General features: G+C 69.9%; 52 protein-coding genes and 1 pseudogene (1 of these 53 running past the window's edge). 30 read left to right on the top strand and 23 right to left on the bottom strand.

Going from position 1 to position 57,227, the window contains the following annotated elements; translation table 11 throughout:
* A protein-coding gene (locus AC5P1C_RS30010) for a sensor histidine kinase (protein ID WP_493869079.1) crosses the window boundary here: on the top strand, positions 1-1,245 show its 3' portion. The gene continues 204 nt to the left of window position 1, outside the view; only the last 1,245 of its 1,449 coding nucleotides appear in the window; the start codon falls outside the window, past its left edge; it ends in the stop codon at positions 1,243-1,245.
* Positions 1,246-1,248: 3 nt separating this feature from the next.
* On the opposite strand, the gene AC5P1C_RS30005 is transcribed toward AC5P1C_RS30010, so the two are convergent.
* From AC5P1C_RS30005 to AC5P1C_RS29990, 4 genes are all read right to left on the bottom strand, one after another.
* Entirely contained in the window at positions 1,249-1,725 is a 477-nt protein-coding gene (locus AC5P1C_RS30005) for a MarR family winged helix-turn-helix transcriptional regulator (protein WP_493869078.1), read from the bottom strand.
* A 118-nt stretch (positions 1,726-1,843) separates the two neighbouring features.
* Positions 1,844-2,632 carry an AIM24 family protein gene (locus AC5P1C_RS30000; RefSeq protein ID WP_493869131.1) on the bottom strand — a complete coding sequence of 263 codons (789 nt, stop codon included), beginning with the start codon at positions 2,630-2,632 and terminating at the stop codon, positions 1,844-1,846.
* Between the two features lie 8 nt (positions 2,633-2,640).
* Positions 2,641-3,291, bottom strand: a complete 651-nt coding sequence (locus AC5P1C_RS29995) for an AIM24 family protein (RefSeq protein ID WP_493869130.1) — start codon at positions 3,289-3,291, stop codon at positions 2,641-2,643.
* 1 nt (position 3,292) lies between these two features.
* The gene (locus tag AC5P1C_RS29990) at positions 3,293-3,931 is read right to left on the bottom strand and encodes an AIM24 family protein (RefSeq protein WP_493869077.1); all 639 of its coding nucleotides are present in this window, start codon (positions 3,929-3,931) and stop codon (positions 3,293-3,295) included.
* A 167-nt stretch (positions 3,932-4,098) separates the two neighbouring features.
* Between AC5P1C_RS29990 and AC5P1C_RS29985 the strand changes: the two genes are divergently transcribed.
* From AC5P1C_RS29985 to glxA, 7 genes are all read left to right on the top strand, one after another.
* Positions 4,099-4,443 (top strand): DUF3817 domain-containing protein, encoded by a 345-nt coding sequence (locus tag AC5P1C_RS29985; protein WP_493869076.1) that lies wholly within the window; start codon positions 4,099-4,101, stop codon positions 4,441-4,443.
* Entirely contained in the window at positions 4,440-4,733 is a 294-nt protein-coding gene (locus tag AC5P1C_RS29980) for an MTH1187 family thiamine-binding protein (RefSeq protein ID WP_493869075.1), read from the top strand. The genes AC5P1C_RS29985 and AC5P1C_RS29980 overlap by 4 nt, the downstream gene beginning before the upstream one ends.
* 154 nt (positions 4,734-4,887) lie before the next feature.
* Complete coding sequence (locus AC5P1C_RS29975; protein ID WP_493869074.1) at positions 4,888-5,580, top strand: hypothetical protein; 693 nt, start codon at positions 4,888-4,890, stop codon at positions 5,578-5,580.
* Positions 5,580-6,263 (top strand): DUF4166 domain-containing protein, encoded by a 684-nt coding sequence (locus tag AC5P1C_RS29970; protein WP_493869073.1) that lies wholly within the window; start codon positions 5,580-5,582, stop codon positions 6,261-6,263. Before AC5P1C_RS29975 ends, AC5P1C_RS29970 begins: the two co-directional genes overlap by 1 nt.
* Positions 6,260-6,892, top strand: a complete 633-nt coding sequence (locus tag AC5P1C_RS29965) for a TetR/AcrR family transcriptional regulator (protein ID WP_493869072.1) — start codon at positions 6,260-6,262, stop codon at positions 6,890-6,892. Before AC5P1C_RS29970 ends, AC5P1C_RS29965 begins: the two co-directional genes overlap by 4 nt.
* Positions 6,893-7,694: 802 nt before the next feature.
* Positions 7,695-9,578 carry a glycosyltransferase family 2 protein gene (locus AC5P1C_RS29960; protein WP_493869071.1) on the top strand — a complete coding sequence of 628 codons (1,884 nt, stop codon included), beginning with the start codon at positions 7,695-7,697 and terminating at the stop codon, positions 9,576-9,578.
* Positions 9,579-9,581: 3 nt separating this feature from the next.
* Positions 9,582-11,546 carry a radical copper oxidase GlxA gene (glxA, locus tag AC5P1C_RS29955; RefSeq protein WP_493869070.1) on the top strand — a complete coding sequence of 655 codons (1,965 nt, stop codon included), beginning with the start codon at positions 9,582-9,584 and terminating at the stop codon, positions 11,544-11,546.
* Positions 11,547-11,553: 7 nt separating this feature from the next.
* Here the strand turns inward: glxA and AC5P1C_RS29950 are convergent, their stop codons facing one another.
* Positions 11,554-12,591, bottom strand: coding sequence for a glycoside hydrolase family 6 protein (locus tag AC5P1C_RS29950; RefSeq protein ID WP_493869069.1), 1,038 nt, complete (start codon positions 12,589-12,591; stop codon positions 11,554-11,556).
* 83 nt (positions 12,592-12,674) lie between these two features.
* Positions 12,675-13,658 carry an ArsR/SmtB family transcription factor gene (locus AC5P1C_RS29945; RefSeq protein ID WP_493869068.1) on the bottom strand — a complete coding sequence of 328 codons (984 nt, stop codon included), beginning with the start codon at positions 13,656-13,658 and terminating at the stop codon, positions 12,675-12,677.
* Positions 13,659-13,739: 81 nt separating this feature from the next.
* On the opposite strand from AC5P1C_RS29945, the gene AC5P1C_RS29940 reads away from it, so the two are divergent.
* From AC5P1C_RS29940 to AC5P1C_RS29920, 5 genes are all read left to right on the top strand, one after another.
* The gene (locus tag AC5P1C_RS29940) at positions 13,740-15,038 is read left to right on the top strand and encodes an MFS transporter (protein ID WP_493869067.1); all 1,299 of its coding nucleotides are present in this window, start codon (positions 13,740-13,742) and stop codon (positions 15,036-15,038) included.
* Between the two features lie 10 nt (positions 15,039-15,048).
* A complete protein-coding gene (locus tag AC5P1C_RS29935; RefSeq protein WP_493869066.1) occupies positions 15,049-15,558 on the top strand; it encodes a MarR family winged helix-turn-helix transcriptional regulator in 510 nt (169 codons plus the stop codon).
* 78 nt (positions 15,559-15,636) lie between these two features.
* The gene (locus AC5P1C_RS29930) at positions 15,637-15,969 is read left to right on the top strand and encodes a DUF3817 domain-containing protein (RefSeq protein ID WP_493869065.1); all 333 of its coding nucleotides are present in this window, start codon (positions 15,637-15,639) and stop codon (positions 15,967-15,969) included.
* A gap of 84 nt (positions 15,970-16,053) precedes the next feature.
* Positions 16,054-17,754, top strand: coding sequence for a coenzyme B12-dependent isobutyryl-CoA mutase large subunit (icmA, locus tag AC5P1C_RS29925; protein WP_493869064.1), 1,701 nt, complete (start codon positions 16,054-16,056; stop codon positions 17,752-17,754).
* Positions 17,755-17,924: 170 nt separating this feature from the next.
* A complete protein-coding gene (locus tag AC5P1C_RS29920; protein WP_493869063.1) occupies positions 17,925-19,025 on the top strand; it encodes an alpha/beta fold hydrolase in 1,101 nt (366 codons plus the stop codon).
* 19 nt (positions 19,026-19,044) lie between these two features.
* Here AC5P1C_RS29920 and AC5P1C_RS29915 read toward each other — a convergent pair whose 3' ends face one another.
* Positions 19,045-20,430, bottom strand: coding sequence for a sensor histidine kinase (locus AC5P1C_RS29915; protein ID WP_493869062.1), 1,386 nt, complete (start codon positions 20,428-20,430; stop codon positions 19,045-19,047).
* Entirely contained in the window at positions 20,427-21,131 is a 705-nt protein-coding gene (locus AC5P1C_RS29910; RefSeq protein ID WP_493869061.1) for a response regulator transcription factor, read from the bottom strand. The genes AC5P1C_RS29915 and AC5P1C_RS29910 overlap by 4 nt, the downstream gene beginning before the upstream one ends.
* Before the next feature lie 132 nt (positions 21,132-21,263).
* Here AC5P1C_RS29910 and AC5P1C_RS29905 point away from each other — a divergent pair, with 132 nt between their 5' ends.
* Entirely contained in the window at positions 21,264-22,445 is a 1,182-nt protein-coding gene (locus AC5P1C_RS29905; protein ID WP_493869060.1) for a UDP-N-acetylglucosamine--N-acetylmuramyl-(pentapeptide) pyrophosphoryl-undecaprenol N-acetylglucosamine transferase, read from the top strand.
* On the top strand, positions 22,442-23,446 hold the full coding sequence (locus AC5P1C_RS29900) for an SDR family NAD(P)-dependent oxidoreductase (RefSeq protein ID WP_493869059.1): 1,005 nt from the start codon (positions 22,442-22,444) through the stop codon (positions 23,444-23,446). Before AC5P1C_RS29905 ends, AC5P1C_RS29900 begins: the two co-directional genes overlap by 4 nt.
* 261 nt (positions 23,447-23,707) lie before the next feature.
* Here AC5P1C_RS29900 and AC5P1C_RS29895 read toward each other — a convergent pair whose 3' ends face one another.
* Positions 23,708-24,337 carry a TetR/AcrR family transcriptional regulator gene (locus tag AC5P1C_RS29895; protein ID WP_493869058.1) on the bottom strand — a complete coding sequence of 210 codons (630 nt, stop codon included), beginning with the start codon at positions 24,335-24,337 and terminating at the stop codon, positions 23,708-23,710.
* Between the two features lie 360 nt (positions 24,338-24,697).
* Between AC5P1C_RS29895 and AC5P1C_RS29890 the strand changes: the two genes are divergently transcribed.
* The 4 genes from AC5P1C_RS29890 (at position 24,698) to AC5P1C_RS29875 (ending at position 28,944) form a co-directional block, all read left to right on the top strand.
* Positions 24,698-25,684: a tetratricopeptide repeat protein gene (locus AC5P1C_RS29890; protein ID WP_493869057.1), complete on the top strand. Its 987-nt coding sequence runs from the start codon at positions 24,698-24,700 to the stop codon at positions 25,682-25,684.
* 638 nt (positions 25,685-26,322) lie between these two features.
* Complete coding sequence (locus tag AC5P1C_RS29885; protein ID WP_493869056.1) at positions 26,323-26,940, top strand: DUF6230 family protein; 618 nt, start codon at positions 26,323-26,325, stop codon at positions 26,938-26,940.
* A gap of 140 nt (positions 26,941-27,080) precedes the next feature.
* The gene (locus tag AC5P1C_RS29880) at positions 27,081-27,635 is read left to right on the top strand and encodes a DUF6114 domain-containing protein (protein ID WP_493869055.1); all 555 of its coding nucleotides are present in this window, start codon (positions 27,081-27,083) and stop codon (positions 27,633-27,635) included.
* Entirely contained in the window at positions 27,625-28,944 is a 1,320-nt protein-coding gene (locus AC5P1C_RS29875) for a hypothetical protein (protein WP_493869054.1), read from the top strand. The genes AC5P1C_RS29880 and AC5P1C_RS29875 overlap by 11 nt, the downstream gene beginning before the upstream one ends.
* A gap of 95 nt (positions 28,945-29,039) precedes the next feature.
* Here the strand turns inward: AC5P1C_RS29875 and pyk are convergent, their stop codons facing one another.
* From pyk to pta, 3 genes are all read right to left on the bottom strand, one after another.
* On the bottom strand, positions 29,040-30,470 hold the full coding sequence (gene pyk / locus AC5P1C_RS29870) for a pyruvate kinase (RefSeq protein ID WP_493869053.1): 1,431 nt from the start codon (positions 30,468-30,470) through the stop codon (positions 29,040-29,042).
* 111 nt (positions 30,471-30,581) lie between these two features.
* A complete protein-coding gene (locus AC5P1C_RS29865; RefSeq protein ID WP_493869052.1) occupies positions 30,582-31,820 on the bottom strand; it encodes an acetate kinase in 1,239 nt (412 codons plus the stop codon).
* A 63-nt stretch (positions 31,821-31,883) separates the two neighbouring features.
* On the bottom strand, positions 31,884-33,968 hold the full coding sequence (pta, locus tag AC5P1C_RS29860; protein WP_493869051.1) for a phosphate acetyltransferase: 2,085 nt from the start codon (positions 33,966-33,968) through the stop codon (positions 31,884-31,886).
* Positions 33,969-34,320: 352 nt separating this feature from the next.
* Between pta and AC5P1C_RS29855 the strand changes: the two genes are divergently transcribed.
* Positions 34,321-35,346 carry a 6-phosphofructokinase gene (locus AC5P1C_RS29855; RefSeq protein WP_493869050.1) on the top strand — a complete coding sequence of 342 codons (1,026 nt, stop codon included), beginning with the start codon at positions 34,321-34,323 and terminating at the stop codon, positions 35,344-35,346.
* A gap of 16 nt (positions 35,347-35,362) precedes the next feature.
* On the opposite strand, the gene AC5P1C_RS29850 is transcribed toward AC5P1C_RS29855, so the two are convergent.
* The 8 genes from AC5P1C_RS29850 to AC5P1C_RS29815 all read right to left on the bottom strand — a co-directional run bounded on the left by AC5P1C_RS29850 (position 35,363) and on the right by AC5P1C_RS29815 (position 43,779).
* The gene (locus AC5P1C_RS29850; RefSeq protein ID WP_493869049.1) at positions 35,363-36,109 is read right to left on the bottom strand and encodes a helix-turn-helix domain-containing protein; all 747 of its coding nucleotides are present in this window, start codon (positions 36,107-36,109) and stop codon (positions 35,363-35,365) included.
* A gap of 91 nt (positions 36,110-36,200) precedes the next feature.
* Positions 36,201-36,353, bottom strand: a complete 153-nt coding sequence (locus tag AC5P1C_RS29845; protein ID WP_493869048.1) for a hypothetical protein — start codon at positions 36,351-36,353, stop codon at positions 36,201-36,203.
* Positions 36,354-36,397: 44 nt separating this feature from the next.
* A complete protein-coding gene (locus AC5P1C_RS29840) occupies positions 36,398-37,261 on the bottom strand; it encodes a carbohydrate ABC transporter permease (RefSeq protein ID WP_493869047.1) in 864 nt (287 codons plus the stop codon).
* Positions 37,262-38,218 carry a carbohydrate ABC transporter permease gene (locus AC5P1C_RS29835; protein ID WP_493869046.1) on the bottom strand — a complete coding sequence of 319 codons (957 nt, stop codon included), beginning with the start codon at positions 38,216-38,218 and terminating at the stop codon, positions 37,262-37,264.
* Positions 38,219-38,270: 52 nt separating this feature from the next.
* Complete coding sequence (locus AC5P1C_RS29830; RefSeq protein WP_493869045.1) at positions 38,271-39,626, bottom strand: extracellular solute-binding protein; 1,356 nt, start codon at positions 39,624-39,626, stop codon at positions 38,271-38,273.
* Between the two features lie 617 nt (positions 39,627-40,243).
* A complete protein-coding gene (locus AC5P1C_RS29825) occupies positions 40,244-41,278 on the bottom strand; it encodes a methyltransferase (RefSeq protein WP_493869044.1) in 1,035 nt (344 codons plus the stop codon).
* A 141-nt stretch (positions 41,279-41,419) separates the two neighbouring features.
* Positions 41,420-42,106, bottom strand: a complete 687-nt coding sequence (locus AC5P1C_RS29820) for a response regulator (protein ID WP_493869043.1) — start codon at positions 42,104-42,106, stop codon at positions 41,420-41,422.
* The gene (locus AC5P1C_RS29815) at positions 42,103-43,779 is read right to left on the bottom strand and encodes a sensor histidine kinase (RefSeq protein WP_493869042.1); all 1,677 of its coding nucleotides are present in this window, start codon (positions 43,777-43,779) and stop codon (positions 42,103-42,105) included. Before AC5P1C_RS29815 ends, AC5P1C_RS29820 begins: the two co-directional genes overlap by 4 nt.
* 182 nt (positions 43,780-43,961) lie before the next feature.
* Between AC5P1C_RS29815 and AC5P1C_RS29810 the strand changes: the two genes are divergently transcribed.
* The gene (locus AC5P1C_RS29810) at positions 43,962-45,350 is read left to right on the top strand and encodes a cation:dicarboxylate symporter family transporter (protein ID WP_493869129.1); all 1,389 of its coding nucleotides are present in this window, start codon (positions 43,962-43,964) and stop codon (positions 45,348-45,350) included.
* Here AC5P1C_RS29810 and AC5P1C_RS29805 read toward each other — a convergent pair.
* Positions 45,347-45,991: a TetR/AcrR family transcriptional regulator gene (locus AC5P1C_RS29805; protein WP_493869041.1), complete on the bottom strand. Its 645-nt coding sequence runs from the start codon at positions 45,989-45,991 to the stop codon at positions 45,347-45,349. The two genes, AC5P1C_RS29810 and AC5P1C_RS29805, sit on opposite strands and share 4 nt — an antisense overlap.
* A gap of 127 nt (positions 45,992-46,118) precedes the next feature.
* Here AC5P1C_RS29805 and AC5P1C_RS29800 point away from each other — a divergent pair, with 127 nt between their 5' ends.
* The 3 genes from AC5P1C_RS29800 (at position 46,119) to AC5P1C_RS29790 (ending at position 49,611) form a co-directional block, all read left to right on the top strand.
* Positions 46,119-47,825, top strand: coding sequence for an MFS transporter (locus AC5P1C_RS29800; RefSeq protein ID WP_493869040.1), 1,707 nt, complete (start codon positions 46,119-46,121; stop codon positions 47,823-47,825).
* 220 nt (positions 47,826-48,045) lie between these two features.
* A complete protein-coding gene (locus AC5P1C_RS29795; RefSeq protein WP_493869039.1) occupies positions 48,046-48,528 on the top strand; it encodes an HIT family protein in 483 nt (160 codons plus the stop codon).
* A 186-nt stretch (positions 48,529-48,714) separates the two neighbouring features.
* Positions 48,715-49,611, top strand: a complete 897-nt coding sequence (locus tag AC5P1C_RS29790; protein ID WP_493869038.1) for an SGNH/GDSL hydrolase family protein — start codon at positions 48,715-48,717, stop codon at positions 49,609-49,611.
* An 89-nt stretch (positions 49,612-49,700) separates the two neighbouring features.
* On the opposite strand, the pseudogene AC5P1C_RS29785 reads toward AC5P1C_RS29790, so the two are convergent.
* Positions 49,701-50,651: pseudogene (locus AC5P1C_RS29785) on the bottom strand (glycoside hydrolase family 16 protein); the annotation flags it as partial.
* A gap of 159 nt (positions 50,652-50,810) precedes the next feature.
* Between AC5P1C_RS29785 and AC5P1C_RS29780 the strand changes: the two are divergent.
* The 6 genes from AC5P1C_RS29780 to AC5P1C_RS29755 all read left to right on the top strand — a co-directional run bounded on the left by AC5P1C_RS29780 (position 50,811) and on the right by AC5P1C_RS29755 (position 56,137).
* Entirely contained in the window at positions 50,811-51,419 is a 609-nt protein-coding gene (locus AC5P1C_RS29780) for a mycothiol-dependent nitroreductase Rv2466c family protein (protein ID WP_493869037.1), read from the top strand.
* Between the two features lie 123 nt (positions 51,420-51,542).
* Complete coding sequence (locus AC5P1C_RS29775) at positions 51,543-52,472, top strand: NAD(P)-dependent oxidoreductase (protein ID WP_493869036.1); 930 nt, start codon at positions 51,543-51,545, stop codon at positions 52,470-52,472.
* 54 nt (positions 52,473-52,526) lie between these two features.
* A complete protein-coding gene (locus AC5P1C_RS29770; RefSeq protein ID WP_493869035.1) occupies positions 52,527-52,889 on the top strand; it encodes a VOC family protein in 363 nt (120 codons plus the stop codon).
* Between the two features lie 48 nt (positions 52,890-52,937).
* Positions 52,938-53,327 carry a MerR family transcriptional regulator gene (locus AC5P1C_RS29765; RefSeq protein ID WP_493869034.1) on the top strand — a complete coding sequence of 130 codons (390 nt, stop codon included), beginning with the start codon at positions 52,938-52,940 and terminating at the stop codon, positions 53,325-53,327.
* Between the two features lie 31 nt (positions 53,328-53,358).
* On the top strand, positions 53,359-53,697 hold the full coding sequence (trxA, locus tag AC5P1C_RS29760) for a thioredoxin (protein WP_493869128.1): 339 nt from the start codon (positions 53,359-53,361) through the stop codon (positions 53,695-53,697).
* Positions 53,698-53,878: 181 nt separating this feature from the next.
* Positions 53,879-56,137, top strand: coding sequence for a HelD family protein (locus AC5P1C_RS29755; protein ID WP_493869033.1), 2,259 nt, complete (start codon positions 53,879-53,881; stop codon positions 56,135-56,137).
* On the opposite strand, the gene glgB is transcribed toward AC5P1C_RS29755, so the two are convergent.
* Positions 56,112-57,227, bottom strand: a 1,116-nt coding sequence (glgB, locus tag AC5P1C_RS29750; protein WP_493869032.1) for a 1,4-alpha-glucan branching enzyme, incomplete at its 5' end; no start/stop codon positions are given. The genes AC5P1C_RS29755 and glgB overlap by 26 nt on opposite strands.

The following is a 57,227-nucleotide window of genomic DNA, read 5'->3' as shown; positions in this document are numbered from 1 at the left end:
CTGGACGACGAGGACCATCCGGTCCAGGTCGTCGACGGCGACAGACGGCTCGTCGCCGCCAGCGAGGACCTGGAGGCCATCAGCGGCACGGCGACCGACGCCGTCAAGCCTCGGCCGGCGTCCACCGCGCCCCCCAGGGGCGACGGCGATGACGACGACAGCGAGAGCGAGGGCGACGCGCTCGATGCCGGGGAGATCTCCGACGACCCGGCGCGCGAGACCTCCGGCTCCGCCACCGTCGACGGTGAGACGGCGGACTACCGCTTCGCCGCCGTCAAGGTGGACGTCGAGGACAAGGGTGAGGTGAACGGTAATCTCACCGTCTACGCGGGCGCTTCGCTCGCCGCCCAACAGGGCGCCGTGTCCACGGCGTTGACGTCCATGCTCATCGGTTTCCCGCTGCTCCTGGCCGTCATCGCCGCGGTCACCTGGCTGGTGACCCGCCGCGCCCTGCGCCCCGTTGACGCTATCCGCTCCGAGATGGCGGCGATCACCGCGTCCGAGGACCTGGCGCGCCGCGTGCCCGAGCCGGACACGCACGACGAGATCGCCCGCCTCGCCACGACCACGAACGAGACGCTCGCCGCCCTGCAGCGCTCGGTGGAACGTCAGCGCCGCTTCGTGGCCGACGCCTCGCACGAACTGCGCAGCCCCATCGCCTCCTTGCGCACACAGCTCGAAGTGGGCGCGGCCCACCCGGAGTTGCTGGATGTGGACGGTGCCGTCGAGGACACCGTACGACTGCAGGAACTGGCCGCCGACCTGCTTCTCCTGGCCCGCCTCGACGCGGGCGAGAAGCCGGGCGAGGGCCAGGTGGACCTGGCGGCCCTCGCCCGCGAGGAGCTCTCGCAGCGCACACGGGACCGCGCCGACGTCCGCATGGATCTGAGGAACGTCGAAGTCACCGGCTCCCGGAGCCAGTTGGCACGTGTGCTCGGCAACCTCGTGAACAACGCACAGCGCCACGCGCGCTCCCACGTCACGGTCACCACCCGCGCCGATGGCGCGTGGGCGATCCTCGAGGTCTCCGACGACGGGGACGGCGTGCCTCAGAGCGAGCGCGACCGGATCTTCGAGCGCTTCGTCCGCCTCGACGACGCCCGTACGCGGGACGACGGCGGTGCGGGTCTGGGCCTTGCCATCGCGCGCGACGTCGCCGCGCGCCACGGCGGGACCCTCACGGTCCGCGAGGCCCCCGGTGGGGGAGCGCTCTTCGAACTCAGGGTTCCCGCCGCTTCCCGGTGAGGGTCAGGGTTTCCCCCGCTGGGAGCGGAGGTGTTCCGCGATCGGGGTCAGGGCCTTGTGGAGTTCGCCGAGCGCCTCGGGTGAGATCAGGTCGACGAAGTGCTGACGGACCGAGGCCACGTGGTGCGGTGCGACCCGCTGCATGGTCTCCATGCCCTCGTCCGTGAGGACGGTGTAGAGCCCGCGCCGGTCGGACTCGCAGTTCTCCCGGCGGACCAGGCCCGCGTTCTCCATACGGGTGATCTGATGGGACAGGCGGCTCTTGGACTGCAGTGTGGCGGCAGCGAGATCGCTCATACGCATCCGCTTCTCTTCCGATTCGGAGAGATGCACGAGGATGTCGTAGTCGTTCATGGTCAGGTTGAACGGCTGGAGGTCCTTCTCGAGCTGATATGTCAGCATCCTGTTGACCTCCACGTGGGTGCGCCAGGCGCACTGTTCCTCGTCGGTCAGCCACTGCGGGGCCGTATCGGTCTCCATGAAATCGATTCTACCTAAGAAGTTGAAAGGTGAACGAATGTCGGTGTGTGACACGCGCCTCTCTCCCCCGGTGTAGAGGGGCACAGGCGTTCGCCCGTCACACTCCGCAGACTACCGCTCACAGGCCGAAGCGACGCTGGAGGTCCCCCAGTTGTCCGGGAAGGCGCGGTTGCCCCGGCTGTTGGCCGTGTTGACCCGGCGCGCCCCGGCCGCCCGGAACGCCCGCCTGCTGCGGCACCGCGCCCGTCGCCTGTTCGGCCATGAGCGCCTCCGAGGACTGCAGGAGCACCGTGCCCGCGCCGACGAACTCGAACTGGTGCTCCTCACCTGAGGTTCCACCGATCCCGGTCAGTGCTCGTACGCCTCCGATGACTCCGGTCAGATATCCGTGGTCGTAGTGATGGCAGGGCGAAGGGCAGTCCGCCCAGCCCACCAGGGCCTGTGGATCCACCCGGATGGGCGGCTCCATGAACACCACCGGTCCGTTCGACGCGGCCACGAACTTTCCGGTTCCGATCAGGGTCAGAAAGCCCGGAACGATCGATTGCTTCAGCGCGAGAGTTGGCTGAAAAGCGAGGAGGTTGCCCGAGCGAATGGTCAGGTTGCCGTCTTCGAGGTCGTACGAATTCACGTCGAAGGCCCGGTCGGCGAGGAGCATCTTGCCCTGGCCGTCCGCCACGACCCAGTCGCTCGCGTGCAGCGGCGAATGAAAACTCGTGCGCACCAGGCGGTCCAGGCGGCCGTGCCCGATGCCGTTGAACTCGATCGAACCGTAGTAGGCGATCATCTTCCCCTTCTGCAGGAACCACTGGCTCCCCTTGAGCTCCACGCAGAAGGTGTACGCGTTCACGCTGTCGTCGCTCGGCAGTGTCATCGGGTCGAGGGCCGCGGGGGATCCCACGGGCATTGAGGGGTTCACAGCTTCTCCTCCGACGCCTGGACGTACACCGCACCGCTTCCGGACAGCTCCAGCTGGAACGCCTCGCCGGAGCCGCGCCCCACCATGTCGCGCCAGCCGAGCGCCGTGGAGAGTTTGTTGCGTACGTCCCCGTGGTGGGCCACATAGGCCTGCGGGTCGACATGGACCGGGCGCTGCGGGGTGATGGGCAGCTCGATGACGCCGCCGTGCGCCATGACGGCGACCGCGCCCTGTCCCTTGAGGGTGGTGGTGAAGAGGCCCTGCCCGGTGACCTGGCCGCGGACCATGCCCATGACGCCGCCCTGGGAGCCCATGAACATCGTGCCCTGCTGGAGTGTCCCGTCGAAGGCGAGCAGGCGGTCCGCCTCCACGTAGAGGGTGTCCCCGGTGAGGCTGATCACCTGGATGTGGTGGCCGCCGTGCCCGAAGAGGACGGTGCCGCTGCCCTCGACGGTCATCAGGGGAGTCGCCTCATTGGCCACGCGGCGCCCGATCATGGAGGCCAGGCCGCCCTGCCCGCCCTGGATGTTGGGGGTGAAGGCGACGTCTCCCTTGTACGCGAGCATGGCGCCGCGCTGGCTGAACAGCCGCTGGCCCGGCAGGACCGTCGCCTCGATCATCTTCGAGTTGATCTCTCGGAAGGGCATGTCAGACATCCCCCGCGATCGTGTTCCGCTCGCTGGGCTGGACGTACACGAGTCCCTCGCCCTCGAAGCGGATCTGGAAGGCCTCGCCGCCGCCCTCGCCGAGCAGCGTACGGAACGTGACCCCCGACTGGAGGTTCTGGCGGAGGTCCCCCTGATGCGCGACATACGCGCCCGGGTCCACCGTCAGGGGATACTGCCGGCTGACCCGCAGCACCACGGCCGGGCCGTCCGACATGATCGCCGCCTGGCCCGAGCCCTCGACGGTCGTGGTGAACAGGCCGTTGCCCTGCGAGGCGCCGCGGACGCCGGTGAATTGGGTGCCGGTGCGCAGGCCCCCGTCCGTGCACAGGAGATTGTCGGACTCGACGAAGAGCTTCTCGCCGCGCAGCTCCACGAGGTTGATCTCCGTGGCGCGGTCGGCGAACCAGCATGTGCCGTGCCCCTTCACCTCCATCACCGTCATCTGTTCGCCGGTGAGGCGGCGGGTCACCATCCCCCGTATGCCCTCGCCGCCGCCGGACGTCTTTTTGAAGACCATCTGGCCGTCGTACGCGACCATCGAGCCGTTCTTCGCTTTGACGGCGTCGCCGGACATGTCCACGGCGAGCACCCTGCTGCCTTGCAGTCGGAACGTTGCCACGCATTGACGGTAGCCGTCGGATATGGGGTCGGAACAGGGCATCGGCCCCTGAGCGAACCCCGAGAACACCCCGATGTCACAATGGGGGTCGCTTGTGCGCGCATTCACAAGATCACGCCGCCGAGCGCCCCTGCCCCCTTTCGCCGCCCACTCACCGAAGGTGACCCGTGGACATCAAGACCGCTTCCGCACTCCGCCGCCTCCGCCTGGTCTCGGCCCCCGAGGCCGTCTCCTTCCTGCTGCTGATCGTCTGCTCGGTGCTCAAGCGGACCACGGACTTCAATGCCGTGCCGGTGATGGGCATGGTGCACGGTCTGCTCTTCGTCCTGTACGTGCTCTTCTGGCTCGACGCCTGGAACCGCACGAAGTGGGACCTGAAGACGGCCGCCCTCTACTTCATCCTCTCCGTCCTTCCGGCCGGCGGCTTCTTCGCCGAGCGGAAGCTGAAGCGTGAGGGCGAAGCCGCCGTGATCGCCTCGCGCGCCCGCCGCGAAGGCGTTGTGGGCGCATGATCGTCGCCTTCTCCGTGACCCCGCTGGGCGTCGGCGAGGACGTGGGCGAGTACGTCGCCGACGCGGTCCGCGTCGTCCGCGAGTCCGGCCTGCCCAACCGCACCGACGCGATGTTCACGTCCGTCGAGGGCGAATGGGATGAAGTGATGGACGTCGTCAAACGTGCCGTCGCCGCGGTCGAGGCGAGGGCGCCGCGTGTCTCTGTCGTCATGAAGGCGGACATCCGTCCCGGTGTGACGGACGGGATGACGTCGAAGGTGGAGACGGTGGAGCGGCACCTTTCCGATTGACCGGTCCCCCCCCGCACTACGAAGAGCCCCCGCCGGAGACCGGTGGGGGCTTTCTTCGCGCCCACGACTTGAGCGAGTGCTCAAAAGCTCCTACGATCCACTTAAGCAGTCGCTCAAAAGTGCTGACAAGGCTGCACTGACATGGGGGTATGCCGTGAGCCTGTACGTCGAAGCACACATGGCCGCCGACCTCGACGAACTCTGGGCTCGCACCCAGGAGCCCTCCCAGCACCAGCGCTGGGACCTCCGTTTCACCGAGATCGACTACCTTCCGCAGGTGCCGGGGGAGCCGCAGCGTTTCCGGTACGGCACGCGCGTACTGCCCTTTCTCACCATCGCGGGCACCGGGATCTCGGCCGGCGAGAAGCGCCGCGAGGACGGCACCAGGACATCGGCACTGCGCTTCTCCTCTCCGCACCCGCTGTCGCTCCTCCAGGAGGGCTCGGGCTACTGGCGTTACGTCCCCACCCCGGACGGCGGCATCCGCTTCCTCACCGGCTACGACTACCGGCCGCGCTGGGGCCGCTTCGGCGCGCTCGCCGACCGGATCGTCTTCCGCCCCCTGATGGGCTGGGCCACGGCCTGGTCCTTCGACCGGCTCCGCCTCTGGCTGGAGCGGGGAATCACGCCGGAGCGTCAGCTGCTGCACGCGCTGGCCGAGGTCGCGGTGCGCCTCGGCTGCGTGGTCACGGCCGTCGTCGGCGCGCCGATGACGGCGCTGGCGGTCCTGGCACTCGCCCTCGTCCTCCCGCCCCTGCCGATGACACCGGCGGCGCGCCGCTGCCTGCGGACCCCGCCGCCACGCACGCGTGCACCGCGCGTCCTTGCGACCCTCCAGGAGCGGTGATGCAGCCGTCGATCTTCCGCACGGCGATGGGTCCCGCCTTCGACTGCCTGCACCCCCAGTTGCAGCGCCGCTTCTCCGTCGGCCTGGCGCGCGGCGAGGCGTGCACCGGCAGGGGCGTCATGGACCGCATCTGGCACGGCGCGAGCTTCGTGAAACCGTTCCTCGCGGTGGGCGGCACCCGCAACATCCTCGTCCCCCGTGCGGGCCGCCACATCCCGTTCACCATCGAGAACGTGCCGTACGCCGACACATTCGGCCGTGAGACGGTGAGCTTCGTGCGCACCTTCGATCTGCCCGGCCGCTCGCGCCGCTTCGACGCCCAGATGGTCCTTGGCCCCAAGGGGGACCGGATCCTCGACTACCTGGGCACTCACCAGCACCTGGCGAGCGACCTCCACCTCCGGGCCGAGCCGGACGGCTCCCTGCTGATCCGTTCCGGGGAACACCGCTTCCGCGAGGGTCCGGTGGACGTCCGCGTCCCGGATCTGATCGGCGGTGACGCCGAGGTGCGGGAGTCCTACGACGACTCGACGGGCCGCTTCCACATCAAGGTGCGGGTGGTGAACCGGCACTTCGGTCCGCTCTTCGGGTACGAGGGTTCCTTCACGGCGGAGTACACGGACGTCCGCGGCCACGGCGTGCGCGCGGGGCTGCGGCCCCTCCGTGAGGAGGCGAGGGCGTGAGCGCCGAGACGAAGCAGAAGCTCCTCGAAGGGGCGCTGCGTACGTTGACGGAGCAGGGCATCGCGAAGACGTCCGCGCGGACGATCGCGGCTGCCGCCGGGGTCAATCAGGCGCTGGTCTTCTACCACTTCGGCTCGGTGGACGAGCTCCTCGCGGCGGCCTGCCGCCACGGCTCGGAGCAGCGGGTGTCCCGCTACCGGGAGAGGCTCGACGCGGTGTCGTCGCTGTCCGAACTCCTCGAATTCGGGCGGGAGATGCACGAGGAGGAGCGGGCCGCGGGCCACGTCGCGGTCCTCGGTCAGCTGCTCGCCGGGGCGCAGACGCAGCCTCGTCTCGCCCCCGCGACGGCGGCGGGCCTCGCCCTGTGGATCGAGGAGATCGAGAAGGTCCTGATCCGGGTCTTCTCGACGACGCCGCTGGGGGAGTTCGCGGATCCCGCGGGGCTTGCGCGGGCGGTGGCGGCGTCCTTCGTGGGCATCGAGCTGTACGAGGGCGTGGACGCGGACGGGGCGGGCAGGGCGCTGGACGCGCTGGAGCAACTGTCCGTCCTGGTGACGGCGGTTGAGGAGCTGGGCCCACTGGCGCAACGGGGGTTGCGGCATCGCCTACGCAGGGTCGCGCGCCCCTGACCCCCTCCGGCCGGAGCGCGCGCCCCCCCGCAGCAACACCCCCGAACAGCCTCTCCCAACCACCCACCCGCACCCCCGCATCCACCCTTACCGAACAGACCTTTCCCGCCCACCCACCCGATTGCCCCGCGGTGCCAGGGGGTGCGATGTGAGCAATCGGGGTGGGTGGGTGATCTGCAGGATGGGGTGGGCGGGGGACGTACAGCCGGGGTGAGTGGGGCACGCGTATGGCGGCGGGCGGGTCTACCCCGCCTCAAGAGACCGGCCCCCATGCACCGACAGCCGGCAGCGCTCCCGAGGGGACGTGCCGGTATGTCCGCCCGGAGCACGGCTCCCGAAGGCTCCGGAGCCGAAGTTGCGACGCGGCCACCGGGCGATAGCGAGGACGGACATACCGGTGCGGCCCCGCCCCCGCAGACGAGCCGGCACCGCGCCCCGTACGCGTCCGCAGTCGGCAGTGCACGCGAGGGGACGTGCCGGTATGTCCGCCCGGAGCACGGCTCCCGAAGGCTCCGGAGCCGAAGTAGCGACGCGGTCACCGGACGATAGCGAGGACGGACATACCGGCGCGGCCCCGCCCCACAGACGAACCAGAACCGCCCCGCTCCAGGCCCCCGGCCAGACGCCAGCAGCCGCGCCCCCACCCCGCAACCCCAGCCAAACCGCTCACCGTAAAACCGCTCGCACGGACGCACCCGGTTCGACACGCCGAGAAAACTCCACTTTTGTGTGGGTATCGGGGTATCGGCTCGTTCGCACCTGAACCTGCCATAGCCAGTTCACCCAGGACCTGGAGGGCGCTGTGCGGCCGGAGGGCTACGACTACGACACCCACAGCACACTCGCCGGACCGCTCACCGAGCCGGACGGCGACGGCCACGGCCACGGCCACGGCGAGGGCCACGGCCACAGCGACGGCCAAGGGCGCGGCCACGGCGAAGGCGGCCGCTATCGGGTGCAGTACAACAAGCTTCTCTCCCGCGAGCCCCACCGAATACGTGCCGTCATCCTCATGACGCTCGCACCGATCCTCACCGGACTCCTCCTCGTCTACCTCGTCTGGCCCACCCACTGGACGGAACGCGAGGGCGCCGACCGCTGGCTCATCGGCCTCGACGTCACGATGCTCCTGGCCATCGGCCTGATCGAGCTCTTCATGCTCATCAACGTCATCTCGATCGCTCACGCGACGATGGTGGCGAGGGACCCGATACCGGTCACCCCCGCACCCGGAACCCGCGTCGCGTTCCTCACGACGTACGTACCGGGCAAGGAACCCCTCAGCATGGTCCGCGCCACCCTCGAAGGGGCCATGCGGATCGAGCACACCGGCCCCCTGGACGTCTGGCTCTTGGACGAGGGCGACAACGGCGAGGCCAAGGCGCTCTGCGTCGAGCTCGGCGTCCACCACTTCACCCGCAACGGCGTCCCCGAGTGGAACCGCAAGAAGGGTGTCCACAAGGCCCGCACCAAGCACGGCAACTACAACGCCTGGCTCGCGATGCACGGCGGCGACTACGACTTCTTCGCCTCCGTGGACACCGACCACGTCCCGCTCCCCAACTTCCTCGAGCGGATGATGGGGTACTTCCGGGACGAGGACGTCGCGTTCGTCGTCGGGCCCCAGGTCTACGGGAACTACGACTCGCCCGTCACCAAGGCCGCCGAGTCCCAGCAGTTCCTCTTCCACGCCCTGATCCAGCGCGCAGGCAACCGCTACCGCGCGCCCATGTTCGTCGGCACCAACAACGTCGTACGCATCCAGGCGCTCCGCCAGATCGGCGGCCTGTACGACTCCATCACCGAGGACATGGCCACCGGATTCGAGCTGCACCGCCACAAGAATCCCGTCAGCGGGCGCCACTGGCGGTCGGTCTACACCCCGGACGTGCTCGCCGTCGGCGAAGGGCCCGCCTCCTGGACGGACTTCTTCACCCAGCAGATGCGCTGGTCGCGCGGGACGTACGAGACGCTGTTCAAGCAGTACTGGAAGGCGCCGTTCACGATGCCGCCCGGCCGCCTCTTCTCGTACACGATGATGCTCGTCTACTACCCCATGACGGCCGTCAACTGGGTGCTCGGCGTGCTCAGCTGCGTCCTGTTCCTCTGGTTCGGCGCGTCCGGCACCCAGGTCGCCGCATCGGTCTGGCTGATGCTCTACAGCGACGCGGCGGCGCTCCAGGTCGGTCTGTACCTGTGGAACCGCAGGCACAACGTCTCCCCGCACGAACCGGAAGGCTCCGGAGGCCTCGCGGGCATGGCGATGTCGGCGCTCTCCGCGCCCATCTACGCCAAGTCGCTCGGCGCCGCCGTCGTGCGCCGCCCCAGCCGCTTCGTCGTCACGCCCAAGGGCGGCGACGCGAGCCCGGACCGGGTGCTCACCTTCCGGATCCATCTCTTCTGGGCGGCGGTCCTCGCCAGCTCACTGGTCGCCTCCTTCGTGCTCGGCCACACCCACGCGGCGATGCGCACCTGGGCCGTCCTTGCGCTGGTCATCGCGCTCGCCCCCGCCACGATCTGGAGTTTCTCGCTGCTCAAGGAGCGCAGGGAGCGCAAGGCGCACGGCGAGGCCCGCGAGCGGGCGCGGCGGCGCGGCAGGCAGGACGCGGAAGGTCTGGGCGCCAAGGGCGCGGACGGCGAGCCGGAGCCGGCGTTCGCCACAGGTACGACGACTGGAGGGAACTGACCCATGGCATACCGGCCCTCTCGGCGGACGAAGAAGACACTCCTCGGAGTCGGGGCGGGCGCGCTGCTCGTCGGACTCAACGCACCGGCGGCACTCTCCTTCGCCGAGGAGAGGTACTACGAGTACAAGATCGCGCAGCCCGGCTACAAGGCGAAGTACGGCTCCTGGAAGCAGATCGGCATCCCCGAGGAGTTCCGCACCAACGCCATCCACGCCGCGCTCCTGCACACCGGCAAGGTCCTGATCGTCGCGGGCTCCGGGAACGAGCAGAAGAAGTTCGACGCGGGTTCGTTCGACACGATCCTCTGGGACCCGAAGAAGGACACCTTCAAGAAGGTCAGGACCCCCGAGGACTTCTTCTGCTCGGGCCACGCCCAACTCCCCGACGGCCGCCTCCTGGTGGCCGGCGGAACGGCGCGCTACGAACTCCTCGACGGCGAGATCAACCGGGCCGGCGGCGGCATGCGCGTCAAGAACGAGAACCCCGACAAGCCCATCGTCCTCAAGAAGGGCACCCGTTTCCGCTCACCGTCGGGCGTCGAGTACGTGAGCATGTTCGACGTGAAGGTCCCCAAGGCCAAGCGGGACTACGAGATCAAGTACTCCAAGACCGGTGCGATGAAGCCCTGGAAGACGACGGTCAAGGCGAGCGAGGCACGCGTCTTCGTCGAGGCCGCCAAGGAGGGCGAGGAGTTCGTCACCGAGAAGTCCGCGCAGTACGAGATCGAGGGCCTCACCGGCAAGGCGGCGGACAACGCCTACGGGATCGCCGAGAAGATCACCATGGACAAGCAGGACTTCCAGGGGATCAAGGCGGCGTACGAGTTCGACCCGACGGCCGAGAAGTACATCCCCGTGGAGCCGATGGACAAGGCCCGCTGGTACCCGACGCTCGTCGGTCTCGACGACGGCAAGGTGCTCGCGGTCTCCGGCCTCGACGACGTGGGCATGATCGACCCGGGCGACAACGAGATCTACGACCCGAAGACGAAGAAGTGGACCGACGGCCCCAAGCGCTACTTCCCGACCTACCCGGCCCTCTTCCTCACCAAGGGCGGCAAGCTCTTCTACCCGGCGTCCAACGCGGGCTACGGCCCCGCCGACAAGGGCCGTGAGCCCGGTCTCTGGGACCTGAGGACGAACAAGTTCGAGAAGATCCCCGGCCTCGTCGACCTCGACCAGACCGAGACGTCCGCGTCCGTCCTGCTGCCCCCCGCGCAGGACCAGAAGGTGATGATCCTGGGCGGCGGAGGCGTCGGCGAGTCCGACAAGGCGACCCGCCGCACGGCCGTGGTGGACCTCAAGGAGAAGAACCCCTCCTTCAAGACCGGGCCCGAACTCCCGCAGGGAACGCGGTACTTGAACAGCGTGATCCTTCCGGACGACTCGGTGTTCACGTCCAACGGCTCCAAGGACTACCGGGGCCGTGGCGCCAGCAACATCCTCAAGGCGCAGTTCTACGACCCCAAGACGAACAGCTTCCAGGAGGCGGCATCCCCCAAGGTGGGCCGCAACTACCACTCCGAGGCGCTGCTCCTGCCCGACGGACGGGTCGTCACCTTCGGCTCCGACCCGCTCTTCGACAACCAGGAGAACACCAAGCTCGGCCACTTCGAGCAGCGCATGGAGGTCTTCACGCCGCCCACGCTGCACAAGGCGGGCGGCAACCGCCCGGTCCTCGGCGAGGGCCCGGAGGAGCTGGCGGCGGACGGCCGCGCGACGTTCCGCACGAAGAGTCCCGAGAAGATCGCGTCGGCCCGTTTGATGCGTCCCAGCGCGGTGACGCACACGACGGACGTCGAGCAGCGGTCGATCGCGCTGGAACTCACCAAGGGCAAGGGTGAAGTGACGGTGGACGTACCCAGGGAGGACACCGCGCTGGTGCCGCCGGGCTGGTACATGCTGTTCGTGACGGACCACTCCGGCGCCTCGTCAGAGGCGAAGTGGATCCACGTCAAGCAGCAGTGACGTCCACTCAGGCGGCCTTGGCGTTGCGTGCGAGACCGAGCGCGTAGTCGGGCCACCACTGGCCCGCCGCCGGGCCGCCCCGGCACGGTCCGTCCGAGTCGCCGGGCCGCTTGATCCACAGGACCGCGTCGAGCAGCGCGTCACCGGTCTTGTCCGTGGGCGGGGTGCCCAGACCGCGCCCCGGCGGATTGCACCAGGCGTCCTCGCGGTCTCCGGCGAGCGGGCCCTTGCCGTTGCGGCTGGTGTCCATCACGAAGTGCTTGCCGCCGACGATCCCCGAGAGGCTGCGGCCGTACGCCTTGATGGTCGCGTCGCTCTGGAAGTTCGACACGTTGAGCGAGAAGCCGTCGGCCTGGGCGATGCCCGCCTGTGTGAGCGGTTCGCCGAGCTTGCTTGCCTCGGTGATCCAGCTCGGGTTGCCCGCGTCCAGGTAGACCTTCACCTTGGGCTGCTGCTTGAAGCGCTGGATGGCCTCGGACAGGAGCTGGTAGCGCTCGGCGTGGTACTCGGCGGGGGTGCAGCCGTCCACGATGTGCGGGATCGCGTCGGGCTCCAGGATGACGACAGCCGGGGTGTCGCCGATGGTGCCGGCGAACTTGTCGATCCACTGCCGGTAGAAGTCCGAGCTGTGCGCGCCGCCGGCGGAGTGGTTGCCGCAGTCGCGGTGCGGGATGTTGTACGCGACCAGTACGGCGGTGCGGTCGGCCTGCCTGGCGCCGTCGACGGCGGCCTTGACGTCCGGCACGGGGTCGTCGCCGGCGGGCCACACGGCCATGGGCTGCTCGGAGATCCGCTTCAGCGCGGCGGCGTCCTGCGTGCGGCCCTCCTGCTCCCACTCCTCGACCTGTCGGGCGGCGGCGCTCTGCGGGTCGACCCAGAAGGTGCTCGCCGGGGCCTTCTTCGCGGCCTCGGTGGAGGGACCGGCCTCGGAAGCCGTCCTCTCCGTGGCCTTGGTGCCGGAGCCGGATTCGGAGGAGCACCCTGCCGTGAGCCCGAAGGCCGTGAGGGCCGTGAGTGCGGTGAACGTGCGGAGCAGCCGGTGCATCCAGCCCCCTTGGGCGACGGTGACCGGGCAATCGTTACATAACGGTCCAATCACCCTTGGTTACGACACCGGGTGAGACCCCGTCAGATACCGCCGCCCGCCAGCGCGATGCCGAGCGGAGTGCGCTCGTACAGCACCTGGTGCCCGTACCGCCGCGAAACCAGCAGCCCCGCGCCGCGCAGGGCCCCGAGGTGCGCGGAGACGGACGACGGGGCGAGCCCCAGGCGGTGCGCCAGGGCCGAGGTGGTCGCGGGGTCGGTGAGCGCGGCGAGGACGCTCGCCCTGCCCCGCCCCAGGAGCCGTACCAGCGCCTCGGACATACGGTCGCTCGGCTCGGCCCAGAGCCCGGCGAGGCCGCGGGCGGGATAGACCAGGGTCGGCTGCCAGGGCGGGTCGTGGCCGCCGACCACATCGGGCCAGGCGAAGACACTGGGCATCAGGACCAGGCCCTGCCCCGCCAGATGCCGCACGTGGTCGGCCGCCCGCGCGACGGTCAGCGTCTCCGCGTCCCAGGCGAACCTCGGGTCGAGCTCGGCGACCAGCGCGCCGAGGCCCACCTCCGCGAGCCGCCGCGAATGGAAGGCGACGTCCGCCTCCAGGAGCGCGCGCAGCCGCGGCCAGTCCGGCTCGACGAGGGTGTGCCAGGCGGCCTCCATGGCATCGGCGAGCTCACGCACCGCGCGAGCCGGATCGGCGAGCAGCGCGCGCCCCTGCGGGGACTCGGCCGCCCCGGCGGTGCAGGCGAGCGCCCGCTCCAGCTCCGCCCGCGCGGCCTCGGGCTCGGCCGCGCGCACGGCCGCGATCTCCTCCTCGAAGGTGGCGGCGGGCCCGATGGGCGGGGGACCGATGAAGTCAGGGCTGTACCCCCGCTGCGGCATCAGGAGCCACAGCGCCCCGAGTTCGAGCCCGGCGCTCGCACCGCGGATCCGCCGCAGCCACTGCGGATGGTAGCCGTGCCGGTCGGGCCGCTTCAGGGTGCGCACGGCCTCCTGCGTCTCCCACAGCGGCGACACGGCGAACCGGCACCGCAAGAGATCGTCCGGCCCGAAGTACAACCGGTTCGGCACCGACTCACCCCCTGATTCGGCCAGGATTCGCCTGGAACCGAAACTCTAGGGCGAGGGCACGCGCGCGTGCAGGGTGCGGGCATGCCCGAAGAGAACCCCACCGCACCCGATCCCACCGGCTACCTCCGCCTCTTCAGGATCCGCGAGTTCCGTGCCGTCTTCCTCGCCCACGCCTTCTCGCTGCTCGGCGTCGTCATCAGCGAGGTCGCGCTCACCGTGCTCGTGTACGGGCTCACCGGCTCACCGCTGCTCAGCGCCCTGACCTTCGCGCTCGGGATGCTGCCCTACCTCGTGGGCGGGACCCTGCTGTCCGGGATCGCCGACCGGTACCCGCCGCGGCGGGTACTCGTGGTGTGCGACGTGGTCTGTGCCGGATGCGCCGCCCTCATGGCGCTGCCCGCGACGCCCGTCTTCGGTCTGCTCGCGCTGCGGTGCGCCATCGCCGCCGTGTCACCGGTGTTCAACGGCACGCGGATGGCGACCCTCACCGACATCCTCGGGGACGGGGACCTGTTCGTCCTCGGGCGCTCCCTGCTCCGGATCGTCTCGCAGAGCTCCGTGCTCGTCGGGTTCGGGCTCGGCGGGGTCCTGCTCACCGTCGTACCCCCGCGCGGCGCGCTCCTCATCACCGTGGGCACGTTCGCCGCGTCCGCGCTGCTCCTGCGGTGCGGGACCAAGCGCAGGCCCGCATGCGGGGGCGGCGGTTCCGCGCTGGTGAAGTACTCGCTCAGCGGTGCGCGGCAGGTGCTCGGCGACCGGCGGATCAGGGCACTGCTGCTCCTCCTCTGGGCGCCGCCGATGTTCATGGTCGCCCCGGAGGCGCTCGCCGCTCCGTACGCGGACCAGATCGGCGTCGGCGTCGCGGGCGTCGGACTCCTGATGTGCGCGCTGCCGGTGGGCACGATCTCGGCCGAGCTGTACGCCGGGTCCGCGCTCTCCGCGCACACCCGGGCCCGCATCGCCCTGCCGCTCGCCTCACTCACGCTCCTACCGCTCACCGTGTACGCCGTCGCGCCGGGCCTCCTGTGGGCGATGCTCGCCCTCGCGCTCGCCGGTGCCGGATCCGCGTACACGCTGGGGGTCGACCGGTGGTTCGTCGACGCCGTGCCGCAGGAGCTGCGCGGGCGGGCCATGACCGTGCACACGGCGGGGCTCATGACGATCCAGGGGGTCGGGATGGCGCTGGCCGGGCTCGCGGCGGAGTTCTCCGCGGTGAGCACCGTCGTCACGGCGGCGGGCGTGCTCGGCACGGTCTGCTGCCTCGCGCTTGCGGCAGAGGTGCGCGCCACGCACCGTACGGCCGACGGCGGACCCGCCAACTCAAGGGAACAGGCGACCGAATTGCGAGACGGGGCTGACCACCATGTGACCGACGGGTAAGGTCTTTGGCGTGCCGAAGCCGCTCAGCCTTCCCTTCGATCCCATCGCCCGCGCCGACGAACTCTGGAAGCAGCGCTGGGGGTCCGTGCCGGCCATGGGCGCGATCACCTCGATCATGCGGGCGCACCAGATCCTGCTGGCCGAGGTCGACGCGGTCGTCAAGCCGTACGGACTGACCTTCGCGCGGTACGAGGCGCTGGTCCTGCTCACGTTCTCGCAGGCGGGCGAGTTGCCGATGTCCAAGATCGGCGAGCGTCTGATGGTCCACCCCACGTCCGTCACCAACACCGTCGACCGCCTGGTCAAGTCCGGCCTCGTCGACAAGCGCCCCAACCCGAACGACGGGCGCGGCACCCTCGCCTCCATCACGGAGAAGGGCCGCGAGGTCGTCGAGTCGGCCACCCGCGAGCTGATGGCCATGGACTTCGGGCTCGGGGTGTACGACACCGAGGAGTGCGCGGAGATCTTCGCGATGCTGCGGCCCTTGCGGGTGGCGGCGGAGGACTTCGAGGAGAAGTAGCGGGGCCGTGGCGGGCGGGCGGAACCGGAGGTGGGGCCGCCGGAAGATCGCGCAAAACGGGCCGATACGCTCGTAGGCATGAAGCGAAGCGTGCTGACCCGTTACCGGGTGATGGCCTATGTCACCGCCGTCATGTTGCTCGTGCTGTGCACCTGCATGGTTTTCAAGTACGGCTTCGACACGGGTGAGGGCCTGACGCTGGTCGTCTCCCAGGTCCACGGCGTCCTCTACATCATCTACCTGATCTTCGCCTTCGACCTTGGCTCCAAGGCGAAGTGGCCGTTCGGCAAGCTCCTGTGGGTGCTCGTCTCCGGCACGATCCCGACGGCCGCGTTCTTCGTCGAGCGCAAGGTCGTCCGCGAGGTCGAGCCGCTGATCGTCGACGGCTCCCCGGCCACCGCGAAGGCGTAACCGCACCGCCGAAGTGCCGCCACGGACATACCCGTGGCGGTCAGCCATCGACATTTACTAGGACGTCCTAGTAAATTCGAGGGTATGGACGCTGACGCCATCGAGGAGGGCCGCCGTCGCTGGCAGGCCCGGTACGACACCGCGAAGAAGCGCGACGCGGATTTCACCACGCTCTCCGGCGACCCGGTCGAGCCCGTCTACGGGCCGCGGCCCGGGGACACCTATGAGGGATTCGAGCGGATCGGATGGCCCGGCGAATACCCCTTCACCCGAGGACTCCACCCCACCGGCTACCGCGGCCGGACCTGGACCATCCGCCAGTTCGCGGGCTTCGGCAACGCCGAGCAGACGAACGAGCGCTACAAGATGATCCTGGCCAACGGCGGCGGCGGTCTGAGCGTCGCCTTCGACATGCCGACCCTGATGGGCCGGGACTCCGACGAGCCCCAGTCCCTCGGCGAGGTCGGCCATTGTGGGGTCGCCATCGACTCGGCCGCCGACATGGAGGTCCTGTTCAAGGACATCCCGCTCGGTGACGTCACGACGTCGATGACGATCTCCGGACCCGCCGTCCCCGTCTTCTGCATGTACCTGGTCGCGGCCGAGCGGCAGGGCATCGACCCGGGCCTGCTGAACGGCACGCTCCAGACGGACATCTTCAAGGAGTACATCGCACAGAAGGAGTGGCTCTTCCAGCCCGAGCCGCACCTGCGCCTGATCGGCGACCTGATGGAGCACTGCGCGCGCGACATCCCCGCGTACAAGCCCCTGTCTGTCTCCGGCTACCACATCCGCGAGGCCGGAGCGACGGCCGCGCAGGAGCTCGCCTACACCCTCGCGGACGGCTTCGGGTACGTCGAGCTGGGCCTGAGCCGCGGCATGGATGTGGACGTCTTCGCGCCCGGACTCAGCTTCTTCTTCGACGCTCACCTGGACTTCTTCGAGGAGATCGCCAAGTTCCGCGCCGCGCGCCGGATCTGGGCCCGCTGGATGCGGGACGTGTACGGCGCGAAGACCGACAAGGCCCAGTGGTTGCGCTTCCACACGCAGACCGCGGGCGTATCGCTCACCGCCCAGCAGCCCTACAACAACGTCGTACGTACCGCTGTCGAGGCCCTCTCCGCGGTCCTCGGCGGCACGAACTCCCTGCACACGAACGCCCTCGACGAGACACTCGCGCTGCCGAGCGAGCAGGCCGCCGAGATCGCGCTGCGCACGCAGCAGGTGCTCATGGAGGAGACGGGCGTCGCCAACGTCGCGGACCCGCTGGGCGGCTCCTGGTACGTCGAGCAGCTCACCGACCGTATCGAGGCCGACGCCGAGAAGATCTTCGAGCAGATCAGGGAGCGGGGGCGCCGCGCCCACCCGGACGGGCAGCACCCGATCGGGCCGATCACCTCGGGCATCCTGCGCGGCATCGAGGACGGCTGGTTCACCGGGGAGATCGCCGAGTCGGCGTTCCAGTACCAGCAGTCCCTGGAGAAGGGCGACAAGCGGGTCGTGGGCGTCAATGTCCACCATGGGTCCGTCACCGGTGACCTGGAGATCCTGCGGGTCTCTCACGAGGTGGAGCGCGAGCAGGTCAAGGTCCTCGGGGCTCGCCGCTCGGCGCGGGACGACGCACGGGTCCGGGCCTCGCTCGACGCCATGCTTGCCGCTGCGCGGGGCGGGGCGAACATGATCCCGCCCATGCTGGAGGCGGTGCGGGCCGAGGCGACCCTCGGGGAGATCTGCGGGGCCCTGCGGGACGAGTGGGGGATTTACACCGAGCCGCCGGGGTTCTAGTTCGGGTTGACACATGTGTGGGGATCTGCGCGCCCGTCGTGGCTGGTCGCGCAGGTCCCCGCGCCCCTTGAGGGCCCTTGCGGGCCCCCGGAAAAACTCGTGGGTGTCAGATGCAAGTAGCTGGGTAGGCGCGCGCTCGCGTCAGTTCCTCCTGCCCCTGGAGTCACCCTGTGTCACCCGTGAGCCTGCCCGGCCCCACTCGTACCGCTGTGATCGCCATCGGAGCCGCCACGCTCACTCTGCTCGGTGCGCTGACGGTGTACGGCTCGGGTGAGGTCAGCGCCAGCCCGTCCGCGGAGCCGAAGGTCCAGGACACCTTCGACTCGCTCGGCCCCGAGGTGCACGCGGCGAAGCTGAAGAACGGCCGGACGGCTCACTACTCCGACACCGGGAACAAGGACGGCAAGCCCGTCCTCTTCATAGGCGGCACCGGCACGAGCGCCCGCGCCGCGCACATGACGGACTTCTTCCGCTCGACGCGCGAGGACCTGGGCCTGCGCCTCATCTCCGTCGAGCGCAATGGATTCGGTGACACGGAGTTCGACGAGAAGCTCGGCAAGGCGGATTTCGCCGCTGACACCCTCGAGGTCCTCGACCAGCTCGGCGTGGACGACGTGAGCGTGATCGCGATCTCCGGCGGCGGTCCGTACGCGGCGGAGCTCGCCGGACGCGCCCCCGAGCGGATCTCGGCCCTGCACCTCGCCGCGGCCCTGCCGCCCTACGGCACGAAGCCCGCGTACTGCTCGATGTCCGACGACGAGCTCGCCGACACGGTGAAGGACTCCATCCGGGACCCCCGCAAGTGGTGGGCGTTCCCGGACGACAGCCCCGTGAAGTCGATACCGGGCTTCGCCGACACGGCGTACGAGGAAGGCGCGCGCACCTACAACCAGCGCGGCCAGCAGGCGGACCCCGCGCCCCAGGTGCACGAGCAGAAGCTGTACTGCGGCCGTCCCGGCCCGGACCTGAAGAAGCTCGACGCCCCCGTGTACCTCTACGGCGGCAAGAAGGACACGACGGTGCCGCCGGAGACCCTCAAGACCTGGCAGGACGCGCTGCCGGGCAAGGCGAAGGTGCGTACGTACGCGGACTCCGGGCACGACGTGCAGTACCGCCACTGGGACCAGATCCTGGTCGACCTGGCGGGCCACGGCGACCGTACGGTCATCTGCCGCGGCAAGAACACCCGCGTGCTGCCCGCCGACGAGGCCGACCGGCTGCTCGCCAAGGGCAAGGCCACGCTGGGCAGTTGCGCCTGGAAGAACAACTGACCCGCAGGGCAGCGGGCGACTAGCCGGGGAGCGTCAGCCTGAACAGCGCGCCCCCGCCCGGCGCCCTCTCCGCCGAGAGTTCCGCCCCGTGCGCGTGGGCGATCTGGCGGGCCATCGCGAGGCCCAGGCCCGAGCCCGGAAGGGCGCGGGCCTTCTCGGCGCGGTAGAAGCGGTCGAAGACGTACGGCAGGTCCTCCTCCGCGATGCCGGGCCCGTGGTCGCGGACCGTCAGGGCGGTGGGCGTGAGCGAGGCCTCCACGGGAGTGCCCGGCGGGCTGAACTTGGCCGCGTTGTCGAGCAGGTTGGTGACGAGGCGGGACAGACGTGCGGGGACTCCCGGAATACTCAAGTCCGCCGCTTCCGGTGCCACTTGGAGCGTGAACGGCACCTGCGGCCAGTGGCCGCGCGCCGCGTCCACGACGTGGGCGACCAGGGGAGCGAGCCGCACTTCCTCCAGGAGGGGCCGCGGTTCCTCGTCGCGTGCCAGCTCGATCAAGTCGTTGACCATGCCGGTCACTTCGCGCAACTGGCGGGCGAGGGCGCCGGACGCCCGCTCGCGCTGCGCGTCGGTCAACCGGTCGGCGCGGGCGAGGAGTTCGGCGTTCGTACGCAGCGCGGTCAGTGGGGTGCGCAGCTCGTGCGAGGCGTCGGCGACCAGGCGGCGGCGCGCGGTGACCGATTCCTCCAGCTCGGCCAGCATCGCGTTGAACGACGCGGCGAGGCGGGTCACCTCGTCCTCGCGGCCCGGCGGTCCCGGCGGCAGCTCGATGCGGTGGCGGGCGTCGCGGGTCGCCGCGATGCGTTCGGCCGTGGCGGTGAGGCGGGCGACCGGGGCGAGGCCGGTGCGCGAGACCCAGTAGCCGCCGAGCGCCGAGAGGAGCACTCCGATGCCGCCCACCGCGGAGAGCAGCCCGGCCGCCTGTCGCACGCCGCGTTCCGCGATGTCCGCGCGCAGGGCGACCTGGACGGCGTCCCCCTTGCCGTATGTGGTGGTGTACATCCGGGTCGGCTTCCCGTGCAGTGTGAGGCTCGTGTAGTACGGCGCCAACTGGCCGCGCGCGACCTCCCGGGTGGATCCGGTGACCGGGAGCAGGTATGGCTTCGACGGATCGTCGGCCGGGTCGGCGGGGACGATCTGCGAGCAGGCGGGGGCGCCGAGGAAGCGGCACTCGCCCGTCAGGACGCCCGGCTCGTTGTCGTAGTTCCGCTGCTGGGCGATGAGGGTCGCCGACTGGGTGAGGTTCTGGTCGAGCTGCTGGTAGAGCTTGTAGCGGATGACGAGGAAAGCGGCCACGCAGACGCCGACCGCGACCAGCGCGACGGCCGCCGCCGCGGCGAGCGCGAGCCGCGTGCGCAGCGGGCGCCTGCGCCGCCACCGGGCGCCGAGCCTGCGCCGGGCGCTCATGGGCTGCCGAGCCGGTAGCCGACGCCGTGCACGGTGTGCACGAGGCGGGGTTCGCCGCCCGACTCCAGCTTGCGGCGCAGGTAACCGACGTACACGGCGAGGGAGTTGGAGTCGGGCCCGAAGTCACGGCCCCAGACCGACTCCTGGATGAGCTCGCGCGGAAGCACCTGCCCGGCGTTCCGCAGGAGCAGTTCGAGCAGGGCGAACTCGGTGCGGCTGAACTCGACCGTGCGGTGGCCTCGGCGGCCGGTGCGGGTGGACGGGTCGAGCACGAGATCGGCGTACGCGAGATCGTCGCCGGCGGCGGGGGAGTGCGGCTCCGGGGCGGCGCGGCGCAGGAGGGCGCGGACGCGGGCGACGAGCTCGTCCAGGGCGAAGGGCTTGACCAGGTAGTCGTCGGCGCCCGCGTCGAGGCCGTCGACGCGTTCGCTGACGGAGCCGAGTGCGGTGAGGACCAGGACGGGGGTCCGGTCGCCGACGGCGCGCATCTGGCGGCAGACGGCGAGGCCGTCCATGACGGGCATCATCACGTCGAGGACCACGAGGTCCGGCTCCCACCGGGCGATGGCGCCGAGCGCGCGCTGCCCGTCCGGGGCGCCGCGGACGAGGTGGCCCTCGATCGTGAGGGCGTCCTCCACCGCCGCGCGGACCTCGGGGTCGTCGTCGACGACGAGGATCTTGGCCGCCGGGGGTGCGCTCACGCCGGGCCTGCCTGCACGCGAGGGAGGCGGCCCGGCCGCGCATCGGGAAAGGTCCTCGGAGATCTCATGGGTCAAAGGTGCCAAACGCGGCTCTTAAAACACTCTTAGACCTGCTCGTGATGCTCCATTGCCATGCGAACACCCGAAATGCGATCTCCCGGAGCAGGGCCCCGTGCCCCTCTCTCCGTCGTCATCGGCGCGGGCGGCACCGGTGGGCACATCTATCCCGGGCTCGCCCTCGCCGACGCCCTGCGGCGTGCCGTGCCGGGCGCGGTCATCTCGTTCGTCGGTACGGAACGGGGGCTCGAGACCCGGCTGATACCGGACGCCGGGTACCGCCTCCACACCGTCGACATGATTCCCTTCGACCCCTCGCTCGGCGCCAGGCGGTATCTGCTGCCCGCAGCCCTGGTGAAGTCCGGCGGCCAGTGCCGGGCGATCCTGCGCGCGCAGGGCGCGCAGGTCGCCGTCGGGATGGGCGGCTACCCCAGCGCTCCCGTCATCGTCGGCGCCAGGATGGCCGGTCTGCCCAGCCTCATCCACGAGTCCAACGCCGTCCCCGGCCGCGCCAACCGCTTCGCGGCCCGTCTCACCCCGAACATCGCGGTCGCCTTCGACCGCAGCCGGGAGCATCTGCCGGGCGGCGGGCGCGCGTTCACCACCGGGATGCCCATCGCGGCGCCGCTCGCCGCGCTCGACCGGGGCGCGCTGCGGGCCGAGGCCCGCCGGGAGTACGGGGTGCCGGACGCGGCCCGGATGCTGCTCTTCAACGGCGGCAGTCTGGGCGCGGCCCGGCTGACCGAGGCGGCGGTGGGGCTCGCGGCGCGCTGGCGGCACCGCCCCGACGTCCAGCTCCTGATCAAGACCGGCCCCGCCGCGCTGGACGAGACGCGGCGGCGGCTCGTGGAGTCGGGCGGGGACGCGGTCGCCAGAGCGGTGCCCTACCTCGACCGCATGGACCTCGCGTACGCCGCCGCCGACCTGGTGGTCTGCCGGGCCGGTTCAGCGACCGTCGCCGAGCTCGCCGCCACCGGGGTCCCCGCTGTCCTCGTGCCCTACCCGCACGCTCCCGGCGACCACCAGACCCACAACGCGCGGGTCCTGTCCGACGTGGGCGCGGGCCTGTTGCTGCCCGACGCCGAGACGACGGCGGCGCGTCTCGCGGAGCTGCTCGGGCCGCTCCTCGCCGATCCGGCGCGGCTTGCCGCGATGAGCGGGGCGGCCGATCCGGGCCCGCACGCGCGGGCGGCGGACCTGTTGGCCGAGCGGGTCATCCAACTCACCGATCACACGAAGCACTTGGAGTACGCATGAGCAGCAACGCCGCATTCAGCTGGGCCGGCCGTACGGTCCTCGTCACCGGAGCCGAGGGCTTCATCGGCTCGACGCTCGTCGATCTGCTCCTGGAGCAGGGCGCGCGGGTGCGTGCCTTCGTGCACTACAAGCCGTACGCGGAGAAGGGCCACCTGGCGCATCTGCTCGGGGACCCGCGGGTCGAGATGCTCGCGGGCGACGTGCGGGACGCGGGGCGCGTGATGGACGCGGTCGCGGGCTGCGACACGGTCTTCCACCTGGCCGCGCTGATCGGGATCCCGTACTCGTACGACTCCCCGGGGGCGTACGTCCAGACGAACGTCGTCGGTACGGAGAACGTGGCGGAGGCGTGCCGGCGGCATGCGGTGCGGAGGCTCGTCCACACCTCCACGAGTGAGGTGTACGGGACGGCGCTGACCGCCCCCATCTCCGAGGAGCACCCGCTCCAGCCCCAATCCCCGTACTCCGCGTCGAAGATGGGCGCCGACATGATGGCGCTCTCGCACTGGCACGCCTTCGAGCTGCCGGTGACGGTGGTGCGTCCGTTCAACACGTACGGTCCCCGGCAGTCGGCCCGTGCGGTGATCCCCACGATCCTCGCCCAACTGCATTCCGGCGCGCGAGAGATCAAGCTGGGCTCGCTCACGCCGACGCGGGACTTCACGTACGTGACGGACACGGCGCGGGGCTTCATGGCGCTGGCGTCGTGCGACGCGGCGGTGGGGCACGCGGTGAACCTCGGGGTGGGCCAGGAGATTTCGATCGGCGACCTGGCTGAGGCGCTGATCGAGGCATCCGGGCGCGAGGCGAAGGTGGTCGTGGACCCGTCCCGCCTGCGCCCTTCGGGCAGCGAGGTCCAGCGCCTGCTGTCGGACAACTCCCGGGCGAGGGAGTGGGCGGGCTGGACTCCGGCGGTGTCCCTGGCGGAGGGGCTGAAGCGGACGTCGACTTGGGTGGCCGAGAATCTCCGCCTCTTCGCGGCGGACCGCTACCAGGTCTAGCTCCGCCCGCGGACCCGCGGGGTGGCCCCTTTCCCGCCGCTGCGCGGCGAAAGCCTCCCACCCGCCCGCCCATTCCAGCCGTGTGCGTTGACAGGCTGCTGCGGGGTGATCGGGTGGGTGGGTGGAGAAATATCCGGCGCGAAGCGGCGGGACAGGACCGCCCCGGCGGCGGGCCACGAGCGCGACGGCCGCAGGCCGCGACCGCGACGGCGGGCCAGGACCGCGACGGCGGGGCAGGCGCGGCTGGAGGCCTGTGGCCCGTTACTGCTGGGCAGCCGCCGCCAACCCGCCCAGCAAGAGCAACGTAAAGCGGCGGGCCCAGTCCTCGTCCACCGGCTCCCCGCTGACCAGCGCCCGGTGCACCACGGCGCCGGCGATCACGTCGAAGATGAGGTCCGCCGTCCGGCCCGCCGCGGCGGGGTCGGGCTCCGGGGGGAGTTCGCCCCGCTCCTGCGCCCGCTTGCGCCCCGCGAGGACAAGACGCTTCTGGCGGTCCACGATCGACGTACGGATCCGCTCCCGCAGCGGCTCGTCCGACGTCGACTCGGCCACCACCGCCATCAGCGCGGTCTTCGTCTCGGGACGGCCGAGCAGCGCGGCGAACTGGAGCACCACACCCTCGATGTCCGCCGCCAGGCTGCCGCGGTCCGGCAGTTCCAGCTCGTCGAAGAGTTCCGCCACCGCGTCCACGACCAGCTCGCTCTTGCCCGCCCAGCGCCGGTACAGCGTCGTCTTGGCGACGCCCGCGCGCGTGGCGACGTCACCGAGGGTCAGCTTGGACCAGCCCAGTTCGACCAGGGCCTGGCGGGTCGACTCCAGGATCGCGGTGTCCGCCGCCGCGTTGCGGGGGCGGCCGCCGGTACGGGCGGGAGGGTGGATGCGGCTCTGCATCCCGTGACCATACCGGTCAGTACGGAGCGGGCCGGAGCGGGCCGGAACGAGCGGGAACCGTGGCCGAGTGAGCCAGATCACCGAAGTTCGCGCGGGCCCGCCGCCCACACGGCAGCGCACGCCAGTTACGCTACGACTCGTAGCGAAAGAGATGTGGGCGGGACGAACGGCAACTCCTCGGCGCCCACGCCATCTCCTTCGCTGAGCGGCAACCACAGCACTGGTACGGGGTGGGGACCCCGTACCGACAACCATCGGTCCTCCTCGGGACCTTGGCGCCACGGCCGTCCGTAGCCCCGCAATCCGGCGGGGGGCTGCGGACGGGCGCGGTTCCCGCACGGCTTGGGGGAGGATGTACTCATGCAGCCACGGAACATGTCCATGAGCGGAGTCGTCGACCTCGCCGCCGTGAAGGCGGCCCAGGAGGCCAAGGCGAAGGCGGAGCAGGCGCGCGCCGAAGCGGCCAGGCAGGGCGGGGGTGCCGTATCCGGTGTCTCCCCGTCCAGTCTCGTCATCGACGTCGACGAGGCGGGCTTCGAGCGCGAGGTCCTGCAGCGCTCCACCGAAGTGCCCGTCGTCATCGACTTCTGGGCCGAGTGGTGCGAGCCGTGCAAGCAGCTGAGCCCGCTGCTCGAAGGCCTCGCGCGGGAGTACAACGGCCGCTTCGTCCTCGCCAAGATCGACGTAGACGCCAATCAGATGCTGATGCAGCAGTTCGGGGTCCAGGGGATCCCGGCCGTCTTCGCGGTGGTGGCCGGGCAGGCCCTGCCGCTCTTCCAGGGCGCGGCCCCGGTGGAGCAGATCCGCCAGACCCTGGATCAGCTGATCCAGGTCGGCGAGGAGCGCTTCGGCCTGACCGGTCTCGCCGTCGACCCGGACGCCCAGGAGGGCGGGGAGCAGGAAGCCCCCGTCGCCGAGGTGCCCGCGGGTCCGTACGACGCCCTGCTCGAAGCCGCCGTGCAGGCGCTGGACGCGGGCGACTTGGGCGGCGCGGTCCAGGCGTACCGCAACGTACTGAACGACGACCCGGCCAACACGGAGGCCAAGCTCGGCCTGGCCCAGGCGGAGCTGCTGCAGCGCGTCCAGGGCCTGGACGCGCAGCAGGTCCGCAAGGACGCCGCCGACCGCCCCGCGGACGTCGCCGCGCAGATCGCCGCCGCCGACCTGGACCTGGTGGGTGGTCATGTGGAGGACGCCTTCGGGCGGCTCATCGAGGCGGTCCGGCGCACGGCGGGCGACGACCGGGACGCCGCGCGGGTGCGGCTGCTCGAACTCCTCGAGGTGGTCGGCTCGGACGACCCGCGGGTGACCGCGGCGCGCACGCAGCTCGCGCGGGTGCTCTTCTGACCCGTCCGATGACCGTCCGATGACCCGCGGCGGGGCCCGGACGTCCGGCCCCTCGTGGGCCGTTCGCTGACCAGTCCCTAAACGCTGGGGCTTGTGATGCCCAAGTGAAAACTTCGCCGCAAAGGCACCACAGTGGCCGCGCTTTACCAAAACTTGGTAATCGCGGCCACTGTTACTTGGAGTAAGCCCAGGCCAGTCTTCTGTCCTGTTGTGCCCTTCAACATCCCGGTCTGCTCCTGCCCATGGGTACACCGTCCGTGGCCGACCGATACCGGGCGGTCGTGGTTCGGTTATCGCGCCGTTACTAGCCAGTAACGAACCCCCTTGTGCGGGGACCGAGAATGCACCACGATCGGCGACGCTCGGTCCAATAACCCGCAGCCCGAAAGCCAATCGGGAGCGGGGTTTCTGGGTCCCCACCGAGCAGGCCGGCGACACCCCGTCACCGGCCTTGGACAGGGGGGTCTCTGCCATCCGGCAGGGCCTGTCCGGCAGGTTGTGCGTGTCGCGTGCGACCAGTGGTTGTCGCTCGGGGGTGATCTCCCGAGGACGTAGCGCTTCTCCCATCCCTGCCCGACTGAGCCGCCCGAACGGGAGCAGTCAGGGCCGGAGATGTACGTCCGAGAAGGAGGAAAGTCATGGAGTCCGTGGCTCGTGGCGGAACCAGATGGAAGCGGTTCGCCGTAGTCATGGTGCCGAGCGTCGCGGCGACTGCCGCGATAGGCGTGGCCCTCTCGCAGGGTGCACTCGCGGCATCGTTCAGTGTGTCCGGTCAGCAGTTCAAGGTGACTGCCGACCAGCTCGACGGTACGGGTTTCGTCCAGTACGGGGCGCTTGACAGCGGCAAGTCGGGTAACCACCCCGTCGCCGTCGTCGGCCTCGAATCGGCCAAGATCACCAACCTGTGTCAGTCCGTCGTCGTTCCGGTCCCCGTCTTCGGCGATGTGTCGATGACCCTCAAGGCCGGTGCCAAGGGCGGCCCCAGGGTCGAGGCGAAGAAGCTCTACATCGACGCCGATGACCTGAAGGCCGACGCGACGTTCACCAACGTCGACATCGGTGTCTCGGTCGACCAGACCACCAAGGGCCCTGGCCCGGCGAAGGGCGACAAGTACGCCCCGGACTCGTTCGCGCAGCAGGCTGACAAGGTGCGGTTCACCGACGTCAAGCAGCGTGCGTGGGCGACCACCGCCGGCACCTTCAAGCTCTCTGGCCTGGGCATGTCGGTTAAGAAGGGCAAGCACGAGTGCTACTGAGGCAATTGATGCCTTAAGAGCGGTACTTGTTGCGCAGAACGGCCGGGCGCGGGGGCGCACGGATCTTGACCTCAACCGTCCCCGTGCCCGAATCCGAACGACACACAGAACCAACGCCATTCCCCGAGGAGCTGTACGACATGAGCGCCGAAGCGCAAGTGGGGCTGGGCGACAAGCTCGGCCGGATGCGCCGATCGTTCCGAGGGTGGCGCGGTCAGCGCCCGTTCTGGGGTGGTCTGCTGACGTTGCTCGGCGGCATCCCGATCATGTACTTCCCGTACGCGAACCTCACGATCGGCACGATGACGATCCGGATGGCGACGACCGCCGGTGCCGGTTCGCTGATCATCGGCGTCCTGCTTGTCGTGCTCGGCCTGACCATGTGGTTCCAGCCGCATTCCCGGATCTTCGCGGGTGTCGCGGCGATTCTGCTCGCCCTGGTCTCTCTGGTGGTCTCGAACTTCGGCGGCTTCGTCGTCGGCTTCCTGCTCGCTCTGCTGGGTGGTGCCCTCGGCATCGCCTGGGCGGCGGACAAGCCTGCGAAGGAACCCGCGAAGGGGCGGGCCGAAGGCTCCGACGACGGGGCGCCGGAGCCCGCGGCCGCGGGGGCCGCGAACGGGGTGAGCGGCACTACGGACGATCTGTCAGGAACGAGCCCGGACAACGGGACGAACGGGAGGCACCGTGCCGGCTGACGAGGTGCACCAACTGGACTCCGCGGGTGAGTCCCGCGCGAGATCCGGGCCGCGCCACGCGGCACCCAGAAAGCCGCTCCTCACCCGCCTGCATGTGCCGGCGGGCAAGGCGATAGCCATCGCGGCCATGCCGACCGCCGTCCTCATGGGCATGGGACTGACCCCCCAGCTCGCGCAGGCGAAGCCGCAGCCGAAGAACCCCTTCCAGGACGGCCCGTGCGTCACGGCGCCGGACGACGCCTCCAAGGACACCGAGAAGGAAGCCGACAAGGCCGCGGAGGAGAAGGCGGCGAAGGAGAAGGCCGAGAAGGACGAGGCCGCGGAGCCGACGCCTTCGCCCTCCGCCGGTGACAAGGCGGGCTCGGACTCCGACGGCTCCGACAAGGACGAGCCGACTCCGTCGCCCTCCGCCTCCGAGGACAAGGCTGACGCCGACAAGGGCGATGACAAGGCCGAGGAGCCCGCTCCGGAGCCCTCCGAGACCAAGAACCCGCTGGACCCGCTGGGTGTCGGCCCCGCGCTCAAGGACCTCTTCACGCCCGACGAGAAGGAGTCCGAGAGCCCGACGCCGAACCCATCGGCCTCGGAGGAGACCAAGTCTCCGGAGTCTCCCGAATCCGGAGGCGCGGCGAAGGACACGGTCGACGACGTCACCAAGCCCGTCGAGGACACCGTCGACGGACTCAAGGACGGCGTCAAGGACGGTGCCGACAAGGCCGAGGACTCGGTCGACAAGGCCAAGGAAGAGGCCGAGAAGGCCGCTGAAGAGGCTGCCGACAAGGCCAGGGAAAAGGCCGAGGACCCGATGGCACCGGACGAGAACGGCAAGAAGCCGTTCCCGTGCGTGGTCGAGAAGAAGGTCGACGGAAAGGCCGAGCAGACGCCCGCGCCGATCCCGAACCAGCCGTGGCACCTGGAAGCCAGCTCCCTCACGCTCAAGGGCGCGGACTACCAGGGCGTCGTGAACCTGACGATGCCCAACGGCAACAGCAAGCAGGCACTGAAGTACGTCATCCAGAACACGGACATCGGCGACCTGCACCAGATCGTCGAGGGCCCGGCCGGCAAGAAGTACCACGTGCAGGCCGAGAAGGGCTCCACGTCCACGATCCGTGGCGGGGAGACGACGATGTACACCGAGTCGATCTCCGGCAAGCTCTTCGGCCTGATACCGATCACGTTCGACCCCGAGCACCCGCCGCCGCTCAACATCCCGCTGATCTACTTCACGGACGTGAAGGTCAAGCAGGCGGGCCAGTTCGGCGGAAACCTGCACGTCCCCGGTCTCAGCCAGACGATCACCGACTGATCCTCGTACGGATCACAAGCACCGAGGGCGCCCCCTGCATCAGGGGGCGCCCTCGGTGTCGTACGGAAGTGTCGTACGGAGGAAACGGAACGACCTCAGTCGCGGTCGCCGCCGCCGAGGTGGTGCACCCGGACCATGTTGGTGGTGCCGGGGACGCCGGGGGGCGAACCGGCCGTGATGACCACGGTGTCGCCGTCGTTGAAGCGGTTCAGGCGGACCAGCTCGGCGTCGACGAGCTCGACCATCGCGTCGGTGTTGTCGACGTGCGGCACGACGTACGAGTCCACGCCCCAGCTCAGGGTGAGCTGGTTGCGGGTGGCCTGGTCGGTGGTGAAGGCCAGGATCGGCTGGGCCGCGCGATAGCGGGACAGACGGCGGGCGGTGTCACCGGACTGCGTGAAGGCGATCAGGGCCTCGCCGCCCAGGAAGTCCGCGATCTCGCACGCGGCACGGGCCACCGAACCACCCTGCGTACGCGGCTTCTTGCCGGGCACGAGCGGCTGCAGACCCTTCGCGAGCAGCTCCTCCTCGGCCGCCGCGACGATCTTCGACATCGTCTTGACGGTCTCGATCGGGTAGGCGCCCACGGACGACTCGGCGGACAGCATGACCGCGTCCGCACCGTCCAGGATCGCGTTGGCGACATCGGACGCCTCGGCGCGCGTGGGGCGCGAGTTGGTGATCATCGACTCCATCATCTGGGTCGCGACGATCACCGGCTTGGCGTTGCGGCGGCACATCTCCACGAGGCGCTTCTGCACCATCGGGACCTTCTCGAGCGGGTACTCGACGGCCAGGTCACCACGGGCGACCATGACGGCGTCGAAGGCCGCGACGACGCCCTCCATGTTGGCGACGGCCTGCGGCTTTTCCACCTTGGCGATGACGGGGACCCGGCGGCCCTCCTCGTCCATCACCTTGTGGACGTCCTTGACGTCGCTCGCGTCGCGCACGAAGGACAGGGCGACCATGTCGCAGCCCATCTTCAGGGCGAAGCGCAGGTCCTCGATGTCCTTCTCGGAGAGCGCGGGCACGTTCACTGCCGCGCCGGGCAGGTTGATGCCCTTGTGGTCGGAGATGACACCGCCCTCGACGACGATCGTCTTGACGCGCGGGCCGTCCACCTCGACGACGCGCAGCTCGACGTTGCCGTCGTTGATCAGGACCTGGTCGCCCTTGGAGACGTCTCCGGGCAGGCCCTTGTAGGTGGTGCCGCAGATGGACTTGTCGCCGGGGACGTCCTCGGTGGTGATGGTGAACTCGTCACCGCGCACCAGCTCGACGGGTCCCTCGGCGAAGGTCTCCAGACGGATCTTCGGACCCTGCAGGTCGGCGAGGACGCCGACGGCACGGCCGGTCTTGTCGGCAGCCGCACGGACGCGGTCGTACCGGCCCTGGTGCTCGGCGTGCGTGCCGTGGCTGAAGTTGAAGCGGGCCACATTCATGCCGGCTTCGATCAGCGAGACGAGCTGCTCTTCGGAGTCGACGGCGGGGCCCAGCGTGCAGACGATTTTGGAACGGCGCATGGGGGCGATCCTATCGGTTTGTTTCGCTTCGGAATATTCCGTCTGGTGGAATCTACAAATGGGCGGAAGTGCGCTCAGGCGTTGCGGTATTGAATTGCTGTCGCATTGCGGTTATGACGGGTTTCTGACCAATTCATAGGTCTGCTGCGCGATCTCCAGCTCCTCGTCGGTGGGGACGACGGCGACCGCGACCCGCGCGTACTCCGGCGAGATCAGCCGAGCCTCGTCGGAACGTACGGCGTTGAGTTCTCCGTCGACCACGAGCCCCAGCTCCTCCAGACCCGCCACGGCAGCCTCCCGCACCGGCGCCGCGTTCTCACCGACCCCCGCCGTGAAAGCGATGGCGTCCACCCGGCCGAGTACCGCGTAATAGGCGCCGATGTACTTCTTCAGACGGTGGATGTAGATGTCGAAGGCCAGCGCGGCGGCCTCGTCGCCCTCGTCGATGCGGCGCCGGATCTCCCGCATGTCGTTGTCACCGCAGAGACCGACCAGACCGCTCTTCTTGTTGAGCAGGGCGTCGACCTCGTCGATCGACATCCCGCCGACGCGGGCCAGATGGAAGACCACCGCCGGGTCCACGTCACCGGAACGGGTACCCATCACGAGCCCCTCAAGCGGCGTGAGGCCCATCGAAGTCTCGACGCACCTGCCGCCCCGCACGGCGCTCGCGGACGCGCCGTTGCCCAGGTGCAGCACGATGACGTTCACGTCCTCGGGCGCCTTGCCCAGAAGCTTGGCTGTCTCGCGCGACACGTACGCGTGCGACGTCCCGTGGAAGCCGTAGCGCCGCACGCGGTGCTGGTCGGCGGTGGCCACGTCGATCGCGTAGCGCGCTGCGGACTCCGGCATCGTCGTGTGGAACGCCGTGTCGAAGACGGCGACCTGGGGCAGGTCCGGGCGCAGGAGCTGTGCCGTGCGGATGCCGGTGATGTTGGCCGGGTTGTGCAGCGGCGCCACCGGCACGAGCCGCTGGATCTCCGCGAGGACCTCGTCCGTGACGACCGTCGGCGCGCTGAACTTCAGGCCGCCGTGCACCACCCGGTGGCCGATCGCGACCAGCTCGGGGGAGTCCAGGCCGAGTCCGTCGGCGGTCAGCTCGGCGGAGACCGCCTTCAGGGCGGCCTCGTGGTCGGCGATCGGCTCCTCGCGCTCACGCTCCTCGACGCCGCCCGTCAGCGGGGTGTGCTTGAGCCGCGAGGTCTCCTCGCCGATGCGCTCGACCAGGCCGACCGCGAGACGAGAGCTGTCCCGCATGTCGAGCAGCTGGTACTTCACCGACGAGGAGCCGGAGTTGAGGACGAGGACGCGGGTGGCGGTCACGGCGGAGATGCTTTCTGTAGACGTCATACGAGGTCGCTCCGGCATACGAGGTTGCTCTGGCATACGAGGTTGCTCTGGCATACGAGGTCGCTATACGGAGGTGGCCGGGCGGCCCTGCGCCTGGATCGCGGTGATGACGACGGTATTGACGATGTCCTGGACGAGAGCGCCGCGCGACAGGTCGTTCACCGGTTTGCGCAGGCCCTGCAGGACCGGGCCGACGGCGATCGCGCCGGCCGAGCGCTGCACGGCCTTGTACGTGTTGTTGCCGGTGTTCAGGTCCGGGAAGATCAGCACGCTGGCCTGGCCCGCGACCTCCGAGTCCGGCAGCTTCGTCGCCGCGACCGAGGGCTCCACGGCGGCGTCGTACTGGATCGGACCCTCGATCTTCAGGTCGCCGCGGCTCGCGCGCACCAGCTCGGTCGCCTCGCGCACCTTGTCGACGTCGGCGCCCGACCCGGACGTACCCGTCGAATACGAGAGCATCGCGATCCGCGGCTCCACGCCGAACTGCTCGGCGGTGGCGGCCGCCTGGACGGCGATGTCGGCGAGCTGCTCGGCGTTCGGGTCCGGGTTCACGGCGCAGTCGCCGTACACGAGCACCTTGTCGGCGAGGCACATGAAGAAGACGGACGAGACGATCGAGGCGTCCGGCTTCGTCTTGATGATCTCGAAGGCGGGCCGGATGGTGGCCGCCGTGGAGTGCACCGAGCCCGACACCATCCCGTCGGCGAACCCTTCCTGCACCATCAGGGTGCCGAAGTAGTTCACGTCCGCGACGACGTCGTACGCCAGCTCGACGCTGACGCCCTTGTGGGCGCGCAGCTCGGCGTACTTGGCGGCGAACGCGTCCCGCAGCTCGGAGGTCTGTGGGTCGATGATCTGCGACGCGGCGAGGTCGATGCCGAGATCGGCCGCCTTCTTGCGGATCTGCTCGGCCGGGCCGAGCAGCGTCAGGTCGCAGACACCGCGGCGTAGGAGCACATCGGCGGCGCGCAGCACGCGCTCCTCGGTGCCTTCGGGCAGGACGACGCGGCGCTTGTCGGAGCGGGCCTGCTCCAGGAGCTTGTGCTCGAACATCATCGGCGTGACGCGGTCGCTGCTGGGGGCCTGTACGCGGCTGCGCAGCCCCGCGGTGTCGACGTACCGCTCGAAGAGCCCGAGGGCGGTCTCCGCCTTGCGGGGGGTGGCGGCGTTCAACTTGCCCTCCAGGGCGAAGAGTTCGCCCGCGGTGGGGAAGGAGCCGCCGGAGACGGCGATGACGGGGGTGCCGGGCGCGAGCCGGTCGGCGAGCTTGAGGATCGCCTCGCCGGGCTGCTCGTTCAGGGTGAGGAGCACGCCCGCGATGGGCGGCGTACCGGCGCTGTGCGCGGCCAGCGAGCCCACGACGAGGTCGGCGCGGTCGCCGGGGGTCACGACGAGGCAGCCCGGCGTCAGGGCGTTCAGGAAGTTCGGCAGCATCGCGCCGCCGAAGACGAAGTCGAGCGCGTCACGGGCCAGACCCGCGTCGTCGCCGAGCACGACGCGGCCGCCGAGCGCGTGGGTGATCTGGGCGATCGTGGGGGCGGCGAGCGCGGGCTCGTCCGGGAGGACGTAGCTGGGCACGGGGAGGCCGCCCGCGAGGCCGTCGTGGATCTCGTCGCGGTCGGCGGGCGCCACCCGGTTGGTGACCATCGCGAGGACGTCGCAGCCCAGGCTCTCGTACGCGCGGTAGGCGTTGCGCGTCTCGGCGCGGACGGATTCGGCGGTCTGGTCCTTGCCGCCGACCACGGGTATGACCGAGGCGCCGAACTCGTTGGCGAGGCGGGCGTTGAGGGACAGCTCGTCGGGGAGCTGGGTGTCCGCGAAGTCCGTGCCGAGGACGAGGACGACCTCGTAGTCCCTGGCCACCCGGTGAAAACGGTCGACGAGCTGGGAGACCAGCTCGTCGGTGCCCTGCTCGGCCTGGATCGCGGAGGCCTCGTGGTAGTCCAAGCCGTAGCCGGACGCGGCGTCCTGCGCGAGCCGGTAGCGGGCGCGGAGCAGATCGAAGAGGCGATCAGGCCCGTCGTGGACGAGCGGCCGGAAGACCCCCACCCGGTCCACCTGTCGGGTCAGGAGCTCCATGACTCCCAGCTCGATGACCTGGCGGCCGTCGCCCCGGTCGATCCCGGTCACGTACACGCTGCGCGTCACGCGTGTTCTCTCCTTCTTCGCTGCGGAGTCCCGTGCGCCGTAGGGAGTGCCCGGTGCGCACCCGGTGGGACCGGGGGAGACCGGGCGAGGTCGGCCAGGACCGGACAAATGACCCGATATAGCTGCTGTGCCCTCTTGACAATACCTCTGTGGCTGGCTAAGTCGCCCGCCGGACGAAGGCCCCTTCGAGCGGGACCAAAGGCCTGTGTCAACGGTGACCGGTGGGTGTGTGAGCGGCGATCGGCGGGTGTGTGAGCGGCGATCGGCGGGTGTGTGAGCGGCGCCGGGTTCCCGGTCATGGAACAATCGGACCGGCTCACAAGCATCAACAGCGAGCAGGAGACACAGCGCGATGCGTATCGGAATTCTCACCGCAGGCGGCGACTGCCCCGGCCTCAACGCAGTGATCCGGTCGGTCGTGCACCGAGCCGTCACGCATTACGGCGACGAGGTCATCGGCTTCGAGGACGGCTACGCGGGCCTGCTCGACGGCCGCTACCGCTCCCTCGGCCTCAATGAAGTCAGCGGCATCCTGGCCCGCGGCGGAACGATCCTCGGCTCCTCCCGCCTGGAGCGCGCCCGCTTCCGCGCGGCCTGCGAGGACGCGCCCGCGCTCGCCAAGGAGATCGGCTTCGACGTCCTGATCCCCATCGGCGGCGAGGGCACGCTCACGGCCGCGAAGATGCTGTCGGACGCGGGCCTGCCGGTGGTAGGGGTCCCCAAGACGATCGACAACGACATCTCATCGACGGACCGGACCTTCGGCTTCGACACGGCGGTGGGCGTGGCCACGGAGGCGATGGACCGCCTCAAGACGACGGCCGAGTCCCACCAGCGCGTGATGGTGGTCGAGGTCATGGGCCGCCACGCGGGCTGGATCGCCCTTGAGTCCGGCATGGCCGGCGGCGCCCACGGCATCTGCCTCCCCGAGCGTCCCTTCGACCCTGCTGACCTGGTCAAACTGGTCGAGGAGCGGTTCTCGCGCGGCAAGAAGTTCGCGGTGATCTGCGTGGCCGAGGGCGCGCACCCGCAGGACGGCACGATGAATTACGGCGTGGGCGCGATCGACCAGTTCGGCCACGAGCGCTTCCAGGGCATCGGAACGGCACTGGCGTACGAACTGGAGACCCGCCTCGGCAAGGAGGCCAAGCCGGTCATCCTGGGCCACGTCCAGCGCGGCGGCACCCCGACGGCGTACGACCGCGTCCTCGCCACCCGCTTCGGCTGGCATGCGGTGGAGGCGGCGCACCGCGAGGACTTCGGCCGGATGACGGCGCTGCGGGGGACGGACATCACGATGGTGCCGCTGGCGGAGGCGGTCACTGAGTTGAAGACGGTGCCGAAGGACAGGATGGACGAGGCGGAGTCGGTGTTCTAGCCGCAGGAGGGTGCGGCTAGGAGCGCCCCGTCCCCTGCACCTGAGCCCAGAAGTGCTCAAGAATTTTGTCGAGGAAGTCCTTCCCGGCGCTCCCCGAGGCATCGGCTCCGGCGCCGCCGCCCCAGCTCAGCGTCCGCACCATGCGCGACTGATAGTCGGCGTGCAACTGCTGAAGCACATCTTCAAGATGCCGCTTCGGCACGGGCAGCATCTTCCCGACGGGCCGGACGTACCCCTGCCAGCGGGTGGTCACGGCGCTGCGCAGCAGTTCGGCGAGGTCGTCGGCGCGCCCGGTGACGGTCATGAAGTCGGGCAGATCCAGCTGGAGCACTTCGGCGAGGGCGGCGGACTGCCGCTCGTTGCCGCGCCAGGTGTTGGTCTGCTCCATGCGCAGATACGCCTGGATCTCGACCCCGGACCCCCGCGCCACGTCGTCGGGAGCGAGCCCCCGGGCGATCCGATGCTCGCGCAGGGTGGTCGCGGCACCCATGAGCTCCCCCGGCGAGCACCACAACGTCCCGGCGAGGGCAGTGAGTTCGGCGGAGGTGGGCGAGGCGAGCCCGCGTTCCCAGGCGGCGATGGTGTCGGGGGTGATGTAGCTGAGCCCATAACTGGCCCGCATCCCGTAGGCGACATGCCCGTGCGCCATCCCGAGGGCCTCACGGAGGCGCCGGGCGGCGGGGAAGTTGAACGGGGGCGTGGGTTGGTTGGACTGGGAGGGCTGTGAGGGCTGGTGCGGTGGTTGGCTCGGTTGCACGGGCACACGGTATGGGTGTTCAGGGCCGGCGACTACGGTGCGTTCCCACAAGGTTGCGGATTGGTGCGAAGCTACGGGGTGTCCGCGACGGGTCCGGTCAGGATTCCCAGTGCGGTGTGCCGACTCGGATCTTGATCTGCTCGCCGCCGTGCTGCCTGACGACTCCCTCCACGACTTCCCCGACCTCCGGCAGGGGCACCGGAGGAGCGGCGGGGTCGTTGATGGTGCCGTCGGGGTTGTAGGACAGCAACGTGGCCGGTGGGTCGGCCGCCCTCTTCGACCCCGCCAGTCCTGTCAGCCCTTGACCGCGCCCCCCAGCGCGAACCCTCCGCCCAAGCGCCGCGAGATCAGGACGTACAAGAGGATCACCGGCGTCGAGTAGATGATCGAGAACGCCGCCAACTGGCCATACACCACCGTCCCCTTGTTGCCGAAGAAGTCGTTGATGCTCACCGACGCGGGCATCTGCTCCGGCGTGAGCAGGAGCATGAACGGGACGAAGAAGTTGCCCCACATCATCACGAAGGAGAAGACCGTCACCACGGCCACCCCCGGGCCCATCAGGGGGAGCACGATCCGCAGCAGCGACTGGAACGGTGATGCGCCGTCCGTCCACGCCGCCTCCTCCAGCTCCTTCGGGACTCCGTCCATGAAGTTCTTCATCAGCCAGATGGCGAAGGGGAGTTGGGACGCCGCGAAGAAGAAGATCGTGCCCTGCATCGTGTCGATCAGTTCCACCTGGACGAACAGCGCGTACACAGGAACCATGATCGCCGTGATCGGCAGGCTCGTCGCGAAGAGGATCGTCAGCATGAAGGGGCGGTTCAGACGGGACTTGAAGCGGGACAGCGGGTACGCGGCGAGCGCCGCGCAGACCACCGTCAGGAGCGTGCCGCCGCCGCACAGCAGCAGGCTGTTGAGGAGCGGGGTGAAGGTGATCTCCGGGGTCAGGACCGCGTCGTAGTTGTCCAGGGTGATGCCGTCGGGGACCTTCACCTTCAGGTCGGCCTTGGTGTCGAGCGAGGACAGGATCACCCAGGCCAGCGGCAGGACGAACGTCGCTGCGACCACGAGCAGACCCGCGTCCGCCGCGAGGCGGCGGCTCGTGCGGCGTGAACTCAGGCTCCTTGTGGGTGACTTGATGGCATTGGCTGTCACTCAGACCTCCGTGCGGAGCAGGCGCATATAGACGAGGGAGAAGAGTGAGCCGACGACCAGGAGCAGAAGCGCGACCGCCGTGCCGTACCCGATCATGCTCTTCTGGAAGGCCTGTTCGTACATGAACAGGGGGAGGGTCTGACTGCGGTTTCCCGGGCCGCCGCGCGTCATTACCCAGATCAGACCGAAGACGGAGAGGGTCTGGAGGGTGTTCAGCATCAGGTTCGTGCCGATGGAGCGGCGGATCATCGGGAGCGTGATGTGCCACATGCGGCGCCAGCCACCCGCGCCGTCCACCTCGGCCGCCTCGGTGATCTCCTTGGGGATCTCGTTCAGGGCCGCCGAGTAGACCAGCATCGAGAACGCCGTCCCCCGCCACACGTTCGCGAACGACACCGCCAGGATCGGCAGCGTGTACATCCAGTTCTGGGAGGGGAGGTTGAGGAAGTCCAGGACCGCGTTCAGCGTGCCTTCGCGGCGGAAGAACGCGTACAGGAGGAAGGCCGCCACCACCTCCGGCAGGACCCACGCCGTGATCACGATCGCGCCGGTGACCGTGCGGACCGGCTTGGACGCCCGCTGCATCAGGGACGCGAGCGCGAGGCCGATGGTGTTCTGGCCGATCAGGGACGACAGGACCGTGAAGACCAGGGTCAGCCAGACCGCGTTGAGGAACGCCTCGTCGCCGAAGGCCTTACGGAAGTTGTCGAACCCGACGAAGCTCGACTCCGCCTGGCCGGTGAGCTGGAGGTCGGTGAAGGCGATGTACGCGCAGTAGCCGATGGGTCCCGCGAGGAAGAGGAGCAGCAGGATCACGGCGGGGGAGACGGGCAGCGCGCGGGTCAGCGCCCGGCCCGTCAGCTTGCGGCGCGACGGGGGCTGACCGGGGCGCGGGGCGCCCGGACCCGGCGCGGTCTTCACGATGTCGCCGGGCCCGGCGGGGGGTGCGGTGGTCACCTCGGGGCACTCACTTCCCTTGCTTGCCTGCTGCCGGATCGCGGACCCGCGGCTACTTCTCGACGACCTTGCCGTCCGTCGCCGCCTTGACCTCGTCGTCGTATCCGCTCGCCGCGTCCGTCACGGACGCGTCGCCCGTCGTCACCTTCTCCATGGCCTCCTGCACCGCGGTGGAGACCTTCGGGTACGCCGGGTACGCCGGGCGGTAGTGCGTCGATGCCACCAGGTCGGTGAAGAACTTCAGGCCGGGTTGCGCCTTGAGGTACGCGGGGTCGGCGGCGACGTCCTTGCGGACCGCGATGCCCGAGTTCGCCACGTACCACTTCTGGGCGTTGGCCTTGGTCTGCATCTGTTCGATGAACCTGAAGGCCAGGTCCGGGTTGGACGCCTTGGACGGGATCGCCCAGGTCCAGCCGCCGGACATGCTCACCTTGCCGGGGGCCTCGCCGTTCTGGGTCGGCATGTGGGCCAGGCCCAGCTTCTCCGACCACTGGGGCCACTCGTGGCCCGCGCCCTTGCCCCAGTCCTGCGGCAGCCAGGAGCCGTCGAGGTTGATGCCGAGCTTGTCCTCGGGGAGGAGCTCGCCGCGGACCCGGGTGGCGAAGTTCGGGTCGAGGGCGTCGGAGACGTCAGGGCCGAGCTTCTCCTTGTAGACCGTCTGGACGAATTCGAGGGAGTCCTTGAAACCCTGGCTGCCCGTGACCCACTTCTTCGACTTCGGGTCGTACATCGGGTCCTGGCCCGTGCCGTACAGGAGCATCTCCATGCCCTGCATGGTGGCCGCCTCGCCCGCGGGCTTGCCCGTGTAGACGTTCATCGGGGTGACGCCCGGGACCTTCTCCTTGATGGTCCGCGCCGCCTCCAGGATGTCGTCCCACGACTTGGGCTGCCAGTCCGCGGGCAGCCCGGCCTTCTTGAAGATGGCCTTGCTGAACCAGAGACCGCGGGTGTCGGTGCCGTCAGGGACGCCGTACGTCTTGCCGTCCGCGGCCTTCGCCGCCGTCTTGGACGTCTCGATGAACTGGTCCCAGTCCTTCCACTTGTCCAGGTACTGGTCGAGCGGCTTCAAGTACCCGCTGGTGATGTCCGAGTTGATGAGGAAGGTGTCCTCGTAGACCAGGTCGGGCGCGGTCTTCGGGGAGCGCATCATCTGCTGCAGCTTGGTGTAGTACTCGGAGTCCGGCGCCTTGATCGGCACCAGCTTCACCTTCTTGCCGGGGTTCTCCTTCTCGAACTGCTTCTTGATGTCCTCCAGATAGGTGTCCATGACCTTGATCTGGTTGTCCGTGGACTGCTTGAAGGAGACCCTCACGGTGTCCGGATCGTCGCCGGAGTCCCCGCCGCACGCGGTGAGGGTGCCGGCGGCGACCAGGGCGGTGGCGAGGAGCAGAGGAGTGGTGGGACGCACGGGCACGACCTCCTACTGGCCGACGCGGCTGGGTTACCACGCAGGGCGCAACGCGGGGCTGCCCGGTGAACGTAAGGGCGGGCTCGGAGCAAGGTCAATGCCCGTGCGTCGCCCCTTGTCATCAACGTGACAACGTTGTTATGGCGGCTCGCAACGGGTTTACGGGAGGGGGGACTTGGGGCGGGTCTGACGGGAACGCGGAACAGTGGGGTGGCGGAACGGCGAGCAGCCGACGCGATCACGCGGGGCCGCCCGCCGGGTCGGGGCGTCAGCCCACGCCGATGGGCTCGACGCCGAGCGCCAGGGCCGCGTCGAGGGTCGGCTCGCTGAGCGTGACGACCTTCTTCGGGGCGGTCGGCACCTTCACCTTCGTGCCGTTGCCGTTGCCGTTGGCGTCGGTGACGGTCCGCGTGCCGGAACCCGCGTTCTTCGCGGAGGCGGAGCCCTCCGAGGCCTTGTAGTCACCGCCGCACGCGGACTGGGCGACGCGGTGGATCTCGCAGTCGGCGCGATCCTGCCGGTGGGCGTCGTGACCGGGGTGGCGGGCGGGGTGTATCCGGCGTGGCTGCTGCTGCGTGAACGGCGCTCGGGGCGGCTGTGGTCCGGGGGGGGACCGCTCACACCGGCTCTGCCTCGATGAGGGAGAAGGGGTTGGGCGCGCGGAACGCGGTGACGGTGCGGACGGCGAAGTCCGTTTCGCGGCACAGCCGTTCGAAGTCGTCCCGGGTGCGCTCCCGGCCCCCGACGTTGACCAGCATGTTGAGGTCACTGAGGTAGGTCACACCGGCCGCCGCGGGGTCCACGACGGGCGGCAGGACCGGCTCGACGATCAGGAGTCGGCCGCCGTCCGGGATCTCCCTGCGGCAGTGCGCCAGGATGCGCGCGCACTGTGCGTCGCTCCAGTCGTGGATCACGCTCTTGAGGAGGTAGACGTCGGCGCCCGCGGGTGCCGTGGCGAAGAAGTCCCCCGTGACCAGGGAACAGCGGTCCGCCACCCCGGCCGATGCCAGCTTCTCCCCGGCCTGGGCGAGCCCCTCGGCGCGGTCGAAGAGGATGCCGCGCAGCGACGGATGTGCCCGCAGGACACCGGCGAGCAGAGTGCCGTCACCGCCGCCGATGTCCGCCACGGCGGTGAACCGGCCGAAGTCGAAGGCGGCGGGCAGCAGTTCGGCCGTGTCGAGGGTGCCCTGGCTCATCGCGGCGTTGAACTCCGCCGAGAGCTCCGGGTGTTCGGCGAGATAGCCGAAGAAGTCCTTGCCGAAGACCGTGTCGAAGGACGTCTCCCCGGTGCGCACACTGTCGTCGAGCCGCTCCCAGGCCCGCAGCATCGCAGGGTCGGTGAACATCCGGATGAAGGAGAACATCGACCCCGGTGCGTCCTTGCGCATCAGCGCGCCGGTCGGGGTGGCGCCGAAGCTGCCGGGGGTGTGCTCGACGAGCAGGCCGAGACCGGTCAGCGCACGGAGCAGCCGCCCCATGGCCTGCGGCTGGGTGGCGCACTCCGCGGCGAGCTCGTCCGCCGTGCGCTCGCCGTCGCCGATCAGGTCGATCACGCCGAGCCGGGCGGTGGCGCCGACCGTCTGGGCGGCCATGGCTCCGAAGATCATCCGGCCCAGTGCGCGACGGGGCTCTTCGGGATTCTCGTACGGCATGACGTGACACCTCTCGATCGATCGGCTCCATCGACAGGTCCACTCTAGTTAGGTAAGCCTAAGTTCTCTGGGGAATCCAAGAACCGCGCATGACAACCCAAGAATCGCGCACCGGGCAGTGCCGTCCCCGTACGGCAGCGCTCAGGTGGCCGACGTGAGCCAGCGGTAGGCGTACTCGGGGCGGCCGACCTGGCCGTACTGCGGGGTGCGGGCGGCGCGGCCCGTGGTGACCAGGTGCTCCAGGTAGCGGCGCGCGGTGATGCGGGAGATCCCCACGGTCTCGGCGGCGACCGCGGCGGTGACGCCCTCGGCGGGTGCGTCGCGCAGGGTGCGCGTCACCCGCTCCAGGGTGGGGCCGCTGAGCCCTTTGGGCAGCGCGGCGGGGCCGGGCGCGCGGAGGGTGGCCAGGGCGCGGTCCACCTCGTCCTGGCCGGTGGCCTCGCCCGCGGCGGTGCGGAACTCGGCGTAGCGGGTGAGGCGGTCGCGCAGGGTGGCGAAGGTGAAGGGCTTCAGTACGTACTGGACGACGCCGAGGGAGACGCCCTCGCGTACGACCGCGAGATCGCGGGCCGATGTGACGGCGATGACGTCCGTGCGGTGGCCCGCGGCGCGCAGGGTGCGGGCCAGCTGGAGGCCGTGGCCGTCGGGGAGGTGGAGGTCCAGGAGGAGCAGGTCCACCTCCGTGCGGTCCAGGGCGCGTTTCGCCTCGGCGGCGCTGTGCGCCTTGCCCACGGCGTGGAAGCCGGGGATGCGGTTCACGTAGAGCACGTGGGCGTCCGCGGCTACCTCGTCGTCTTCGACGACCAAGACCCGGATCGGCTCTGTCACTTGGTGCCTCCGTCTGCTGCGCCCTGTGTACTGGACGCCTCTTCATCGGCACCCGGCGTCGTCGTGGGCGCGGCCGACGCGGTCATCCGCAGGTACACCTCGAACTCGGCGCCGCCCCCGGCCGCCTCCCGCACCCTAAGTGTCCCCTCGTGCTTCGTCACCGTCTGGTGGACCAGGGCGAGGCCGAGGCCGCGGCCCGCCGTGGCCTTGGTCGACCAGCCGCGTTCGAAGACCGCCTCCGTGTGGGCGGGGTCCACCCCGGGGCCGGTGTCCGACACCCGCAGCGTCAGGCCTGCCTCGTCCGCGCGTGCCGTCACCGTCACGCGGGCCGCGGGCGAGCCCTGGGCCGCGTCCACCGCGTTGTCGATCAGGTTGCCCAGGACCGTCACCAGGTCGCGCGCCGGCAGGTCCGCGGGCAGCATCCCGTCGTCGATGCTGCTGTCGGGGGAGACGACGAGCTCCACGCCGTGTTCGTTCGCCTGGGCCGCTTTGCCCAGGAGCAGGGCCGCGAGGACCGGCTCGTTCACCGCGGCGACCACCTGGTCCGTCAGCGTCTGCGCGAGCTCCAGCTCCGCCGTGGCGAAGTCGACCGCGTCGTCGGCGCGGCCGAGCTCGATGAGGGACACCACCGTGTGCAGCCGGTTCGCCGCCTCGTGCGCCTGGGAGCGCAGGGCGCGCGTGAAGCCGCGCTCCGAGTCCAGCTCGCCGGTCAGCGCCTGGAGCTCTGTGTGGTCGCGGAACGTGACCACCGTGCCCCGGCGCTCACCGCTCGACACGGGCGACGTGTTGACGACGACCACCCGGTCCGCCGTCAGGTGCAGCTCGTCCACCCGCGGCTCGGCCGCGAGCAGCGCGCCCGTCAGGGGCACGGGCAGGCCGAGCTCGGCGACGTTCTTGCCGACCAGGTCGCCCGATACGCCGAGCAGCTCGCGCCCTCCGTCGTTGATGAGGGCGATGCGCCGCTGTCCGTCCAGCATCAGCAGTCCCTCACGCACCGCGTGCAGCGCGGCCTCGTGGTAGTCGTGCATGCGGCTCAGCTCGGTGGCGTTCATGCCGTGGGTGTGGCGGCGCAGTCGGGCGTTGATCACGTACGTACCGAGTCCGCCGAGCGCCAGCGCGCCCGCGGCGACACCGAGCAGGGCGAGCAGCTGGCCGCGCGCCTTCTGGCTGATCTCCTCGATGGTGATGCCCGCGCTGACCAGGCCGGTGATGCGGTCGCTGCCGTCGCCGGCCAGGATCGGGGTGACCACGCGCACGGAGGGGCCGAGCGTCCCCGTGTACGTCTCGGTGAAGGTCTTGCCCCGCAGGGCGTCCGCCCGGTGGCCGAGGAACCGCTCGCCGATCTGCTCCTCGTTCGGGTGCGTCCAGCGGATGCCGTCCGGGTCCATGATCGTGACGAAGTCGACCCCGGTGTGCCGGCGCACGTCGCTCGCGTACGGCTGGAGGGCCTCCGTCGGGTTCTGGCCCCGCGCGGCTTCACGTACCGAGGGAGAGTCCGCGACCGCCCGCGCCGCGGCCGTCGCCTGGCGGCGCGCGCCCTCCTCGGCCTGCTGCCGGTCGCTCAGGAACGTGAAGAGCGCACATCCGGCCACCACGACGGTGACCAGCACGATCTGCATCGCGAAGAGCTGACCGGCGAGACTGCGCGGTCTGGGCGGGTGGGCGAGGGGCATGCTGCCAGTCTGCCTCGCCGTATAAGTGCGAACTAAATGAACGTAAGGGTGACCGCCCTCACAAGGGCGAGAGATAGTCACCGGGATCAGCCTGCCCAGAACGTGAGCCGCACGCACTGGCCGAAAAACGCCGACGTAGTCGTTCAAGGAGGGCCCTCGTGGCCGACACCACCGACAGCCAGGTGGCACCGGCACCCGCAGCCAAGCGGGACCGGACCCACTATCTGTACATAGCCGTCATCATCGCCGTGGTCCTCGGTGTCGGTGTCGGCCTGCTCGTCCCCGACTTCGCCAAGGAGCTCAAGCCGGTCGGTACCGGCTTCGTGAACCTGATCAAGATGATGATCTCGCCCATCATCTTCTGCACGATCGTCCTGGGCGTCGGCTCGGTCCGTAAGGCGGCCAAGGTCGGCAAGGTCGGCGGTCTCGCGCTCGGCTACTTCGTCGCCATGTCGGTCGTCGCGCTCGCCATCGGCCTGCTCGTCGGCAACATCCTGCACCCGGGCTCGGGCATGGACATCTCCGACTCCGACAAGGGCGCGGGCCACACCGCGGCCGAAGAGGCGGACAAGGGGCTCGTCGACTTCGCGCTCGGCGTCATCCCGAAGACGCTCGTCTCGGCCTTCACCGAGGGCGAGGTGCTGCAGACGCTGCTGGTCGCGCTGCTCGTGGGCTTCGCGCTGCAGGCCATGGGCCGCTCCGGGGAGCCGATCCTGCGCGGCATCGGGCACATCCAGAAGCTGGTCTTCCGCGTACTCGGCATGATCATGTGGGCCGCCCCGGTCGGCGCGTTCGGCGCGATGGCGGCGGTGGTCGGCGAGACCGGCACGGACGCCCTGAAGGCGCTTGCCACGATCATGATCGGGTTCTACGTCACCTGTGCGCTGTTCATCCTGATCGTGCTCGGCTCGCTGCTGCGCCTGGTGACCGGCGTCAACCTCTTCAAGCTCCTGAAGTACCTGGGCCGCGAGTTCCTGCTCATCCTCTCCACCTCCTCGTCCGAGTCCGCGCTGCCGCGGCTCATCGCGAAGATGGAGCACCTGGGTGTCAGCCGCCCGGTCGTCGGCATCACCGTCCCGACGGGCTACTCGTTCAACCTCGACGGCACGATGATCTACCTGACCATGTCGTCGCTCTTCATCGCCGAGGCGATGGACCAGCCCCTCGGCGTCGGCGAGCAGATCTCCCTGCTCCTCTTCATGATGATCGCGTCCAAGGGCGCGGCGGGTGTCTCCGGTTCCGGCATCGCGGTCCTGGCCAGTGGCCTGCAGTCGCACAAGCCGGCCCTGGTGGACGGCGTCGGCCTGATCATCGGCGTCGACCGCTTCATGAGCGAGGCCCGTGCCCTGACCAACTTCGCGGGCAACGCGGTGGCGACCCTCCTGATCGGTACGTGGACCAAGGAGGTCGACCGGCAGCGGGTCGACGACGTCCTCGCGGGACGGCTGCCGTTCGACGAGAAGACGCTCCTGGACGACAGCGCCCACGACTTCGGTGAGCCGGACCAGGAGACGGCGGACGCCATACCGGCCCAGCCGGACAGCGTCGAGAAGAAGTCCCTGACGGCCTAGACCTTGCCGTCGGTGGTCGCGGCCCTTCGGTCGGCGACCCCGGTCACCAGCTCGGTGGCCTTCGAGGCGGGCAGGCCCGCCGCGGTCAGAAACGTGATCGCGGTGGACCTGCCCGCCTTTTCGGCCGGTACGACACCGTCGTTCACGGCCTCCATCACGGAGAACAGGATCCCTTCGAGTACGTAGCCGAGCGCCCGCGTCGGCAGCGGCGACACGAACGTGCCGTCGTCCAGGCCGCGTTGGAACGTCTCCAGGCCGGACTCGTGTACACGGCCGAGCCGTTCGCGGATGCTTCCCATCGTGACGCTCCGATGGGAGAGCGAGAGCAGCAGGCGGTAGCGGTCGGCGACGTCCCAGACGGCGAGCAGTGAACCGGCCACCGCCTCCGCGGGGTCGTCGATGCCCGCGCGGCCCGCCTCGTGCGCGCTCTCCACCGCCGCGACGGCCCGCTCCACGATCGCCTCGATCAGCACGTCACGGCTGGGGAAGTGCCCGTAGACCGTCCGCCGCACCACGCCCGCGGCGCGCGCGATCTGGTCCATGGACGCGTCGGGGTCGCGCAGCAGCTCCGCGACGGCGACGTCGAGGATGCGGCGGCGGTTGGCGTCGGCTCTGACGCTGCTCGCGGGGCGGGGATTCATGGCCCCATTCTGCCCACTCGCCGAGGCCCTCGCCCACCCCACTTGCACACTGCTGTGCAACATCGGGTATCTTGCACAGTAGTGTGTATTTGCACAGTCATGTGCAAGAAGGGACGGGTGGCCTCAGATGCCTCTACTGATCAAGGAACCGGTCGAACGGATGGACCGTCCGTACGCCCGCCGCTGGTGGGCCCTCGGCGTGCTCTGCCTGAGTCTGCTGATCGCGGTGATGGCGAACACCGCGCTGACCGTGGCCGCGCCGGACATGACGATGGACCTCGGCCTGTCCAGCTCCGACCTGCAGTGGGTCATCGACGCCTACACCGTCCCGTACGCCGCGCTGATGCTGCTGCTCGGCGCGATCGGCGACAAGTACAGCCGCAGGGGCGCCCTCGTGCTCGGCCTGCTGATCATGTCCGTCGGCGCCGCCGCCGGCTCGGTGGTCGACAGCTCGACGGCGGTCATCGTGGTCCGCGCGGTGATGGGCGTGGGGGCGGCGCTGATCATGCCCGCGACGCTCTCCCTGCTCGCGGCGACCTTTCCCCGCGCCGAGCGGGCCAAGGCGATCACCATCTGGGCGGCCACGTCCGGCATCGCGATCGCGGCGGGTCCGTTGATCGCGGGCGCGCTCCTGCGCGACAACGGCTGGCACGCGACGTTCCTGATCAACATCCCGGTGGCGGTGCTCGCGATCGTGGGCGCGTTCGTCCTCGTACCGCCCTCCAAGGCGGCGCGGCACGGCCGGATCGACTACGTGGGCGGACTGCTCTCGGTCGTCTGGGTGGGCTCCCTGATCTTCATGATCATCGACGGCCCGCACTTCGGCTGGGGCGCGCGCGCCATCTCGGCCGCGGTCGTGGCGGGCCTCGGTCTGATCGCCTTCGTCGTCTGGGAGCTGAAGCACCCGCGCCCGGTCCTGGACGTACGCAAGTTCACGCAGCGCGCCTTCGCGGGCTCGAACCTCGCCGTGGCGCTCTTCTTCCTCGCGGTCTTCGGCGCCTTCTACTACCTGACCCAGCACCTCCAGTTCGTCCTCGACTACGACCCGCTGGAGACCGGCGTCCGCATGCTGCCGCTGGCCGGAGCGGTGTTCGTCGGCTCGGCGGTCACCGGGATCCTCGCGCCGCGGATCGGCGGCAAGGTGATGGTGGTGGCGGGCATGGTGGGCGGCACGGTCGCGCTGGCCCTGCTCACGCGGATAGAGGCGGGCTCCACGTACGGCGACTTCGTGGCGCCGCTGGTCATCCTCGGCCTCTCCCTGGGCTTCGCCGTCTCGCCGTGCACGGACGTCATCATGGGCGCGTTCCCCGAGTCCGAGCTCGGCGTGGGCGGCGCGGTGAACGACACCTCGCTGGAGCTGGGCGGTTCGCTGGGGATCGCGGTCCTCGGCTCGGTCCTCGCGAGTTCGTACGGGTCGAAGCTGGCCGACGAGACAGCGGGCAGCAAGCTTCCCGCCTCCGCGCTGGACACCGCTCAGGACTCGGTGGGCGCGGGCAACGGCGTCGCCCAGGGCATCGCCGAGCAGGCGCGTGCGCTCCAGGAGAAGGCGGCGGGGGCTTCCTCGCCCCAGGAGGCGGCGCAGCTCAAGGCGCAGGCGCAGGAACTCGCCGGGGGCGCGCACCAGATGGCGGATGCGGTGGGCTCGGCGTTCTCTGGCGCAGTGGCCCACACCAGTCTCGTCGGTGCGGTGATTCTGGGCGTAGGGAGTGTTGTGGTCGCTGTGTTGCTGCCGGGGCGGCGGAAGGGGGCGACTGCGGTGAGCGAGGCGGGAGCCGAGGATTCCGCAGGGGCTCCGGAGGCTGCGGAGATCCCCGAGGCTGCGGGGCGGCGGTAGTCGCGGACTGGAACCCGGGGTTCGGGTGCGGCGCCGTTCCTTCCTGAGCCGCGGCGTCGCGGCGGATGTTCTCCCACCCAGCCGATTGCCCCGTGGAGACGTCGTTGCCCTACGTCTGGTGCGAGCCGAGGGGTAAGCGGGTCGGCGGGTGGGGAAGATCCGGCGCGAAGCGGCGGGACGATTGAGGCAGCACCTCGCCCAGGACCACGGGGAGGTCAAGTTGCCGGGGAAGAGCCGCGACTGCCTCGCGTGCGCACTCGCCGACGGCACCGCACCGCTGCCCGGCGGCACCCTGCTGCGCACGGCGCACTGGACCGTCGAGCACTGCACAGGGCCCCTCGGCGTCGGCACCCTCATCGTCAAACCGCTGCGGCACATCACGGGCGTACACGAGCTCGGCGTCGAGGAAGGCGCCGAGCTCGGTCCGTTGCTCACACGGGTAACCGCCGCCGTGCGCATGGCGGTTGGCGACGAGTGCGAGCAGGTGTACGTCTGCCTCTGGTCGCATGCCGGGCGCGTGCCCGGCCACCTCCACTTCGTCGTGCAGGCCGCCCGTACGTCCGACATCGACCGCCACGGCGGCGTGTACGGGCCCGCTCTCCAGATGGCGATGTTCGCCGAGGGTGCTGAGCCGGAGCCGGGGGCCGTGGAGGAATTCTGCGGGCTGTTGCGCCGTGTGCTCGATGAGGGTTCCGCCATCTAGGTGGGCGCGTGCGCAAACTGTTGACTGTTATTCAAACCTGCCAGTAACTTCAGCGTTGTACCACTGAGACGCGCCAAAAGCCGCTGAAGCCTGCCCAACCCCCTTGCCCAGTACGGCTGTTGGTGACTGCGGCCTGCTCGCTCCTCTCCGGGGCTTACCCCCCATCGGATTCAAAGGAGACTCCAGATGGCGACCCGCACCCTCACCCGTACACGCTCCCGATCCCTCCGCCTCGCAGCCGCCCTCGCCGCCACCGCGACCGCCACCATCGGCCTGGCCGCCCCCGCCCAGGCGACCGGCGGCGACCAGCTCGACTACGTCGCCCTCGGCGACAGCTTCAGCGCCGGATCCGGCATCCTTCCGCTCGACCCGACCGCGCCGCTCCTCTGCGCGCGCTCCACGGCCAACTACCCGCACGTCGTGGCCCAGCGCACCGGCGCCGAGCTCACCGACGTGACCTGCGGCGGGGCCCAGACCAAGGACTTCGCGGGGTCGCAGTACCCCGGCGTCGCCCCGCAGCTCGACGCCGTCGACGCCGATACCGATGTCGTGACGCTGACCATCGGCGGCAACGACAACAACACCTTCATCGGCGCGATCGTCGCCTGCGGCTCCGCGGGAGTCCTCTCCGGCGGCAAGGGCAGCCCCTGCAAGGACGCCAACGGGGACAAGTTCACCAAGGAGATCGACGCCAGTACGTACCCAGCCCTGAAGACCGCCCTGCGGGCGATCAAGGACAAGGCCCCCAACGCCCGCGTCGGCATCCTCGGTTACCCCTGGATCGTCCCGGCCGAGGCCGACCCCACCTGCTTCGCCAAGATGCCGATCGCGACCGGTGACGTGCCCTATCTGCGCGACCTGCAGGCCCACTTGAACCGGGCCGTGCAGCGCGCCGCCTCCGAGACGGGTGCCACGTTCGTCGACATGGCCGCCGCCTCGGAGGGGCACGACGCGTGCAAACCGAAGGGCACGCGCTGGATCGAGCCCGTGCTGTTCGGCACGAACTTCGTCCCGGTGCACCCCAACGCCATCGGCGAGAAGGGCATGGCCGATCAGGCCATCGGTGTGATGAAGCTCGGCTGACCTCGGCTCGGCTGACCTCTGCGCGGAGTCAGCTCGGCTCACCTCGGCGCGGAGTCAGCTCGGCTGACCTCTGCGCGGAGTCACGGCCGCTTCGTCCACACCGCCACGTAGTCCACCGCCATCGCCTTCCCCGGCTCCGTCTGCGCGACCGGAGTCGCCCTGCCCGCGACACCGTCGGGGAAGGCGCCACCCATCGCGACGTTCAGCAGGATGAAGTAGCCCGCGTGGTCCGTCATGTTGGACCACGTGGTGGCGGAGAAGCGGTCCTGGGAAAGCGTGTGGAACTGCTCCCCGTCCACGTACCAGCGGAGCTGGTTCGGGGTCGCCGAGCGGTCCCATTCGAAGCGGTAGGTGTGGAATGCCGACTGACAACTCGCCCCGGAACAGGCGCGGTTGGCGCCCAGTCCCTGCGTCTCGTTGCAGTCGCCTCCCGGGTTCACGCCGCAGTGCAGCACACCCCAGACCGAGTTGATGCCGTTCACGTTCTCCATGACGTCGAACTCGCCGATCGACGGCCAGTTCTGGTAGTTGCCGCGGTAGGGCGCGCCGAGTGCCCAGAAGGCGGGCCAGTAGCCGAGCGCGCTCTCCCCGGTGATGTCCGGCATCTGGATGCGGCCCTCGATGGCGAGCGTGCCGCCCTCCGGTGCCTTGAAGTCGGAGCGTTTCGTCTCGATGCGGGCCGATGTCCAGTTGCCCGCGCCGTCTCTGCGCGGGGTGATCCGGAGGCTGCCGTTTCCGTCAAGGGCGAGGTTGTCGGGGGAGTCCGTGTACGACTGGATCTCGCCCGTGCCCCAATTGGCCGGACCGCCCGGGTAGTTGTGCCCGAGGTCGATCTGCCAGTTGTCGGCGGAGGGCCGTGAGCCCGCGGCGCCGTTGAAGTCGTCGCTCCACTCCAGCGACCAGCCGGGCGCCGGTGGGACGTCGCCGCGTGCGGTGCCGGGCATCATCAGGGCGCCGAGCAGGCCGACGGCGGCCAGACCGGCCAGGAGGGGGACGGTGCGGGGGGATCTGGTGAAGCGGCTGATGCGAGTGGTGCTCATGGAACACCTCCGTGGGGGGAGTGTGCGTACCGGTAAGAGCTCGGTGAGAGCGCTCTCAGGATGCTCTCCGGATTTTGTAGTTGCAGACATGCCGGGCGTCAATGACCCTGACGCGTCAACTTCCCGAAGGCGTCGATGTGTTGGCCGTACGGTGGACGGATGAGCGCGCCGCAGCCGAACGTCGACTTCTGGTTCGACCCCGTGTGCCCGTACACCTGGCTGACCTCCCGGTGGATCCGCGAGGTCGAGCGGGTGCGGGACGTCACCGTGCGGTGGCGGGTGATGAGCCTCTCGGTCCTGAACGAACACCTCGACGTCGACCCCGAGGACCCCGATGGCCAGTGGGGCGACTACATGCGGGGTCCTGGCAGGGTCTGCGCGGCCGTGTCCGGGCGGTACGGCAACGAGGCGCTGGGGAGGTTCTTCGACGCGCTCGGGGTGCGGCTGCACGAGCGGGGCGAGTGGGACGGCACCGAGCGGGCGCTCGCCGACTCCGGACTGCCCCCGGAGCTCGCCGCGGTGGCCTGGACACAGGAGTACGACGCCGCCGTGCGGTCGTCGCACGAGCAGGGCATCGCGCTGGTCGGCCCCGACGTCGGGACGCCGGTGCTCTCCGTCCCGGGGGTCGGTGCCGTCTTCGGCCCGGTCGTCTCGCCCGCGCCGAAGGGTGAGGCGGCGGGGCGGCTGTGGGTCGGGGTGGTGCTGATGGCGGGCGTCCAGGACTTCTGCGAACTGAAGAGGGCGTACGGGGAACTCGACTTCGGCTGATCCACGGGCCGGCCGCAGGGCCGCACGGGGCCTCAAGTCCCCCTGCCTGCTTACCTTTTCGTAAGTACCTGACCAATTAGTCGGTACTTGTGGGCCTGCGTGCGCTCGCCAAGCATGGTCGTCATGACCAACACGACCAACACGACCAACACGACCAACACCACTGACACGACTGATCAGCGGCCCAAGACCTCTGTGGCCGTCCTCGGCCTCGGCGCCATGGGCCAGGCCCTCGCCGGTGTCTTCCTCGCGGCCGGGCACCCCACCACCATCTGGAACCGCACGCCGGGCAAGGGCGACGCCCTGGTCGCCGGCGGAGCCACGCGTACCGACACCGCGGCCGAGGCGGTGCGCGCCTCGGACGTGGTGGTCGTCTGCCTCTACGACTACGACGCCTCGCGGGCGGTGCTCGCCCCGATCGCCCGGGAACTGCCGGGGCGCGTCCTGGTCAACCTCACGTCGGACACCCCGGAGCGGTCGCGCGAGGCCGCCGCCTGGGCCGCCGAGCACGGCATCGACTACCTGGACGGCGCGATCCTGGTGCCGGTGACCGTGATCGGCACGGCTGACGCGCTGCTCTTCCACAGCGGTCCGAGGTCCGTGTACGAGCGGCACGAGGACACGCTCAAGGTGCTCGGCGGCCACACCGTCTACCTCGGTGAGGACCACGGTCTCGCGGCCGTCTACGACAACGCCCTGCTCGACTTCTTCTGGACCAGCATGTCCGGCCTCGTGCACGCGTTCGCGCTGGCCGGGGCGGACGGCGTGAAGGGCGCGGAGCTCGCGCCCTATCTGAGCGCCCTGCTCTCCATCTTCCCGGAGGCCATCGAGTCGACGGCGGTCGAGGTCGACTCCAACCGGTACCCGGGCGAGCAGGCCCCGCTCGCCACGGAAGCCGTCAATGTCGACCACATCATCCACGCCTCCGAACACCGGGGTCTGGACGTGGAGGCCCTGAACGGCATCAAGGCCGTCCTGGACCGGGCCATCGCCAAGGGACATGGCGCGGACGGGTGGACGGCCACGATCGAGGCCGTACGCCAAGCGGGCTGAGCCCTCGGCGGCGTACGGTGAAAGTGACCGCCGTCACAGAGCAGGAGCCGTGAGATGACTGGTGAACCGAGCTTCTTCGAGATCGGTGTCGAGGACCCCGAGCGGGGGCGGGCCTTCTACGGGGAGCTGCTCGGCTGGTCCTTCGAGCCGGGGCCGTCCGGGCAGGGGTATGTGATCGGGACCCCGGGTGTGTCCGGTGGCATGCACGGGGGCGACGCGGGCGCCGCGCCCTATCTGTTCTTCCAGGTCGACGACCTGGACACGGCCCTGGCCAACGTCATCAAGCTGGGCGGCACCGTCGAGGCGCCCATCGGCGGCGAGAGCGACGAGTCGGACGCCGCCTTCGGCCGGTTCCGGCTGTGCAAGGACGACCAGGGCTCCTCCTTCGGCCTGCATCAGCCGCCGAAAGCCCGCTGACGAGCCGCGCTGGCCTTGACGCCTGCGTCAAGGATTACCGTCGTACGCATGCGCATCGGCGAACTTGCGGAGCGGGCCGGCACCACCACGCGGACGCTTCGGTACTACGAGTCACGGGGGCTGTTGCCCGCCCGTCGCAGTGGCAACGGCTACCGCACCTACGACGAGGATGACGTGCGTCTCCTGGAGCAGATCAGGACCCTGCAGGACTTCGGGTTCGATCTGGAGGAGACGCGGCCGTTCGTGGAGTGTCTGCGATCGGGTCACCCCGCGGGCGACTCCTGCCCCGCGTCACTCGACGTCTACCGCCGCAAGATCGGTGAACTCGACGCGCTGATCAGCGAGTTGACTGCGGTGCGCGAACAGGTGGGTGCGCAGCTGGTGCGCGCCGAGGCGGCGGTTCCGGGGGGCCCGGACCCGCGGTGCGAGCTGACCTGATGGGCCGATGAGAGGGAGTGCGGGCATGGGGATGGTCAAGGCGGACGGCGTGGCCGAGGTGACGGACGCGGACTTCGAGGGGGAGGTGCTCAAGGCGGAACTGCCCGTGCTCGTGGAGTTCGGGGCCGAGTGGTGCGGACCGTGCCGTCAGCTCGCGCCGGTGCTCAGCGAGATCTCGCGCGAGGAGGCGGGCCGGGTCAAGATCGTGCAGCTGGACGTGGACCACAATCCGCGGACGGCGATGGCGTACGGGATCCTCTCGGTGCCGTCCCTCCTGGTGTTCCGGGGCGGTGAGCCGGTGAAGTCCATGGTGGGCGCGCGGCCCAAGCGCAAGCTGCTCGCCGAGCTGAGCGAGGCCGAAGTGCTCTGACCTCCATAAGCCCGACCCGCATGGGGCCGGCCTGCACGGGTGCAAAAGAAATACCCCGGACGAATTGACGTCCGGGGTATTCCTTCGCGTATATTGGATCCTTTCGCGACCCCTGGACCATTTGGGCAGACGGAAATCGCGAGAATCTGTATAAGAGCACTGTAACTGGCGAGGGGCTGAATTGTCAACCGAGGAATTGCGGAAAGAGCAGCAATTCGTCTCCGGGCTGTACGCGCGCCTCGACGCGCTGCGCGAGGAGGCCGAGGCCGCCGTGCAGGCGTCGTTGTCGCAGGTCGGCAACGGTCTGCAGGCCAGGCTTGAGCGTGACGTCCTGGTGGCCGAGCGGTCCGGACTGCTGGCCGCCTTCGACGCGGGAGAGAACGGACTCTGCTTCGGGAGGCTCGAATTCCGCGACGGCCGTGATCACCACATCGGGCGCATCGGAATCCGCGCGTCCGACACCGAACGCACCCCACTCGTGATCGATTGGCGTGCCGATGTCGCACGCCCCTTCTATCTCGCGACCGGGCATACGCCGATGGGGCTCCGCCGGCGCAGACACATCACCACGCAGGGCCGCGACGTCACGGCCCTGCACGACGAGATCCTCGACCTCAGCGACGACACCCGCACCGGGTACGAGGGCGCCGACGCCGACGAGGTGCTGCTCGCGTCGCTCGACTCGGCCCGCACCGGACGCATGCACGACATCGTGCAGACCATCCAGGCCGAGCAGGATCGCATCATCCGCGCCCCGCACCAGGGCGTCCTCGTCGTCGAGGGCGGACCCGGCACGGGCAAGACCGTCGTGGCGCTGCACCGCGCCGCGTTCCTCCTCTATGCCCACCGTCAGCTGCTCGCCAAGCGCGCGGTCCTGATCGTCGGCCCGAACCCCGCCTTCCTCGGCTACATCGGCGAGGTCCTGCCCGCGCTCGGCGAGACGGGCGTGCTCCTCTCGACCGTCGGTGAGCTGTTCCCCGGCGTGAGCGCCACCGGCACCGAGACGCCCGAGGCCACCGAGGTGAAGGGCCGCGCGGAGATGGCGGACGTGCTTGCCGCCGCCCTGCGCGACCGGCAGCGGACGCCCGAGCCCGGCTTCCCGCTGATCATCGAGCACGACGACGGCGACCTCGTCCTGGACTGGACGATCGCCGAGGAAGCCCGCGCGGCGGCCCGCGACGCGGACGTCCCGCACAATCTCGGCCGACCGCACTTCGCCTTCCGTGTCATCGACATGCTCACCGAGCAGCTGGCCGAGCGCCTCGGCGCCGACCCGTACGGCGGCCCCAACTTCCTGGGCCCCGACGACATCGCCCAGCTCGGCAAGGCGATCGCCGCGAGCCCCGAAGTGCACGCGGCCATCGAGGAGTTGTGGCCGCAGCTGACCCCGGAGGAGTTCCTCGCGGACTTCCTGGAGGAGCCGACGCCGCACCTCTCGGAGGAGGACGCCGAGATCGTGCGCCGCCCGCGCGACGCCGCATGGACGGCCGCCGACGTGCCGCTGCTCGACGAGGCCGCCGAGCTGCTCGGCAGCGACGACAGCGCGGCACGTGCGATGGCGGAGGCCGAGCGCGCCAAGCAGATCGCCTACGCACAGGGCGTGTTGGACGTCTCGTACGCGTCCCGTACGTATGAGTTCGAGGACAAGGAGGACATCGACGCCGACGCCTCCGAGGTCCTGCTCGCGCACGACATCATCGACGCCGAGCGGATGGCCGAGCGCCAGGAGGAGGCCGACCACCGCAGCGCCGCCGAGCGCGCCGCTGAGGACCGGACGTGGGCCTTCGGGCACATCATCGTGGACGAGGCGCAGGAACTGTCCGCCATGGCCTGGCGGTTGCTGATGCGACGCTGTCCGACCCGCTCGATGACGCTGGTCGGCGACCCCGCGCAGACGGCGGAGGCCGGCGGCTGCGGCTCCTGGGAGTCGATCCTGTCGCCGTACGTCGACGACCGCTGGGAGTACACGCGGCTCGGCGTCAACTACCGCACCCCGGTGGAGATCATGGATGTCGCCGCCGAGGTGCCCCGCGTCGCGTACCCCGACTTCCAACCGCCCAGCTCGGTGCGGTCCACGGGCGTCGTTCCCTGGGCGCGCCGCACCGACGACCTCGCCGCGGCCGTGGCCGACGCGGTGGCGGCCGAGGCGCGGGACGAGGGCCGCCTCGCGGTGATCGCACCACGCGAGCTGCATGAGGAGCTCGCCGGAAAGCTTCCCGGGGTGACGGCCGGGGAAGCCCCGGACCTGACGCGGGCGGTCGTACTGATCGACCCGCGCCAGGCGAAGGGCCTGGAGTTCGACACGGTCCTGGTCGTGGAGCCGGGCCGCTACGGCACGAGCGACCTGTATGTGGCGCTGACCCGGGCCACGCAGCGGCTCGGCATCCTGCACGCCGAGGAGCTGCCGGTGGCGCTCAAACAGGTCGCAGCCACACCGTAGCCAGCGGTGGCAGCGTGAGGCGCAGGGACGCGGGGCGGCCGTGCGACGCCACCGGCTCGGTCTTGACCGGGTCCGGGTTGGTGACGTCGCCGCCGCCGTAGCGCGCCGCGTCCGTGTTCAGGACCTCGCGCCAGGCGGTGAACTCGGCGGGCACGCCCAGGCGGTACTGGTGCCTGACCACCGGCGAGAAGTGCGAGACGGCGAGGAGCGGTGTGCCGCCCGTGCCATCGGCGGCCTCGGTGCCGTAGCGCAGGAACGCGAAGACGTTGTCCTCGGCCGCGTCGCCCTCGACCCAGGCGAAGCCGCCGGGGTCGGTGTCGCGCTGCCACAGGGGCGGCTCGCTCCGGTAGACGGTGTTCAGGTCGCGTACGAGATCGCGTACGCCCCTGTGGTCGGCCTCGGCCCCGTACGCGGGGTCGAGCAGCCACCAGTCCGGGCCGTGACCCTCCGCCCACTCGGCGCCCTGCGCGAACTCCTGCCCCATGAACAGGAGTTGCTTGCCGGGGTGGGCCCACATGAAGCCCAGGTAGGTGCGGTGGTTGGCGCGCTGCTGCCACCAGTCGCCCGGCATCTTCGACACCAGGGACCGCTTGCCGTGCACGACTTCGTCGTGCGAGATCGGCAGGACGTAGTTCTCGCTGTACGCGTACACCATCGAGAACGTCATCTCGTTGTGGTGGAACTTGCGGTGCACCGGCTCCTTCGACACATAGTCGAGCGAGTCGTGCATCCACCCCATGTTCCACTTCAGGCCGAAGCCCAGGCCCCCGCGTATTGGACTGTTGGGGGCGCCGGGGCCCTCGTGGTGCGTCGCGCGGGTCACGCCGTCCCAGGCCGTGGACTCCTCGGCGATCGTGACGACGCCCGGAGCGCGGCGGTAGACGGTGGCGTTCATCTCCTGGAGGAAGGCGACGGCGTCGAGGTTCTCGCGGCCCCCGTGCGCGTTCGGGGTCCATTCGCCGTCCTCGCGGGAGTAGTCGAGGTACAGCATCGAAGCGACGGCGTCGACGCGTAGGCCGTCGATGTGGAACTCCTCGCACCAGTAAGTGGCGTTGGCGACAAGGAAGTTGCGGACCTCCTTGCGGCCGTA

It is taken from the genome of Streptomyces sp. A18, from assembly GCF_059026065.1.
The sequence above is the reverse complement of the archived record's forward strand: the minus strand, read 5'-3'. Positions and strand labels throughout refer to the sequence as shown.

Coding starts and splice junctions, on each gene's coding strand:
- AC5P1C_RS29780 (WP_493869037.1), top strand. CDS start 50,811: ATGAGCGCGCCGCAGCCGAACGTCGACTTCTGGTTCGACCCCGTGTGC.
- AC5P1C_RS29855 (WP_493869050.1), top strand. CDS start 34,321: ATGCGTATCGGAATTCTCACCGCAGGCGGCGACTGCCCCGGCCTCAAC.
- AC5P1C_RS29970 (WP_493869073.1), top strand. CDS start 5,580: ATGCAGCCGTCGATCTTCCGCACGGCGATGGGTCCCGCCTTCGACTGC.
- AC5P1C_RS29995 (WP_493869130.1), bottom strand. CDS start 3,291: ATGCCCTTCCGAGAGATCAACTCGAAGATGATCGAGGCGACGGTCCTG.
- AC5P1C_RS29950 (WP_493869069.1), bottom strand. CDS start 12,591: ATGCACCGGCTGCTCCGCACGTTCACCGCACTCACGGCCCTCACGGCC.
- glxA (WP_493869070.1), top strand. CDS start 9,582: ATGGCATACCGGCCCTCTCGGCGGACGAAGAAGACACTCCTCGGAGTC.
- AC5P1C_RS29895 (WP_493869058.1), bottom strand. CDS start 24,337: ATGCAGAGCCGCATCCACCCTCCCGCCCGTACCGGCGGCCGCCCCCGC.
- AC5P1C_RS29800 (WP_493869040.1), top strand. CDS start 46,119: ATGCCTCTACTGATCAAGGAACCGGTCGAACGGATGGACCGTCCGTAC.
- AC5P1C_RS29905 (WP_493869060.1), top strand. CDS start 21,264: ATGCGAACACCCGAAATGCGATCTCCCGGAGCAGGGCCCCGTGCCCCT.
- AC5P1C_RS29915 (WP_493869062.1), bottom strand. CDS start 20,430: ATGAGCGCCCGGCGCAGGCTCGGCGCCCGGTGGCGGCGCAGGCGCCCG.
- AC5P1C_RS30005 (WP_493869078.1), bottom strand. CDS start 1,725: ATGGAGACCGATACGGCCCCGCAGTGGCTGACCGACGAGGAACAGTGC.
- AC5P1C_RS29885 (WP_493869056.1), top strand. CDS start 26,323: ATGGAGTCCGTGGCTCGTGGCGGAACCAGATGGAAGCGGTTCGCCGTA.
- AC5P1C_RS29815 (WP_493869042.1), bottom strand. CDS start 43,779: ATGCCCCTCGCCCACCCGCCCAGACCGCGCAGTCTCGCCGGTCAGCTC.
- icmA (WP_493869064.1), top strand. CDS start 16,054: ATGGACGCTGACGCCATCGAGGAGGGCCGCCGTCGCTGGCAGGCCCGG.
- AC5P1C_RS29880 (WP_493869055.1), top strand. CDS start 27,081: ATGAGCGCCGAAGCGCAAGTGGGGCTGGGCGACAAGCTCGGCCGGATG.
- AC5P1C_RS29865 (WP_493869052.1), bottom strand. CDS start 31,820: ATGACGTCTACAGAAAGCATCTCCGCCGTGACCGCCACCCGCGTCCTC.
- AC5P1C_RS29980 (WP_493869075.1), top strand. CDS start 4,440: ATGATCGTCGCCTTCTCCGTGACCCCGCTGGGCGTCGGCGAGGACGTG.
- AC5P1C_RS29765 (WP_493869034.1), top strand. CDS start 52,938: ATGCGCATCGGCGAACTTGCGGAGCGGGCCGGCACCACCACGCGGACG.
- AC5P1C_RS29770 (WP_493869035.1), top strand. CDS start 52,527: ATGACTGGTGAACCGAGCTTCTTCGAGATCGGTGTCGAGGACCCCGAG.
- AC5P1C_RS29790 (WP_493869038.1), top strand. CDS start 48,715: ATGGCGACCCGCACCCTCACCCGTACACGCTCCCGATCCCTCCGCCTC.
- AC5P1C_RS29940 (WP_493869067.1), top strand. CDS start 13,740: ATGCCCGAAGAGAACCCCACCGCACCCGATCCCACCGGCTACCTCCGC.
- AC5P1C_RS29805 (WP_493869041.1), bottom strand. CDS start 45,991: ATGAATCCCCGCCCCGCGAGCAGCGTCAGAGCCGACGCCAACCGCCGC.
- AC5P1C_RS29825 (WP_493869044.1), bottom strand. CDS start 41,278: ATGCCGTACGAGAATCCCGAAGAGCCCCGTCGCGCACTGGGCCGGATG.
- AC5P1C_RS30000 (WP_493869131.1), bottom strand. CDS start 2,632: ATGCCCGTGGGATCCCCCGCGGCCCTCGACCCGATGACACTGCCGAGC.
- AC5P1C_RS29775 (WP_493869036.1), top strand. CDS start 51,543: ATGACCAACACGACCAACACGACCAACACGACCAACACCACTGACACG.
- AC5P1C_RS29890 (WP_493869057.1), top strand. CDS start 24,698: ATGCAGCCACGGAACATGTCCATGAGCGGAGTCGTCGACCTCGCCGCC.
- AC5P1C_RS29900 (WP_493869059.1), top strand. CDS start 22,442: ATGAGCAGCAACGCCGCATTCAGCTGGGCCGGCCGTACGGTCCTCGTC.
- pyk (WP_493869053.1), bottom strand. CDS start 30,470: ATGCGCCGTTCCAAAATCGTCTGCACGCTGGGCCCCGCCGTCGACTCC.
- AC5P1C_RS29930 (WP_493869065.1), top strand. CDS start 15,637: ATGAAGCGAAGCGTGCTGACCCGTTACCGGGTGATGGCCTATGTCACC.
- trxA (WP_493869128.1), top strand. CDS start 53,359: ATGGTCAAGGCGGACGGCGTGGCCGAGGTGACGGACGCGGACTTCGAG.